The organism is Bifidobacterium sp. UMB1197 (genome assembly GCF_030217745.1).
In the GTDB taxonomy this organism is placed as follows: domain Bacteria; phylum Actinomycetota; class Actinomycetes; order Actinomycetales; family Bifidobacteriaceae; genus Bifidobacterium; species Bifidobacterium vaginale_B.
On the sequence record NZ_JASOOL010000005.1, the window covers coordinates 1 to 57,671 of the forward strand.

The window sequence follows — 57,671 nt, forward strand, 5'->3', positions numbered from 1 at the left end:
CAGTCACTATTCCAGCAGACAAAATCAAAGACAATAGTGAGGTAAAAGCTAAAGACTCTAAGAACGGTACCGAGAGCAAAGAAAACACTGGTACAACAGGAACTAACCCATCAACCACTCCTGAAACTAAGCCAGCTGCTCCAACCGTCACGCCTCAAGACAATGGTTCTGTTGAGGTAACACCAGCAGACGGTACTGATAGTCTGGAAATCACGTATACGCCAGAAGGTGAAAACAACCCGAAGACCATCACTGTCAAGAAAGGCAATGATGGAAACTGGACTGGTGAAGACACTCCAGAAGGCGTAATCGTTGACGAAACTACTGGTAAAGTCACTATTCCAGCAAACAAAATCAAAGACAATAGTGATGTAAAAGCTAAAGACTCTAAGAACGGTACCGAGAGCGACGAAAAAACTGGTCAAACAGGAACTAACCCAACCGCTCCAGCAACTAAGCCAGCTGCTCCAACTGTCACGCCTAAAGACGATGGTTCCGTTGAGGTAACACCAGCAGCTGATACTGATACTCTGGAAATCACGTATACGCCAGAAGGTGAAAACACCACCCCAACCAAATTCACTGTCAAGAAAGAAAACGGTGAGTGGAAGAAGGGTGACGACGCTCCAGAAGGCGTAACCGTTGATAAAACCACTGGTAAAGTCACTATTCCAGCAGACAAAGTCAAAGACAATAGTGATGTAACCGCTAAAAACTCTAAGAACGGTACCGAGAGCGACAACGCCACTGGTCAAGCCGGAAACAACGACGGAAATTCTGGTTCTGGAACAGGCTCTGGAACAGGTTCTGGTTCTGATTCGGGCAACTCCACGTCTAACAATGGCGGTTCAGCTAGCGGATCTACTACTGGCAGCAGCAGCTCTACAGATTCCGGCGCTCAAGATAGCACCAACGAATCTACTAAGTCCGGCAACGAGGCTCCTGCAAAGCATTCGTCCCAATTAGTAAAGACTGGTGCTGAAGTGGAACGAGTAGGATTGATCAGCGCAATGATTGCTGTACTGGGAGCTGCAGCAGCATTCTTCTCTCGCAAGAAGAATCGCGAGTAAAAAGTTCACCTACAAAATTAAACAAAAGTGAACCAATAATTGAAAATAATTAGAAAAAAGGAGCTGAGCCACAAACCCAGCTCCTTTTTCTATATCCCTGCTCACTTACACATACAAACTTTTGTATTGTGATTCAAAACATATCTTATTTAAGAAGAACCATATTTGAATATATTCAAATAAACGATAATAAAATCAATAAAAAACAATTTTTGACAGAACTGCAATATAAAAATTGTTCTTAAACCACACTTCCCCACATAAACAGCTGGGTGCATTTTTGTGTTATACATCCTGTACACTCGACCTTAGAGCGTTGATATCTTCCCTCAAATAGCCAAAATACGTTCAAAAACCGCACCAAGCCAGCCTAAAGCCACCGCACGCTAAACCTTTAATAATAGCCCTCACTAAGCCTTGCTGCACAAAGGCAAAATTGCACCCACCTATTAAGCCTTTGACATCAATACTATAGTCTCCACAATTAAGTGGAAAGATGTCATCCATCTACTGCCCATATTCAATTAAGCGGTATCGTTAGAGATACCTTAAGCCCACTGTGTTCGCTCCTACTTATCGCAACCGTTCCGTTATGAGATCTAATAATCTGCTGAACAATCAGCAAACCCAAACCATGCCGTTGCTCTGCAGTACTTGTATCGCAAATCATATAGTGCGGTGCATGATTAAGCTTTTCGATTTTTTCATCTGAAACACCTATACCGTTATCTTCAACACAAATAATACAATTATTATTATTTGCAGCAACGGATACATAAATCGTACACCCATTTTCATTATGAGATATGCTGTTCTGAATAAGATTAGATATTGCTCGTTTTAATAAATCTTTGTCTACGCTAATATTGCAAACAGTCAATTTAGCATCCGTTTCCCATTTAATCGAAAACTCATCTTGCATACCCATATTCATAAAATCCACAACAACTTGCCTAACAACAGCAACAACATTTTCTTCTTTTTTCATAATTGGTTGCATATTGTATTCAAGTTTTGAAGCCAGATTAAGGTCATTAATCAAATTCTTCATTCTGGCACTTTGCTTAATAATCATCGTCGCTTTTTTACGATCTTCCTGCGAAATATGTAGAGAATTTTCTAACTGTCCCGCATATCCCATAACCATAGATAATGGCGTACGAATATCATGCGAAACCCCAGCTATCCAATTTGCTCTTGCAGTCTCCCTTTTTCTCAATTGTTCTTTTTGTATTTGCAAAATATCGGAAGCAGAATTTATGTTAGATGAAATTTCTGAAAGCGCTCCTGTTTCTGGAATATGCACGCTTTCTCCACTAGATAAACGTCGTATCCCTTTTGTAATCGGATTAATTGATTTTAGTAGTTTTATATTAGCTATTAAATAAATTCCAAGAATCAGCAAAATGTTGATAAATAATACGCTTAAAACAATCTGCGGAAAATTTGAGATTAAACTGTAGCTCCAACTTGGTCGCGTATGTTTCCAAAAGCTGTTGTGCGGAAATCCAACTACTACAACTCCATCCTTATTTTTGCCAGTGTAAGTTGGATAACCATCAATGTAACCAACGCTCAAATTAGCTATATCAGACAAAGTATAGTCGTTTGGAATACTCGCAGGAACATTTTCTGTTTTCCACACGACTTTCAACGTATTATTATCAATCAGAATTGCCCATGCGCCAGAATTTGTCAATTTGGAAGACATATTTTTGGATAATGCATAATCCCCACTTGCGGATAATTGTAATGCTTCTCCCGTCTCTTTTGCTATGCTATAAGGAGATATCTCTTTATCGGGAGCGTAATTTCCTATAAGTACAATAAACGCAATAATATTCATTAATACTATAAGCACAGAGCTTAGTAGAAAAATACTTATAAAGCGTTGTATTAGTTTTGGTATGCTTTTCATTCTGCTTTACTCCACAATCAGCTTATATCCTAAGCCTTTAACTGTTATTAAAGAAACAGGCTGCGATGGATTGAGTTCTATTTTTTCTCTGATACGACGTATATGTGCCATTAAAGAATTTTCATATCCAAAAGGATTAGCTCCCCATGCAGCTTCACATAACGCGTCAATTGTTACAATGCATCCAGCATTTCTATAAAGTGCAGAAAGTAAATCATATTCTTTGGCTGTGAGTGGAATATGTTCGTTATTTTTTATTACTTGGGCAGAAGAAAAATCAATCTGACTATTTTTCAGTTTAACAATGGGATTTTCGCTCTTGTAGCTTCGTCTTAAAATTGCCATAATGCGAAACGTTAGCTCTTTTGGAAGAAACGGCTTTACAATATAATCGTCTGCTCCTAAGTCAAATCCCTTAAACTTATCTTCATCTTCACCGCAAGCAGTAAGGAATAAGATAGGACAATCACTATATTGTTTTATCTGCTTCATTAACTCAAACCCATTACCGTCGGGGAGCATAACATCAAGGATTGCTAATTCTGGACGTAATTTTTGTGTTGCCTCTACTGCATCTTTTATACTTTTTGCAGTCGTTATATTATAAAAACCATATTCGTTTAATATGGATACAACCATATCTAGAAGTTCCTGCTCATCATCAACAAGTAGCAGATGCTTGTTCAATAAATAATCATTCCGATTCATGGAGAACCCCCTAACATATATTATGCCATGTGAATATTCATTTTTTGACCTCGCATAAAAATGTAAGGTAGATGTAAGGTGAAGAGAATGTTGTAGAAAGGTTGACGCAATATCATAAATCCTGAAAGGAGATATTGCCATGAACAATATTGTTACAACAGAACATTTAACAAAAAAATACAAATCATTTATTGCTGTTAATGATGTTTCACTTCATATTCGCAAAGGTAGCATTTACGGCTTTCTTGGGCCAAATGGAGCTGGAAAATCTACAACAATGAAAATGCTCCTAGGGCTTACGGCTCCAACAAAAGGTGTATTTACAATCGACGGAAAGCAGTTTCCTGCCGATCGCATACCTATTTTGAAAGAAATAGGCTCATTTATTGAATCACCATCTTTCTATGCAAATCTAACAGGTAGAGAAAATCTTGACATTATACGTCGCATTTTAGAACTACCTAAGAGTGCAGTTGATGATGCATTAGAATTAGTGGGTCTTTCTGAGTTTGCAGACCGTCTTGCAAAAAAATATTCGCTTGGCATGAAGCAAAGGCTTGGTCTTGCTGGAGCATTGCTTGGTAGACCACCTATTTTGATTTTAGATGAGCCAACAAATGGACTCGATCCATCTGGCATACACGAAATCCGCAATCTGATTAAGTCGCTGCCAGATCTTTACGATTGCACGATTCTTATTTCTTCTCATATGCTATCCGAAATTGAGCTTATTGCAGATGATATTGGAATACTTAATCACGGACACTTGTTATTTGAAGGTAGTTTAGATGAACTACGACAGCATGCATTACAATCTGGTTTTGCTTCCGACAATTTGGAAGATATGTTCCTATCAATGATTGATGAAGACAATAAGATCAGGAAGCAGAGTGCAAGACTATGAAAACGCTTGTAATCGAACTAAAAAAATGCAAGAGAACTGGCTTTATAGCTCTTATGATTGCTATTGGCGTTATGGGAGCAGCGTACGCTTTTGTGAATTTTATTGTACGAAAAAATACATTATTAAACCTGCCTTTAGCTCCTATGGATATTCTTCTTACACAGCTTTACGGCATGATTATGGTGTTAAACATGTTCGGCATAATAGTCGCAGCATGCATTATCTACAACATGGAATTTAAGGGAAATGCAGTAAAAAAGATGCATATGCTGCCTATGAGTGTTCCTGCTATGTACCTATGCAAATTTATACTGCTGACTGTTCTATTACTAATCGCTATTTGCATACAAAATTTAGCACTTGCAAAAATCGGTGTAACAGATTTGCCACAAGGTACGTTTAATGTAAATACTCTTATATCTTTTGCTGCATATTCATTTATTACGTCAATGCCTGTATTGTCCTTTATGATTTTTGTATCATCACGATTTGAAAACATGTGGGTAACGCTTGGAATTGGTGTAGCAGGATTTTTAAGCGGCATGGCATTGGCTTCTTCAGACATTGTGCTTTTTATGGCATCACCTTTTATAGTTATGCTAAAACCAGCAGTTGCCATGAGCGCGCAACCTAATACTACGGTCGTAATCGTATCCATAGTTGAAACACTTCTGTTTTTATGTTCTGGATTGTGGGCGGCTAAGAACCTGCACTATGAATAAAAACACACACTATAAGTAAAAACTTGCACTATATAACTATGAATAAGGAGATTATGAAAATGAGATTTTTTGAACTTCTTAGAATCGAATTTAAGAAAGTAAAGCGTAGTAAAATTATTCCTTTGATTTTTATTGCGCCATTACTTGTGGTTGGATCTGGTGTAGCAAGCCTTCATAGCTACTTCACTCCAGAATATACACACGCATGGGCTGCTATGTTTATTCAAAGCGCATTAGTCTACTCATATTATCTGCTTCCGCTTAGTATGATTGTTGTTTGCGTGATGATTGCAGGACGAGAAACAAGCAATAACGGAATACTAAAAATGCTGGCACTGCCTGTTAGCAGATACGCGATTTCTGCTGCAAAATTTTGCGTACTGCTATTTTATTTGCTTATGGAAATGGTCGTATTTTTTGCTGTATTCGTTATAGCAGGATTGTTTACAACCAGTAGCACAGGAGTTACAGAAACGCTCCCAATTATGTATCTACTAAAATGGTGTTTAGATCTGTTTTTGACTATGATTCCAAGCGTAATAGTCATGTGGGCGATTACTGTGCTTTTTGAAAAGTCAATGTTATCCGTTGGATTAAATATACTTCTTGTAATTCCTGGCGTATTAATAGCAAATACTCCACTTTGGGTAGTTTATCCTTATTGTTACAGCGGATATATGGTTTCCCACTCTCTACATGCAGTTACATCAACAGGATTAGGAAACGGATTTAATCTTATACCATTTTTGCCATGTGCAATTGCAATATCTGTGTTTGTATTCTTGATTGCAATAACACAATTTGGCAAAAAAGAAATGAGATAACAAGGTATATTAAATAACAATGCAACGAAATAACAAATGCAGACGTGAACCTAAAAACCCGTCTAACACAACACTGTTTGTTTGCATGCTTTGTTTAATAAGATAAGCAATCAGTAAAACAAACACACACCCTTGTCTAAATTGATATGCACCCTCTTTACTGAACAAGACCAGTAAGGAGGGCATTTTTGCGATATAGTTTTAAATTCAAATTGGAAAGTGAATATATAGATTACTAAAACAATTGCAGGATCCAGAAGAAAACAAAATGGATGCATCCCGTAAGGTACAGGATGGCAGCCATTTGTTAACCCCGTGTCAAAACATGTGTCCAGTTTTCTGGGTACATATCAACACAAGCAACTAGAGCACACAACTATGGATTCTACTATCTGGCAATCACTATCTGGCAATCTTCAGATACTCTTCGATTTTGGCATCCAACCACTCTGCCCTACTACCAATCAACCCTACTACCAATATGCCCTACTGCTCTTTGCAATTACTCCAGTGCTATATTCATAAGTATAGGTGTTCTGCATATGAGCATCACTCGGCGACCAGCTTCCATCTGAAGATTTTGAAGCCTTAAACAGAATATAAAGACCACATTTTCCATCCTGAGAGTCCCTGTTATACTGCAGATAAGTAATGTCCGAACGGCTTTCACTCAGAACAAAATACATATCTCCCTTGGCGGTATAACTCTCCTTGAACGTAAATCCTTTCGCCGCAAAATACTTATCAAATATCTTAAGCGCTGCATTTCTTTCCTTCTTTGATTCTAAATCACGCTCAGCGGCATCATGCAAATCGGAATTTTTCTCTGGCTCTTCAACCTTTAATCTTGTATCTTTTAATCTTGTATCTTTCCTGTTATTGCGATCTATTCTGCTATACCACTCAGATTCACTTATTTTTGGATCAGTATCACTTGAATCTTTCATTGGTCGAAGATACTTAAGGAAAAATGGGCCTTCAGACTTATAAAGATAATACTCAAAAGGAGCATACATATCATCCACGTGCTCTGTGTATGTACCATTATCATTTTGTTTCACAGAATATCTGCCAACAATAAACAAAACGTCAAAAAATCCAAGACCTAAGATAATCAATACGCAAAGTAGAACAGATAGATAACGAAGTACAATTCTTATACCTATTTTCCGTATACGCGAAATAAGATAGAGATTATAGAAGACACATACAAGAGCAATCGTAATCATCCAAACAACTGGCATTGCCGCGCATATAACATACGCCCAAGTCTGTAAAAGCCACTGATTTGGAAGACGTACTGCAGTTATTTCAAAGAATGCAGTTAGAATACCACTTAACACAAAAAAGCAACAAAGAATCAGCGAGATTCTACCCTTCCACCGTTGCTTGCCATAGCTAAGAAAAGATTTGTTACAATCTACATTTGCACTACGAAAACGACTGTGTAGATTGCGCTGCCAAATAACACAAATAACCCAAATAAGAGACGCTACAACAAGAAGCAGAATTGCAAAACAATAAGTGATCCATCCAAAAAGCTGTAGCTTATTGGACGCCATAAAAACAGTTCCAATAATCATTAAGATGGAAAAGATTTCCGCACTCGGCTGTAAAACCTTATACTTGGGCAATTCCTTATTTGCACTGTTAAGGTTCTCACATATTTGCTCATGTGATTCACAATATAGTGGATTTTTCTCCTCTCTTGGAGTATGTTCCTGCTTTTCCTTCTCTTTCATCGCTGAATCTGACATTTTTCTGTTCCTACATTCTGTTTCCTATATTGCGCTTACGATTTACAATTGTTCTAATTATTCCAGTCGCTTAGTCTGTTCTCTTCTCACGTAAATAACCGCGAGTATTTGGGCTTCTTTTCTACTCTCATCAACACAACGTTTTCTCACAACACGAAACAATATATAACTTACAACAAATATATTTTTTCTTTATCAACACATATTTGCGAAGTACGATTGTAAATTTGAGTTATATTCTCCATTTTTTCCACAAACACTTTTGTTTCCGGATCACGCAAAACAGAAAACTCCTTCACTGCTTTTGCTACCATTGCATTAGCATTTTCATGTAATCCGTTTCCTTTATCTTGTAAAAACTCATCAACAGAACCATCTTTAACTAAAGGAATACCACCAATTAGCTTACCAACAGCCGTACCAGCAGTACCCATAGCTTTCACAACGTTGACTCCCACTTCCGAATTACCAAGTTTTTCTAAATATAAAGAGCTTTTTTCAAATTTCTCACAGTAGTCATCAGATAATTTCTTTATCTCATTTTCTGCATTACTAATGTACTCTTCCGAAAAATTACCACTTAACATTATTTCCATCAAAGATGATAGAGAGAAAATATACAACGACAATCTGTAATACTTAAACTTTTTCCCTAAATCAGACAACGTCGAATTTACGTTACTTTTATACACAATAAACTTCTTTAACAGAAGAATATCAGTAATCTTTTTCTGATAAGCAATAATGTTCTTTCTAGCACGATTCTTAATATCGATAACAAGCTTATGATTATTCGTAACAGAAATTTCATTATCCCAACTGCACTTATAAGTAGAAGCAATCCCCATCAATGACTCAACATCTGCCTCAATCTGTGACTCATTCTCAACTTCCATAAAGGTAAGTATCTTTTCCTGCGTCTCTTTAATCTTTTTCATATCTTTTTCAATAGAATAAATAGCCACAGCCATCATTAAAAGAGCAGGATTAAACGGAAGTGCTGTTTTCATAGAACCTTGCAAAGACTCCATCTTTGAAATCTGCATCATTCTAGAGCCACCATCAGCTTTTCTTAAAGATCCCCATAGATTCCCATTTTTTGCGTATTTTAGAGTATCACCTGCAGCTTTATTAGCAATCTTATAAAGACCATCCGTAGGAATGGTTATTGTTTGAGTAACTGTATTACATGCAGGAATTAATGACGATAAACCAGATCCGAAATTCAATAATTCAGATACGGGAACACTTAATACTTTATTGTTGTTATTAGTAAAATCTTTAACATCAACAAGAAGTTTTTCAGTAAAATCTACTAATTCATTTTCACTGTTACTTACAGAAAGCTCACTACTGTTACTCATAAGAACAATACTATCTGAAATAGTATCTGAAAGAAAATTATACTTCTAGTTTCCTACTCTCTTAAATACTATGAAACTTTACAAACAATATTATCGATATTAAATCCAACGGAAAGCTACCTTGACATTTACTCTCGAAAAGATTATCCTATATGTAAAGCTAACTTTCCATTAGAAAGGAGAATGTAATGTGAAAAATAGACTTGAACAAATTAGAAAAGAAAAAGGCATAACCCAAGAAGAACTTGCTGATGCACTCGAAGTATCAAGACAAACAGTCGGTTCTCTGGAAAATGGAAGATACAACCCGTCAATCATATTGGCATACAAAATTGCTAAGTACTTTAATTTAACAATCGAAGAAATATTTATCTACGAGGAAGATAAAAAATGAAAAACAAAAAAACCCAGAATTTTTGGTACATAGGTTATGTAATAGGTATTTGCGGATTGATTCTTGCACTGGCTCTTAAACTGAACGAATCCGCAGAAATTGCATTGTCGGTTGTTTTTGTTGCGATTATCTCACTTTCACACGTAAAAATCATGCACTATAAGATGATCGAAAAAGACCACAACTACAAAATAAATGTGAACGATGAAAGAAACGAGAAAATCAAAGATAAAGTAAATGCAACAATGGCATTCATACTGATGCACCTAATGGGAATAATTGCCATAATTGCATTTATAACAAAAGCATATTTACCAGCTGCTCTTTTAGCTATTTCAGTCGCCTTTTCTCCATTAATCATGTTTTTTATCAACAAATATTATGAGAAAAAATATTAAAGCCAGACCCACCCACCCATTTACTACTTATTACGAAGCTTACCAACTTTCATAAATTCCTTATCTCCAATACGGAACTTTTTACTATTAAACGCCACTCCCATAATTCTGCTAATAATATACTCATCAGTTATAAGCACGAAATACTGCTTATCTTTTTTATCCACCAAATAATACTGATCAGCCCCAAGAGTGGAAACAGCCTTACTGAAATCATATATGCCAAACAATGGCAATCCTCCAAGGAGAGTAGAAAACCATCCAACAAAATTATCCACCATTTTCTCAGATGAACTGCTATAAGTCTTAACAACAGTTAGCATATTGATTTCTGAGTCAGGATATTCATCTAATACAATCTGCTCTTTAACTTTCGACTTCTTAAAACCGCTCAACCTACCGTCGAAACCATATTTATTGAGATTAATAGGCTTCTTAGTAATAGAAAAATCAACGCTATTGTTCTCATCCAAAAGATAATCAACACTCACGCTTAGAGCAGATGCAATAAATTTCAGATTCTCGATATCCGGCAAACCCCGATTCGTTTCCCATTTTGCTACAGCAGCACGAGATACCATCAATAATTCCGAAAGCTCCTCCTGCGTCAACCCAGCTTCCAGACGAGCCTTTCTAATTTTTTCCCCCAAAGATATAACACTACTCATAACACAACTCCTTTCAAATCACTTATTACACATCATGAAATTACTTGACGGAAACCAAATTAGTATTGAAACATTTGATTTATATACCGCCTAATTACAAACTAACAAATAATTTGCAACGGAAAAAGAAACAAGATGAAACACTATAGTTACCAACTGTAACAGCATAATAAATCAAATAAATGAGTGCACCTTTTAACGATAGAAGCGAGATATCGCAAAAGGTTTAAGATTGGCTTAATAGCTTGATTTTGAATACGAAGATACAACGATGTGAAGTCATAATCTGAATAGTAGTTAAACTTTTGCTTGCATATGCTTGCATATGCTTGCAACTATTTTGTAAAATGAGAGCAGAAAGGACGCAAACACAATGACAAACACAAACGCTGTATATGCAAGAATCGATACAAATCTTAAAGAAAACGCTGAAAGCATATTGAACCAGCTTGGCATAACACCATCTTCAGCAATCCAAATGCTATACAGCCAAATCGTTTTACAAAAAGGCATGCCCTTTGAACTCCGCTTGCCAACTAATACGCCTACTGCTTTAGGCAGCTTAACAAGAGCCGAACTGGATGCAGAATTACAAAAAGGCTTAGACTCTCTAAAATCTGGCAAACAATATAGTGCAGATGAAGTAGACCAATTCTTCGCTAAGGAATACGGCGTATGAGCACAACCTATAGCGTCATTTATTCTCCACAAGCGTTCCTGGATCTCACTGGGCTATACGAATACATTCGCTTTAATTTACAAGTTCCTAAAACGGCTGAAAAACAAGTCAACCGCATTAAGCATGCTATACGTTCTCTTAACACTATGCCTATGCGCTATCCTCTTGTAGCGTGGGAACCGTGGTTATCTATGGAAATACGAAGAGTTCCAGTCGACAACTACACTGTTTTCTACCAAGTAGACAAAAACCAAATGACTGTAACAGTTATTCGCATATTCTACTCAGGCAGAAATATAGAAAACATTGTTAACGACCCAAACAATTAATGCGCGATTTGGGATAGAAAAGTACTGGTAGTATATTTACACTTTTTGAGTGCACACTATGGGATAGTGGGTGCATCTTTTAACGATAGAAAAAGCTATCGTTAAAAAGTTTGAGATTGGCTTAATAGCTTGATTCTTGAGTGCAAAATATTACTATTTCTTCTTATAACCTATAGCAACATTACCTGCTTTATCAATACCTGGTACTTTAAGAACATTAGAGCTTGGCTTGTTTTTTAAATCAAATTTACCAACTAAAAATAGAGCTTTATACCCTGAACTAGGCAAATTAAACTGTGAGTCAACTAATTTGATGGGCTTATCTCCAAGAGTAACTTTAGACAAATCATAGTGAGAATCAAGAATGTCTCACGACACAAAGAGATACAACTCATCCTTATTCATATAGTTTTCTGGTATACGAAACTCTTCTTGAGACACCGCTACTGTTTCCCAATGATACGACGCAAGCGCCGCCTTCTCATCATCGTCGGAACATCCAGCAAGAGAAAAGAGAGAGCCTAGCAGCAAAAGCATAACAAGACAACTTTGAAAAATGGTTTTACCAAAAATAGTTTTACTTCTCATAACACTACTAGCCTCCTTTTCGTTAACACCACTTTGTATCAAATGATCATAAAACAGACTATTAAGCAAACAAGATCTACAATTCACTCTGATTACTGTAATAATCTTAATAAATATCCTATTTTTTTTTATTAATTTGTCTAGACTATCAACACTAATTTCTTCATTTACTAGCAAACTATACTCTTTCATAAACAGCAAGATTCACGAAACAGAAGAACCAGAAGAATTAATATCATCATGCACATTTAATGCTTCCAACAATATTTCCTCATAAACGAAGCAATTACCTGCAAATCTTCACCCTCATAATATTCAACAAGCAACTTCTTAAACTCAGTAACCCTATTTTCCGGAATAACCAACAAGCCCATACCATGAGAAATCAAATAATGTAAGGAACTTTTTTACGATTATTCCACCGATTTGTTCCCCAAAACATAAGCAACTAGAGCACACAACCACTCGACAGCAAAATAGCCTTAATGCTCATTGCAGAATGGAAGTTAATATTGGGAATATTGTAGGAACGTAAACATCCAAGACAATTAGAAACAGAAAGTTGCTAATTTTTTTGTTCAATAATTTTATCGGTAAATGCCTTTAAAAATTCTTTAGAATTGCTCCAGCCTACGCCATTGTTTAATCCCGAGAAATCAAAACCAGATATTTCATCTAAAGCTTTACTGCAAACCCATTCATACATTCCAGCCTGTTTGCTTTTATATATTATTAGGAACAATGGTTTCATTGCTTTTTTACCTAATAATATGACACTAATATATTGTTTAGAATACATTACATCGTTATACCATTGTCCTGTCAGCCAATAGAATTTATCTTTGCGCCCCTTTTCACCAATCTCATCGCATAGATTTTGTAATTGTTTAGCCACATACGTGAGAACCTTTTTATCTATGTTTTTTATAAGCAAAGTTTCATCAACACCACTTTTACTTACCTCTTTCCAGTCAACATCTTCATTATTTTCTGAGTGCCTTTCATTCCTTGCAGACTTTTGATTTTCTGTTTTTTGCTCTCTATTATTATCACTAAAACTATTCTGATTCGTACAACCTGAAATAAGTGACATAAGACAAACTACCATAGTCAAAAAAGCATAATGCTTGATATGCTTCATTTATGCCTCCTCTACAACTTAATCTTTATCTAATTGCAGCTACGATTCTCATGTTCAATCTTTGCTCGATACTTCACTATCACCTGCCCAATATTCATTCATCTCGTAGTACAAATCATCTTTGAGTCTAATAAAACTGACGGGATGTAAATTATGGACAAAGAATGCAGATATACAGCCTACAAAAATAACTATAGCTAAAAATCATCCGATAATCTACTTCTATATCTTCTAATCGTTCCCTTTTAAATTATCTTTCTTTCTCAATTGTTTTCTTTCAGCGCAAGTTCTATAAGCTTATCCGTGTAATCAGCCATAAATAACGGAATATTCAACATATCATCGTCTAGTTTTAGATTATTCAGCGAGAATCGTATACGTAATTTCGTTTGATTAGGGAATAGTTCTTTAAACTTTTTCAAACTTCTACTATTAATATTTGCTTCAGATTTAACCTCAACAGGGAAAATATCATTTTCTCGTTGAATAAGAAAATCCACTTCATACGGCGGATTCGTTTGAGACCAGTATCTAGGCATAACTTCAAATTGAGTAAGTAACGCCTGCAAAACATAATTTTCTGTTAAAGCACCCTTAAACTCAGTAAACAGCCTATTGCCTTCCGCAAATGCAGTAGGAGCAAGTTGTGCTAATCGCCTTAACAAACCAACATCTGCTAAATAAATCTTAAAAGCAGATACATCATCATAAGCAGCAATAGGTAAATTCGGCGCAGTATTTCTATAAATTTTATACACCAATTGTGCCGACACAAGCCATTGCAAAGCGTCTTCATACTCTCTTGCTCGCGCACCATTTTTAACAACTTTATACAAGAATTTTTTGTTTTCGCGCGCAAGTTGAGATGGAATAGAATTCCAAATCATTGATATTTTTGGAAATTCACTAACATTAGGATGCTTTGCAAAATCTCGTTCATAAGCTGTTATAATCTCAAACAATGTATCTTGCATTGCGTTTACATCTCGTGCTTTAGCCCACATTAAAACTGACTCAGGCATACCACCTGTAACATAATACATTTTTAATTTCTCGTATAGCGGATTAAAAAATGCGTCTGGAATCGGCTCTATTTTATCAATTTGTTCAATAAACTTCGCTAGATTTTCATCTCCATTAGCAAGTAAAAACTCTGTGAAATTCATTGGGTTTATTTGCATAAAATTAACTTTTCCAACTGGGAATGAAGATGGTTTGGCAAGCGTTATTCCAAGCAATGATCCAGCACAAGCAACATGATACTGCGGAGCGTTTTCACAAAAATATTTCATCGAGTTTATTACTTCTGGGCAGTCCTGAACCTCGTCAAATATAATAAGCGTGTTTTCTGGTTCAATTTTTTGGCCACTTGCAAGCATTAGGTTTTGTAAAATTCGTTCCACATTTTTAGTGGTTTCAAAGAATTGCTTATATTCTTTGTTTTCGTCGAAGTTAAAATAAGCAATATTTTTGTAGTAGAGCTTACCAAATTCTTTTAGTATCCAAGTTTTACCAACTTGACGCACACCTTTTAATATCAACGGTTTACGATACGGCGAGCTCTTCCATGCTAAAAGTTTGCTCATAATCAGCCTTTTCATGATTACTCACCTTTCACTTGACGTTACGCTATTAAATATTGCAGTCGTATTAGCGCGTTGCTGTTTCTAAGCGTATTGCATTGCTACGTTGTTGTATTGCAACAATTCTGCGATTATTTTGTTATATTTTGCGTTATCTTTTATCGTGTATCACATTATTATATATGTTTTGGTGTATTTAATCACATAATTATACGTATTTTAGTGTTTTTATCACATTATTATACGAATTATGCATTAAGTAGCGCTCAGCATAAAACATGAAAATACACGCAACAAAAGAATTGCTGCACACACTAAATATTTTGCAGCCATTTTCACACTCCTTCAGGTTTACCAATACACCTAATTCCCATCCCACAAAAAATACCTAAACCAACTACGGAAAGTTATAATTGAATAGTGATTAAACTTTGCAAAGGAATCGTTTCCCATGACAAAAATAACAAAAATGACAAAAAAACAAATAGTATATTTTTACACTTATATTGCTTGTATTATCATTATTCCAGTTGTCTTATCACTGATTGCCGATAGCATACCTAAAAACGACAGCCTATCTCCTAGCGGCCATCCGTTTGAGTGCATAGACGATAGAGCGTTTTTTATCTGGTTAGGTTTAGATCTTGGACTATATCTATATCCACTACATCTCATTTTTATTAACAAGACGACATTAAAAATATCTAAATCTTTGTTCCTACCATCTATTATTTTTGCAATACTTTTGCCACCAGCCGTTTTGATTTTATCAGATGCTTCTGCGCGAGAATTCTTCTTTATATTCATGTCTTACGTTGTTATAGCATTCGTTATACCATTTCTGATTATCTACTATATAAAACGCAAAATTTGATACAATTACCGAAATAAAAATAGTTTACAGATTAGTTGTTATGAAAATTATTTTCACGCTACTCATAATTGCATTATCATTATTATTTGCTTTATTTGCTCTTTTAAGCTTAGTTGCTGATTTTAATACTCCGCTGTAGAGCAATTCAAAATAAGAAGGAGTTCACAGCATCAAAATACTATTAGCTCCTTCTTACTATGAAAACTTAGACAACCTTGATAAGAAATGTTGTCAAGCGGTTTAAAAAATGGATTCCGATTATCTGTATAAACCATAGCAATCATCGAAACCCATTCCTCAAGCCTTTTATCTATTGTTTAGTTCTTAATTCTTGACATCAAAACAACACTCTCGACGTGAGATTGAGAGAACTCCTAGTATAGCTACACTTTTTTGAGTGCACACTATGTATATTGGGTGCACTTTTTAACGATAGGAAATATCGCAAAAAGGTTTAAGATTGGCTTGATAGCTTGATTCTTGAGCATAAAAATAGCCTAGAGAGCCCCCCCCCCCTAAGACAAAGTATTAGTATAGTTGATGCAATTTTTTTACCATATATGAACCCATCGAATTGCTGTGTTTATTAACAAAGAATATTTTACGTTAATTAGATAAATAAATACATAAATTACAATTGAACTAGTATAGAAATATTCTATTTTTCATATAACATAGTAAAAGTAGTGAATAAAGTACGAGGAGGTATTTTGTGAAGAAAAGATATATGTTGAGAAATATTTTTAAAACCAAATATAATTTCCATAATATTGTTTTAATCGTTTTCATTGGACTATTAGCAGGTTTCTTATCAGGATTGTTCGGTGTAGGTGGAGGAATGGTGATAGTTCCTGCATTAACTGTTTTTATGAAATTTGATCAGCGTCATGCTACTGCTACTTCTCTTGTTGCCATAATTATAACGTCGCTTTGTGGAAGCATTGTTTACGGTTTAAACGGCAAAGTGTCATTTTTATCAGCATTTTTTCTAATAATAGGTTCAGTTTTCGGATCACAAATTGGGGTATATTTTTCACATATTTTGCCTAAAAAAATATTTCCTTGGTGTTTTACACTTTTTGTATTACTAGTTATATGTTCTAGTCAAGTTTGGATTCCGTTAAGAAATGTAGATTTTAATGTTAGTTTTTTAAAAGCTATATGTCTTATATTTATAGGCGTTGTTTCTGGTATTTTTTCAGGTATTTTAGGCGTTGGTGGCGGAGGAATTATAGTGCCATGCGTGCAACTTTTGCTCGGCATGGGAGACCTTATGGCAAGAGGAACTGCTTTGCTTGTCACGCTTCCTACAGTTATAAGTGGTAGTATTGCTAATGCTCGTTACCATTATACTCATTTTACTGAAGGAATTATTATCGGTATTTTTGCGACATTTACTGTAAACTTAGGCGCAATAATTGCGCGCAGTATTTCACCTTTTATATGCAATATATTGTTTTGTATTTTTCTGTTCAGTGTATGCTTACAAATGATATTAAAAACAGGTATTTTAGCTAAGAATAAGCGTTAAATATGTAAAGTCTTTGACTTTTATTTATTTGAAAAAATAGTTTTGAATATAAAAAGTGGGGCTTAGATTTAAGCCCCACGATATAGGAGAATGTTATAAAGTAACTTTTTACAATTATGCCATTTGAGTAACATCTCTTTTTGCTTGTATAAATTTTATTATCATGTTTTTTGCGTGATAAATAATTATGCAAACTATATAAACAATTGCAGAAAATACAGTTATCATTCCTCCGGAAGATAGACCTAAATAAATACTTGAATAGAGACCTAAAGTTCCAGCTATAATTCCAAGTATTGGAGCAAAAATTACCGTTTCCCATTTACTGATGGCTAAGGTCTTACTTTCTCCTAAATGTTCTTTGAGATATTTCTTAGCACTTTCAAATAAAATGATTTCTGCTGTATGTTCGTTGTAAAAATCTTCCTGTTTACTGTTCTTTAGTTTGGTATGGGCTTTGTAGGTTTTCTTGTACTTCAAATATTTTTCTGATTGGTCGATGAGTTGTGTTTTTTCATCAATCTTCTTTTCTCCCTCATACGGTACAGGAAAGTTTCTAAACTCCTATTTCCTAACTTCTAGCTGGGTGCAAAGTGGGTGCACCTTTTAACGATAGAAAAATATCGCAAAAGGTATACCATTTAGCTTAATAGCTTGATTCTTGAGTGAAAAATATTACTATTTCTTCTTATAACCTATAGCAACATTACCTGTTTTATTAATCCCTGGTACTTTAAGAACATCAGATACTGGCTTGTCTTTTAAATCAAATTTTCCATGCAACGATCTCTTGCCATAATAGCGGGATTCATTAATATCTTTCATCTGAAATTATATGCTCTATTCCACTATGCTCCGATTTAAGATATTCTTTCATAAATGTTGGGTAAGCCTTGAACTTATCAAGCTCATCTATAGGTAACCAATGCATTGTCTCTTTAGCACCTGACTCTGTAGTACTATGGCTCGTAAAACCTCTTTTGCCCATGGGCTTCATCATGTAGTAGAACGTCAGCTCATGGAAGTCTACTCCTTTTAAGCCAGAGCTGCCGATGAATAAGTTCTCGTGTATGACGGCAAGGTGATCTACTTCATAATTAAGACCTGTCTCTTCAAATACTTCTCTCTTAACGGCTTCTTCTGATGTCTCGCCCATGCGAACCGCTCCGCCAACTGAGTAGTAATAGTCGTCCTCATCATTTCTTGCAAATAGCACACAACCTTCTTCGACTATGATGGCTGCTGCTCTATATCTAAATGCTTTTTTATCGTTAATAAATCCGCAATTATGTTCCATAGTTTACTCCTTTAGAAAATCTGGTAAATATTTGTGTATAATCCCTTCTTGCGAAAAATTCATTGTATCCATCGATAAAACATATTTAGGATAATTATCCTTAACCAATCGATAAACACCAAATTCCCTGCTGCAAGTCTCTTCACCAGCCAGCAAATAAGCAACTTGATAACTTGGAGGAATAAGTCTTATCGAGAACAGAAGGAGGTTGGGTGGGCTGTCTAAAAAATGTCCACACCCCGACGGTAAAGCCTATATGTGCGACATTTTTAATCATACTTTCACTCCTGGGGGGGGGTAATATAAGCGCAAGCATACCATATTTCGTCTGGATAACACCTGTTATTCGCCACAAAATCGACGCTGAAAGTCACTTATTTCTTTCCGAGCATCCACGCTTTGAGCACTACTTCTATTACTCCGTAAGTCAATGCGGCCAACGGCCAAACAATCCAACTTTTTCCCCAATCGGACGTGATGAAACTGTAGGCTAAATAAATGCAGACAACTATAAGCCAGTAAGCTTGGAGGAATAACCTAGTCTTTGCAGGATAGACAGTTTTTTTCTTCGGTTGCAGCAAACGGTAATAGGACGAGCGGACGATATTCGCCTGTACGAATAAATAAACAGCTGCTGCCACCAGGGCAATAGCGATAACTACAAAAAAGCCGGATGAAAGTTGATAAAATTCCGGTGCTATATCCGAAATTATAAGAAAAATAAAGGCAACCATACATAAAACAACACCGCTGACCGTCCGCAGCACATACGACGGCATGAAACGTTCCAAGCGTTCTTTGAGCACACTGTCAACGCCGTAAGCTGTTTCAAAGTCCTCTTTTTCCAAATATTGATAACGCTTTCCATGGAAACTCTGAATAATAAAAATAGCTACAGCAACGGTAATAATCGCAACACTGAATGCTAAGCCCATAGTTTTACCGACTTGCGCATTTACTGTGTGAGAAAGCAAAAGATCACTGCCAACCAACGGGATTGCCGCCAGAACACAAAGAAGAACGCCTAGAGCAACATAGGCGGCAAATGATATTCTGTGAGCAATATAAGCGGAGGCTTCTTCCAGCTCAATTACCCGAATGCGAACGCCGGCTTCTTCCTGGCAGGCATTTTCATCTGCGTTGACGTTCTTCCCCATAACATCAATTTCATCTTTTACTAGAAGATCTGTACTAACACCAAACAAACGGCTCAATGCAATTATCCGTTCCATATCTGGGATACTTTGTGCGCCTTCCCATTTGGAAACAGCTTGGCGACTGACGCCCAATTTGTCCGCCAATTCTTCCTGCGACCAACCGTTTTGTTTACGCAGTTCCAATATTTTATCTGCTAAAATCATAAAAACATCTCCATTTCAAACTAGAATTCATCATGATCATGGTGAAATTATAGCTAAAACAGCAGTTGCGTAGTAGCAAGTGCGGTTGGCAATTGCCGTTGAAAGCGCAATTTCTGCCGACAAATGAGCGCAACCGACCGCCAATTCGTTTTCTTTCATTTTTGCACCGCACTTTCCAATCATCTTCACTGATGACGCCAAACATCGGAACAGAATTTCGCCAATCGTCGGAATGAAAGTTCGCCAATCATCGGAAAACAATGAAATATCACGCTTACACTTTCAAATTAAACCTTTTAATAATAGCCATCGCGAAACATAATCTACATAAGAGCAAAATCAAGCAGATTACGCATTCTCTTCCAGTAGAAAATCTGGTAAATATTTGTGTATAATCCCTTCTTGCGAAAAATTCATTGTATCCATCGACAAAACATATTTAGGATAATTATCCTTAACCAATCGATAAACACCAAATTCCCGGCTACGAGTCTCTTCGCTAGCCATCAAATAAGAGACTTGATAATACTCAGTTTCACCTTGTCTAGTAGCAATGAAATCGATTTCTTGATTATTAATACGACCAACTTGAACCTGAAAACCACGAGACAAAAGCTCAATATAGACAATATTTTCTAGAATACGTTCAATTGATACAACATTTGAGAAACCTACTGCTTGCCTAAAACCATGATCTGTTACATAATATTTTTCCTCAACCGTCAGTAACTTTTTCCCAACACTGTCATAGCGTGGAACTTTTTTTAGAAGATACGCCGCTTGGCAAAAATTCAAGTAATTCAAAATGGTATCGACTGAAACTTTACGATTTTCGCTAACAAAATATTTTCGTAAACTGTTAGCTGAAAAACTTTGTCCAATATTATCTAAACAAAAAAGTAAAATGCGATTAAATACGTCAACATCTCGGATCGAATTGTATTCAAGTATATCCTTAACAACAACGGTATTATAAATGTCGTTTAAATATCTAAAACTCGGCTCCTCTTCCCCATTAAAATAATGAAGAGGAGGCATACCACCAATTTTGATATATAGCTGAAATAATTCCTGTATGCTTAAATTCAAACTTTGATACAAATTCACGAATTCGCTAAAAGTAAAAGGAAGCACCTCAAAACTTACGTAACGCCCTGCAAGCAAGGTGGCAAGCTCTCCGGACAATAATTTTGAGTTAGAACCAGTCAAATAAATATCGCAATCATAATCAACTCTAAGCGCATTTATAACACGTTCCCAGTGAGAAACTAATTGAATTTCATCAAAGAAAAAATATATTTTACCTTCTATTTGTTGACTACGTTCTGTAATTAATTTCTGCAGATCAAAATCATTTTTCACAGATAAGTATTGAGCTGATTCTAAATTGATATAAATAATACGACTTTGAGGAACGTCCGTAAGTAATTCAGATTGAATCATTTTTAACAAAGTGGACTTTCCCACTCGTCTCATACCTGTAATCACCTTCACAATAGGCTTGTTAATAAAAGGTTTGATTTTATTAAGATATTTTTTACGTAATATATATGACATATCCTCACACCTTTCAATTACAGCTTTGCTTACAATTTCGATTATAGTCGATAAATTTATTGTTTTTTATAGTTGTTTCTATTATAAACGAAACAAATTAAAAATTCACCTTTGAGATTGAAGCCGCAGTGTTCTAATAATGGGCGTAAATTTCAAGTTCAACTTTAAAATTACGCTCAAATTGGTTAACTTATCTTCTTATGCAGAAAATGCACGCAGCAAACAAAATAGCCAATCAGTGCTCGTTTAATGCTTCCAACAATATTTCCTCATAAACGAAGCAATTACCTGCAAATCTTCACCCTCATAATACCCAACAAGCAACTTCTTAAACTCAGGAACCTTATTTTCTGGAATAACCAACAAGCCATTACCATGAGAAATCAAATAATGATTCGCAAAAATCACAGAAGCCCTCTTATTCCCATCTAAAAATATCTGCGACTTCATACAATAAACGCATAATTCAATCGCAATATCAATAGGCTCTTTCCTTCCAACTTTACCTTCAACATTCTCACTATCTTCCTCACTTTCAACAATATTCCTTATTTTTTCTTTAACATCTATTTCATTAGGAATAGGCGGAATATAAGTAGATCCACCAATCGCAACAGGAACACCCCTTATACGACCGCCGTCTAAGAAAAAGCCCTCATTAACAAGCTTCGCTATATGACTGAGCATGTAATAATCAGACCTGCTTAATACAACATCCTCGTCTAAAATGAACTCCCAAGCATGCTTCAAATTCAAGATTTTTTGAACATCACTCGCAGAAACACCAAACACTTTCCCATTATCTATAATCTCTTCAGTTTGAGGAAAAGTAGTAGCAACACCTTCCAAAACCGCCTGATCGTAAATATTCGCCTTTAAGTTAGCCCTTGCAAAAGCAATATTGTTCACCAAATCAGCAGATAACTCACTATTAGAATATCCAGCATTCGCGAGCTGCCTTACTACAGCGCGAAGTTCCTTACGCAATTGCCTAGATTCACTTGCATTGCGAAGAAGAAGATTATACAAATCGTCCGAATACACACCAACATACGTAGACGTCAACTTTCCCGAGACACGCTTTCTGGTGTATAAATATTTACCATCTCCACGATTTTTGATTTCAGGAGTACCATCATACGCAAGTAAACTCAAGCGAGCATTAATATCAGCCTTTTTTCTAAGCAATTCTTGCACATCATCATATTTTGCAGCCATCTTCACACTCCTTTTTCACATAAATTGGGGAACATTTACTTAAATAAAATACCATTTTGTTCCCCAATAATCAAATAATGTAGGGAACTTTTTTATGATTTTTACACCGATTTGTTCCCCAAAACATAAACAAATAAATTAATAATCACTCGACAGCAAAATAGCCAAAATGCGCTCAAAAACCGCAAGAACACAGCTTAAAGCTGCTTCGCATTAAACCTTTTAACGATAGCCCTCGCTAAGCCCTGCTACACAACACCCACCTAATCAGCCTCCTGCATCAGATAGTACGATCAAGCGCCGTGATGGTGGGAAGCCCCGCTTATCTTCTCGTTTGAGTTTGAACATAAAAATAGCAGATAAAGGGAAGGAAATGAATTTACACCACTTTTAGGACTTGACCTATGAAATAATTAATAGTTCCATTTTCAATCAATATATAGAGACCGAGTCCAATAAACACGACAGGTACAATTACTTTTTCGTACTTTTCCACAGTCTCTCCGATAGCAGAAATTGAGGCGAGATTTTGAGATAATTTGCATAGAATCAAAATCCCTAAGGCAAATATTACTAAACTTATACTAATCTCAATCAAACTCTTTCCTGTAAAATAAGGGATATAAATTCCTAAATTATCTCCACCCATTGCCACTGTTAAACTTGTAAATGCTAAGATTTTTGATCCATTTCCGGTAATTTTCCCCTCGATATCTTCTTCATCAATATCTTCATCCACAAAAATTGCTCTTATACCAAGACCTAGCGGAATTAGACCAAGGAGTCCGATAATCCAATCTTGTGGAATAAAATTTAAAAAGTAAGCGGCAATAAGACTAGCCAGTACAAGCAGTCCTGTACCTAAATACTGCCCTACATAAATTGATTTCAAACCTTTCTTTCCTTGACTAGCGAATAAAATAGTCAAAACAACTAAGTAGTCAATGGATGTAGAAACAAAAACTAATAAAGCGGATACTATTGTTTCCATTATTTCTCCTTTCAAAATGTTAAATTTTTTAGACAGACGCACCCTCTTCTCTCCATTGATACTCAACCCATAACTCTTTTAACAGCAAAAAAGCACGTCAGCGACTTGCTGATATACTTTTATTTTACCTTACACTTTCCCTGTAAGATTAACGCTTTAGTTCTGTCTTGCTCCCATCAAGGAAAGTAAACTCAACCTTTCCATCTTGATGCACAGTTAGATAGTCAACCATGCTAAGCCAGACGTTTTCATCGAACACTGTTAACAAGTCCTGCTTTTTCAAATCCTCGATAAAATATTCAACTTCATCATGCCTCATTTGCTTTTCAACAATGCGAGCTTTTACTCCCTTAAGCCTTTATTCTACAGTATTAAACCTGTTCACTAGACTCGTATATTTTTTCTCATACTCATCCTGGTTCTGCAATTTCCGTGCATTTTCATTGATACAGTTGTTAATCTTTTAACGATTACCCCTAATCACCGGCTAAACAGGACGGACATTGAGCCTGACTTTAAGATTCATAAAAAGAAGTGGCTATTACTGACAGAGATCAGTAATAGCCACCCAACGTGAGATATTCAACTATTGACTTGAACCAAACAAAATTCAATCAGTCTTTCGAAGGACAGTCTTAAGCGAGATCACTGTGACACCAATAGCAAAAGAGGTAAAACCAATTCTAATAGCAAGTGTGCCACCCCATATTAAGGCAACCAGCATCACGATTAAGGCAACCGTCAAGCCGAATGTCGCTACTTCACGGCAAAAACGAACGAGCTTGTCCATTCCTTAAAAACCTCCTCGTGCACATACTAATAATCAAGTTTCATTTTAACTTTTGAGCTATATTTTACCACTTCACAGCCTGGGTGCAAAGTGTGTGCACTTTTTAATGTTAACATCCTGTGCACTCGACCCCAGAGCGTAGACATGTTCCCTCAAACAGCCAAAATACGCTCAAACACCACCCCAAGCCAGCCTAAAGCCGCCGCATATTAAACCTTTTAACGATACCCCTCGCAAACCCCTGCTACACAAAGGCAAAAATGCACCCACCTATTAAGCCCTAGACATCAATACGACAGTCTCGACGTGGATTGAGAGAACGGGTAGTATAGCTACACTTTTTTGAGTGCACACTATGGATATTGTGTGCACTTTTTAACGATAGGAAAAGCTATCGTTAAAAAGTTTAAGATTGGCTTGATAGCGCGTTACATTACAATTCTTCCAGTTGTTTAGTCTGGTCTCTTCTCACGTAGATAACCGCGAGTATTTGAACTTCTTTTCTACTATCATCAACACAAAAATAAACGTAATAATTTTTTACGCGTATTCTTCTAAAACCAAGTTCACACCACGGCTGCTCACTAATTAACTTCACACGATAAGGCATCGTCTGCAAAGACATCATTTCCGACTTCAACAGCTCGAGCATTCTTTTAGCCACTATCGGTGCTTGTAACTCCGTGGCGATATATTCTCGAATAAGTGCAAGATGCTCTTTCGCCTGACGAGTGACTTTTATCTTATACTCATCCATTAAAGACCTCGTTCAAGATCTTCAAAAACATCATCTATCGGATAACTATCACCACGAACCGCCTGATCATAACCTTTAGCCATCAACGCGTTAAACGTTTTCTCATCCATATCATCTTGCGCTGGAAGAGACTTTGGAATAGTAAGCGAAAACGGAATACCCTTATTAAGAATGATTTGACGATAAAACATGTCAATAGCAGTAGCCCTAGGAACTCCAATCGTTTCCAAAATCTGCTCCGCCTGCTGCTTAATATTTTCTTGTATTCTCACATTCACATTCGCTGTCTTAGTAACTGCCATATCAATTAACCTCCATACACACATCATAAAATACTGTATCGCATATTGCAACACAATTTATATGAATAAGATCCCTCAGCTGCCATACATGTTTTTCGTGTTCGTGTTACCTTCGCATTGCCTTTGTATTACCGCTTTTTATAGCACGGTCAAGTACCATGATGCCGGCGATAACTCCATCTATTCTATAGGTTGATTTTTGAACATAAGAATAGACTAAAGAAAATTCAATAGTCTGGATTTTATAATATCTCCACATGAAATTGAGTGGTCTAGTTTCATCACGTGTTGGATACAACGAAAACTTACCCTTAAACTATGAAGCTATTTCTTTGAACTCTGAAAATTTAACCTTGAATTCTGAAACCTTTTTAGACATCAAAAAAGACGGTATTACTACCGTCTTAATTATTTACACATAGCGCTTTTAGATTTAGATTTCTATTTCATAGAAACCTGATCCTTGCTAAGCTCTACAAACTGGGATTTGTTGTAGTTATCTCCCATTTTCTTTAATTCCATATGTAATACACAAGCAAATACTATCTCAATAATACATGCCGCAACAGCAACCGTTGTGCCGTTTAATGCACATCCTAAAATCAAGGAAATCATCGGAATGGAAATTGCAGCAACTGTATATCCCTTTGATTTGTACAGCCATGAATACGGCAGTAAATGTGCGCCAAAGACCATAGCGTATACCATAATCATCTTTCCAGGAACCGCACTAAACACCCACATAACGATTAATAAATAAATCATTTGATTTAAGGTGAAAATGAAGCCTAATTGTCCAAGTGGATTTTGTTTTGAAAAAATATCAACCTTTATAAGTTTACCAATGAACCAAGCCAGCGGTAATAATGGGCATGAACAGCAAAATACCAATAAATTTTTCATATCCATATTGATATCTAAAACTGACACAAGTACTATCAGAAGCCATATAATCACCGATGCCATGATAAATGGCAATCCTTTTTTCTGCTGAATTGCAATTTCTTTTCTTAATTCATCCACCATTTTCTCCTCCAGAAATTCAAATTTGTCTACACTGCCTTAATCTTATAATTTATCAATTCAATAAACGATATCACAGTCACTCCTATCATCGGAAGCTCATAGGGACTAAATAGGAAACCGATAGCCAAGCCAGATATATCTATTCTAACTTCTCCTTGAATACAAGAAGTTAGCGCCCCAAATATGCAGAACATCATAATGATCAACATTGAACACTCTGAAAATAGCGTCTGCCTTATGCTGAGGCAACACGGTCATGATACGGTTATCCGTACCAAAGAGTAAGACTGCCGCAAGTGTGATACCTTCTTTGCCCGTTTCCGGATCCTCAAGTATGAGTCCGCAGCTTCTGAGCATTTCCTCATCCGTCATGTCAACACACAGACGGCACTCAGTATTCACTCTCGCCATTCTCCTTGCTCGATCCATAAGATCATGGCGAAGGCTTGAAACCAGTGATGACAGTGTGGGAGACTTGATCTATCTATACAAGCGGGAGGGTCATTTTGCTTTCGCTTCAGCATATCTATCTTTGCCCCACCAATTTGGCATGAGCTCCTTCAACGTGACAGTCTTCCGCTGTTCAAAGTCCTCCATAATCTCCATTTTTTCATTTTCTTCATTCAATTGATAAAAGAACTCTCTACACGCTCCACAAGGCATACCGCTTCCCGCGCCATAAGGTGCCTTGTCGCGGAATGCGATAAAGCGCTTCACCTTCGTCTGTCCGCTATTCACATACATATTAAGAGCGGCCACGCGTTCTGCGCACAAATTAAGAACCCCACTGCAGCTCTCAATGCAGAAACCCGTGAAAATTTCTCCGTTTTCAGCTTCTATTGCACATACAACATGATGTGCGTAAATGAATGGAGAAACTTCCTCCGGATGAAATTGTGCCTTTACCTTTTCATACATTGTATCCCAAATATCCATATATTCCTTTTCTCCTAAAATACCTGAATTTATCGCATAGGCCTTCCTATTTGAATATACTATAGTTTCATCATGATCTTTCCTGCCGAAAACTATTATCCGAATTAGATATCTATCTCACAGCCACAACTACCCCAACATCTAACTCGGCAACTCAACATAGTGACATCTATTAAGGCAACTCAACTCTCACACTTTTTGACCTGATCTGCCCTTGGATAAGTTACCGAGAAGCGTTCGTCCTGCCTGATGCTGAATTTGCCCGATTGCCTGAAAACCGCAGTATTACTGGACTTTCGCGACTATTTCCCCTCGACCCTTGACATCAATACGACAATCTCACATGTATCAAGACTACCCTTATGATAACCATGCATCAAAAAAGAGCCTTAACGTTCATTGCAGGAGAGAAACTGGCAAGGGGAATGTCGTATGATGATAAAAGTCTAAGGCACTACAAACTGGGATTTGGATTTTACTTAAAATTGTATTATTTTATTAGCTATATCTTCTACAAATCGCTTATCGTGTTCCACAAATATGAGTGTAGGCTTTGCTTCTTTTATAATTTCCTCAATCTGTATTCTTGATATTACATCTATATAATTCAGTGGTTCGTCCCAAACAAATATATGAGCTGGCTTTGAGAAACTTACAGCAATTAAAACTTTCTTTTTTTGTCCATCACTATAATTCTTCATATCCATTTCAAATAATTCTCTTGAAAAATCTAATTTTCTTAGAATTGTTTTACACAATGTTTCATCAACATCTTGCTTGTGAATATATTCATTTAGGCTACCTGTTAAATTAGATGTGTCTTGAGGAATATACGAGATTTTTAAATTACCTGCTAATTTTATCTCACCTGTATACTCGTGATTTATACCTAATAAAATTTTAATCAAGGTTGATTTTCCGCTACCATTACCCCCATATATAGCCACTATGTCGCCTTGCTTTATCTCGAAACTTACATTACTTAGGATCTGTCTTTCTCCATAGTATGCTGATAAATTGCTAACCGATATTAGGGGATTTTTGTGATGATGTAGCGGATGCAGTAATAGGCTTTCCTTTATTTCGATATCTTTTAGTAAACTCTGTTTTTCTTCTATTGCCTTGTTTTGTCTATTCTCCAAATTCTTAGATTTTTTCATCATCTTGGCTGATTGATGACCTATATGTCCTTTGTCTGGTTTTACACCTGATACTTTCACACCATTTTTAGTATTCTCAATTTTATCAGACCAAATTTGACTTTGTCTTGCAGACTCTTTTAATCGTTTAATATCTTTTCTTAATCTCTCATTTTGACTAATTTCAAATTGGTCTTTCATCACTTTGTTTTCATACCATGATGTAAAATTTCCCGATTGGACATCAATAGAATTCCTGTTAATAGAAATAACATGATTGATACAACCATCTAAAAAATCTCTATCATGAGATATAAGCAAAAATCCTTTTTTACTTTTCAGATATTCACTTACAATTTTTCTTCCGTCCATATCTAAATGGTTTGTTGGTTCATCAATAAGTAAAAAGCCATCTTCTCTTGTAAACAAAATAGCTAAAAGGATTTTTGTTTGTTCCCCTTTAGAAAGCGTTTCAAACTCTCTGTAAACAAGGTTCTCATCTACATTTAGCAAACTGAGTTCTCTAAATAACTTCCATTCTTCATCATCTGATATTAGTTCTTTATATAACTCAATTCCTAATTTTGAAGTATCGCTTATATTTGGTGGAAATTTAATAAATTCAACATCCTTGCTTATTTTACCTTGATAAGTTTCTTGATTTAAAAGTAACTTAAATAGAGTTGATTTACCGATTCCATTTCTTCCTATCAATCCCGTTTTCCAGTTTGTATCAAAGGAAAACGATACATTTTTAAATATGGGTTTTACATATCCATAATATGAGAAAGTGAGGTTTTCAATTTTAATTACTGACATAAAACGCCTCCCTAAATTATCATTTACCGCCCGGGTGCAAAGTGTGTGCACCTTTTAACGTTTAGTTTTTCATGTATTACTACGGTTATCACTGCTTTGCTTTTCAGTTATTTCAATTCTCGATTAGGTAATTTTCCAGTTCTCAAAGCGACAGTAACAAACTCAACCTCTTGCAAGCACTTCTCACAAAGTTCATAACCTTCATTAAAGTTCACTCTTGACCTAAATGTGCTAGCAATGAATTCGCATGGTGAGGTAATCCTTTCAACTACACCGCACCGTTCACACTCAGCATACACATTCCCATCCTTAATCGGAATAAACATTCCATGGTCTTTCTCATTTCCCATGACACTAACATCTTCGAAATCATCAAATTTTACATAGAGCATATACGACTCCCTCCTTCATTTTGGTATGTCTATATACGCTCTAATTCCAACTTATATCAAGTTTTATTGCTTCTTTTTTGATCTATATGTCTGCTACTTCGCAATAGCTTTCCCATTAAGACAGTGCACCATGTAATGCGCAAATCCATCGTTTTTACAATTTACCTTCTTCTTATCTGAAACCTCGGTGACACCATTCTCACAATCTACTTCAAGGCTTGCATCCTTGGTGATTGTTCCTTCTAAAATACTCATGCCATTTAACGTATCAAGCGTACAAACATGAGTTACTTCTACGTTTGTTGCTGAAGCCAACCCATTATAACATTTAAGAAAGACATCATCCGCCTTCAAATTAACAACTTCTACCTTGCCATTGTTCACTTCTACATAAAGCTTACCAATCTCAATATCCGTGATGAGCACTTGATTAGAATCAGATTCAACCTCACAAACTTCCACATCATGTGGCAAACTCACAACAATTTCAGGCATACCCTGAGTAAACCACCTCAGCCAATTCGAAGCTGAGACTTTTTTAGTTTGAATAAGCCTTATAACATTTTGCTCTTCCTCAACCCTCAATATATCTTGTTCACAGTTAACAAAGCTCACACCAAAGGTATCAGCACGTTTCACCGTTAAACGAACATCTTTCGTCTCTGCGATAAACTTCTTATTATCCATTCCTTAAGCACCTCCTCGTGCACATACTAATAATCAGGTTTCATTTTACCTTTTGAGCTATATTTTACCACTTCACAGCCTGGGTGCAAAGTGTGTGCACCTTTTAACGTTAACATCCTGTGCACTCAACCCTAGAGCGTCGACATCTTCCCTCAAACAGCCAAACTGCACTCAAAAATCACGAGAACCCAGCTTAAAGCCGCCGCACGCTAAACCTTTTAACGATAGCCCTCGCTAACCCCTGCTACACAAGGGCAAATTTGCACCCACCTATTAAGCCCTTGACATCAATACGACACTCTCGACGTGGATTGAGAAAACGGGTAGTATAGCTACACTTTTTGAGTGCACAGAATGGATATTGGGTGCACTTTTTAACGATAGGAAAAGCTATCGTTAAAAGGTTTAAGATTGGCTTAATAGCTTGATTTTAGCATAAAAACAAAAAAACAGCCTAGAGATGATTCCCCCTAGGCTGACTTTTGTAACATTTCAAACGCTCACATTCTTTTGGCTTTTACGATGCCCTTTCAATATCCACACTAATCTCTGATTTAAAAGTTATACTGAACCTGTCCTCATAAACTTTTATTTTCTTGATGTACTTTCTTACCAGCTTCTCGTCATACTCACTAATATCATGACGCTCACTTTTCAGAAAATCTTCCATTTCTCTGATTCGTCTTTTAGCATCTTCTTGACCTGCTTTTTCTATAAGAAGCTGCTGTTTCTTACCTTTAAGCTCATCAATCTCATCAGCTATTTTCGTGTAGTCTTTTTTAGCTTTAAGCAAGGTTAGCAGTATCGCCTGTTTGTCTGCAATTTTTTTATCAACCGTTTCAATCTCGTTTAAGTTATTGCCCGCGATAATTTCTCTAATACTGTTATTCAACGTATCCAATACTTCATCCGATATACTAAACACCTTGTTTATGGCTTTCACTATGGCAGATTGCAGTTCGTTCTCTTGTACTGTCGGAGCATCGCAAGCACTAGGACCGTTTTCCACTCTGGTGCAACAACGCCAGACAACAGAATGCACCCCTCGGTTGTTCCAAGCAATTCTTCTGTAAACATCCCCGCATTTAGAACAAACACACAGGCTGGATAGAGCGTACTTACTGGAATAAACTCTCCTTTTTTTATTCTCCTCACCGCTAAACATGTTGGCTCGTCTTAACATTTCTTCTTGAACTTTAAAGAAAATATCTCTTGGAATAATAGGCGCGTGGCTATCTTTTACATAATACTGTGGTTCTGTTCCATCATTTTTTATACGAACATGGTTGATAAAATCTGTCGTGATGGTTTTTTGTAAAAGAGCATCACCAATATATTTTTCGTTTTGCAAGATGCCTTTAATATTAGATAAATTCCATTTTAAATGCCCGGCACCGTTTTTAATACCGTCTTTTTCAAGGCCCTCCGCTATGTCTCTAAGGCTTGCTCCTTCTAAATATTCTCTATAAATTCTTCTTACGACTTTTGCTTCCTGTTCAAGAATTACAAGATTCCCTTCATCGTCTTTTGTGTATCCTAAAAACCAGTTATGGTTGATTTGCACTTTGCCTTCCTGGTAGCGAAACTTAAGTCCAAGCTTCACATTCTGAGAAAGCGACGCAGATTCCTGTTGAGCTAAAGAAGCCATGATAGTAAGCAATAGTTCTCCGCTTGCTTCCATGGTGTTGATGTTTTCTTTTTCAAAAATGATCGGAATGTTTTTGTCTTTCAACTGCCTAACAAACTTTAAACAGTCTATAGTGTTTCTCGCAAAACGGCTAATCGACTTAGTGATAACCATGTCTACTTTGCCACTCATGCAATCGTGGATCATGTCATTGAAACCGACACGTTTTTTCGTGCTAGTTCCTGAAATACCGTCATCAGCGTAAATGCCAGCAAACTCCCAGAGAGGATTTCTTGAAATATAATCCGTATAATGCTGAACTTGCGTGTCATAACTTGTTGCCTGTTCTTCACTGTCAGTACTAACACGACAATACGCTACTACTCTTAACCTCGGCTTATCTTCATGCTTATCTACCGTATTCCCCGCTATTTTTCTTGGTGGAATAATTATAACGTTGGCACTCATTTTACACCTCCTTGATTTGACTGTAAGCGTATGCTGCTTGCCGATAAGGATCATCATATTTCTTTTCTACCTTTTCTAACTGGTAGCTTGTAATAAGCCGAATTTCCTTTATTGGCTTAGGCTCTTTATAACGATGATTCCTGATAGCATTCTCATGCCTTATTTGTTGCACTTGTCTAAACATATCCTCATCGATAATCTGAGGATAAAACTCTGTTCCTAAATACAATTTCTTGCTAAGAATTTTGCCCGTGACTGGCCAATCCCTTTTTATACCTGATTTTTTAGCAGCTTGAGAAATATTTTTAAATTCAAGATAGAAACGAAAAAACTCTCTTACTTCTTGAGCTTTTACTTCATCTATAACCGCTTTACCGTCTACTATTCTGTAACCATATGGGATGCGTGCCATGTTTCTTTCACCTCTTCTTCTAATTCCAATCCGCATTTCAAAATAAAAAGAAATCTTGTTCTGCTTTTTACCACTATGCCGTCTACAAAATCCAGAAAATCCTCATCCTTAAACTCGCTAAATACTTCTGTGACGCTTACGAACCGTTGAAGTTTTTGCGCCTCGTTTAAGTGCGTTAAGTTACCGTTTAAACTGTTGGAAAGCTGAAGTTTTTCCTTAAGACAAGTATCTATTTCCGTTTTAAGCTGATTGCTTTCCAGATAGTAGGAATCCATCTCAATGTAGCCACCGGCTAAAAGCTTACTGAGTACTTGCTCTTGTTCTTGCAATTTAGCTATTTTTTCTTCGAGTTCGATAACCTTGTTCAAACCGTCTTTATTATTCACACCTCTCAAACTTTCTACGAGAGGAGTCAACATTTGAACGTATCCTGCTTTTAACTTGTTTAACATTTGCAGGAAGGAAATTTTAAGATAACTTTCCATAACAGACTTTTGTGAACAAGCATGAATATCTTCAAGATGCGTTATACAAACCCATATGCCATACGCCTTATTATGTTGATAAATTATTCGTCTTTTACACTTGCTTCCACACTCACCACAACGAATTTTAGCTGAAAACGCATAAAGCTTATTGTACTTACCACTACCACATACTATGTTATTTTCACTTCTTCTCCACGCGATAATCTCTTTTACAAGATTAAAAGTTTCATGACTGATGATAGCCTCGTGATGGTTTTCAATAACATACTGTTGTTTCTCGCCACAGTTTTTATGACGGTTAAAATTATCGTCTGTAAATGTCTTTTGAAAAATCACATCCCCTGTGTATGTTTTATTGTTCAAAATAGCATTCACGGTACTTGAAGTCCAACTTCCGCCCTTTTTAGTTGGAATCTTTTTATCGGTCAATACTCGTGCTATTGCTTCTCCACCCATGCCGGAAAGAGCCATGTTGAAAATTTCTTTTACTACCCTGGCTTGCTCGGGAACTATAATCATTTTCTTATTCTCGTTTTTATACCCATACGCAGGGCAAGAAATGACGAAGGTTCCGTTTTCGAACCGTTTTTGAATTGCCCACGTGTTGTTTTCCGAGATGGATCTTGACTCGCTTTGCGCAATAGAACTCAGGATAGAAAGCATAAGCTCTGAACTCATATGCTCGGTATCAATGTTTTCTTTCTCAAAATACAAATAAATACCGAGACCGGTAAGTTTTCTAACTATTTCAAGACAGTCAACCGTGTTTCTTGCAAGCCTACTAATAGACTTTGTAATAATCCTGTCTATCTGACCGCTCTGACAGTCTTTAAGCAGTTGTTTAAGACTTTCACGCTTATCGATTTTCGTGCCGCTAATACCCTCGTCAAAGTAAAGCCCCGCATACTCCCAGCAGGGATTAGACTTAATATAGTTTTCGTAATGCTCCTTCTGCACTTCTAAGCTGAGAAGCTGCTCATCACTATCACTAGAAACTCTCGCATACGCTGCAACCCGCGTCTTTTTCTCAAAGCCAGTTTTTCGCATTGTAGAGTCTATTTTTATTATTTCTTTCACTATTTCCCTCACTTTCAGCTAATACTATTCATCACTCTAAAAGCAGTGTTTATCAAGCTTTTAACCCAATAATTCCTTGTAAAACGGGTGAAATTTTTCCCTGTTAAGACGGCTTATTTTTTCTTTTTCTTGCTCGCTGATAAGTCCTTTTTTAAAGAGTGAAACGGTAAGTTTTTCGGCTATTTCAAAACGAAAATCCGCCTGCATACTCTCTTTTGTCCAAGCTCTCGCTTTAACATCCTTTAGCCCGTGAGCATCATTACTTATTTGCATGATGCTCACCTCCAAAACGATGTTCTATATAGCAGGCGTGGCAGCAGTATTTTCTGGTTTTATTACCGTAAGAGATAAAAGAATTTTTGCAGTTAAGACAAGCACACTCATAGTTTGCCTGTCTTTTTACCAACTGTGTATGCTTGTTCCACCACGTGTTTCTACACGCGTCAGAGCAGAAACGTTTAACTTTTCTTCCTGTGTTTTGCTTAATTGGTTTTGAACAAGATTCACATAATTCCGTCTGTGTTTTCATAGACTGGATTACGCCTAGACTATTACGTTTGCAGTAGCTTTTAATCGTATTAACGGAAACATCCATACGGTTTGCAATCTGCGTATAGCTAAGGCCTTCATCTCTTAGTAATTTGACTTGCTGTTTTTCTTTTATATTCATTTGCCTGTGCCTCCTTACATCACAGGCAAAGAAAAAACAGTGTTTTTTAACCTATTGACTTGACAATTTAACCTTAAAAAATAAAAAAAAAGCCCGAGGATTGCTCCAATGTAGGAACAAGCCTCGGGCTTTACATGTTTCAAACTGTTTTACAAGAGTTCGTTTACTCGTTTTTGTACCGTATCATAATCGTATCCGGCAGAAGTTAAACGCTGTTTACGCGTGCTACCGTTACCCCACGCGCCTCGGATTACTTCACGTGCAAGCTCATCAACCGACTTTCTACAGGCTTTAACACCGAGAAGCTCATTAACCTTATTTTGCACGCTCGCATAATCGTATCCGGCAGAAGTTAAACGCTGTTTACGCGTGCTGCCGTTACCCCACGCGCCGTTAATAACTTCTCGCGCCACCTCATCAATACTCGAGGTGCGCGCAGCTTGGTCAGAGCCGCCGTTTTTACACCCGTTTAATCCAGCGTTTTTAATAATGCTCGGATAATCCACGTAAGCATAATCCATGTCAACTCTGCCGGCTACTCCAGGCACACTGCCACTTGACGAGTATTGCCAAAGACCATACGAACCCTGATAATCACAGTGCGTGTTCCACTGTGCTATCCACAAAGCGTAACGGTTTCTAACATGAGATGACACAAGATTATTAGCAGTTGAAAGCGAAGTGTAAAAACCTGCATAATACCCGCAAGCTTCCAGCTTATTACAAAAGCTTGTAATCAGCGAATCGCAGAAAGCTCGCCCACGGTTAAGCTGGCTTTTCTCTTCTAAATCAAAGTAAACAGGATACTCAAAACTCTTACCTGAAAGCATGTTCACACAGCTTTGAGCTTCCTCAGCCGCCTCAAAACCAGAGTTTGCGTACGAATACCAGTAGGCTCCCACGTCAAGACCAGCTGTTTTTGCTTTACGATAGTTCTGTTCAAACCACTTGTCTTTGCATCCGATACCGTATCCTGATCGAATGATCACAAACTCGACGCCGGATGCTTTCACCGCGTTGAAATCAATGTCACCCTGCCATTCTGACACGTCTATTCCTTTTTTACTCATGAGTATTGTCCTTCCTGTTCTTGTCGTGTAATTGTTCTAAAACGTTTTTTAATTTCTCAGGCACGGGAAGCCCCAGGTGAGCCGCGTTTTCGGTTAAAGATAATCCTTCGTTAGATAGGTAGAAGAAAATTACTGCGGTTCTCATCACGTTTCCTTGCTTCAAAACATGAAAATCTATAATGTTTGCTATGCCAACAAGCATAAAAATGAGCACCTTTCTAAAAATGCCCTTAAAACCAATGCTGCTAGACAGTTTCTTATCCGTGACCGCACACATCACGCCTGTAATATAATCCGCAACCACAAATAAAACGAGCGCGAGGATCAGCCCGTCGCATCCGCCTAAAAAGTATCCCAGCCAGCCGCCTACCAGTGTGAAAGCTAGTTGAGCAATATTCCAAAATCCTCTCATAATTCTCCTTACAAGTTTTCCTAACATTTGCCAGTACTCTTATAAAAACAAAAAACAAAAAGTAGAAAGTAATAAAAAAAGGGCAGGCATGGTTTAAACCACACCTGCCCTAGCATTTCAACATTTCAACATTTCAGCATTTCAGCTTTTCAGTATTTCAACTGATATTATTTTTCAACACATGACTACTCCTTACCATCTTTTTCACCTTCCTCAACCATTCCACCTTTTACACTTTTCCCAGCCGCTTCATCTTTTTCAGTTTTTTCGGCTTTTTCGGCTTTTATTTTCAAAATCTCGTCGTTAAGTTCGCGTTCTCTAGAATTAAAATAGTCTTCTAACTGTTTCACATACGCTTCATATTCCATCGAGTTTTCCGCGATCACTGCCGAACGCATATCAGATAGTACGCTTGCAACAATGCCTTCTATCATGTAAGTAGGTATTGGTATTTGCTTATTCAACTCGACTATTTTTTCGTTTAACTCAGCCTTATATTTTTGCACAGCTACCGCGTAGCTAATTGTCGGTTTTACCACTACTCTCCTCCAATCTTTTTAGAATAATATCCAGCTTGTGGCTGATTTCGCATAAAATTTTCGTATTATCAACTACAGGCGTTGTAATACTTTCTGTCACGTCTTTTAAGCGCGTACCCTTATTAGCCACTATTTTGTTTGTGGGAATAATTAGTTTCTCCATAACAAATTCTCCTCCATTTCCATCCGGCTTCCGCTCACGTTCACTTCCACGCTTCACTCGCTTCCATCAACGCTTCCACCACGTTCACTTCCACGCTTCACTTCCGCGTTTTTTAATAGTATTTAACTTTCATGAGTATCCCGTTTTTAAACACCATGTGAGCGTTAGAACCCCATTTTGAAGCTTTCCCATCCTGGTTCATTTCAATAATCTGCACATAGTTAATATCCGCGTCTACTCCTGCACCGTCTTGCCAAACAGGATCTATAATCTTGTTACCGTGCATGTAAAAGTTACATCCAGCGTGAATACCATACTCTTTATAAATGCTTTGCGAACGTGAAAAACACAGCATAGTAGCGTATGTTTCTTCATCAGCTGATTTACGCTGCGCGAAAGCCATATACTTTCCGTCGCTAGTAAGATGAAAAACTAGACCCTTGTGAGAATTATCTTCTTCCCACTCGCCGGTTCCAACATAGCCAATATACACGCCGTTACGATAGAAGTTGTTCCCATTTTTATCAAAAACAGCTCTTTTATGATCCTCATCAACTTCACCATCGTAAAGCTCTATCTGCCCGGGTGTTATTTGCACGTATTTACTCGAATGGTTAAACCCGAGAAGGAAACTGTTATAGTTTTGCTGCATGAAACTACCAAAATCACCTTTTTTAACCATTGAAGATATGGAATCTTCTACTATGGTTAGTTTAGAAATAGCCTTATCAGCCGTGGATTTAGCAGCCTCAATATCTTTATCTTTAACTCTCAGCCAATCGAACGTTCTAAAACTACTTATACTGTCAGCGGAAACGTAATGCCACAGTTTGCTTGTTCCAGCTTTATACGGGTGTTCAGACTCAGGATAATTTTCACCTTCAACCTCAATAATGTTAATATCTTCAGGCAGTTTAGACACGTATCCTGAAATTTCTCCTGAATACTCTTTTTTAATGCTATCAATCTTAAAACCATAATTGTCAAACGGAGACCAGTTAGTTCTAAAATGTAGCCAAAACTCACTTGATGGAACAAACACTGTTGCGCCAGAAATTTTTTCAGCAGTTAAACCCGGTATAGCGTAAATTTTATCCTCATACTTGTAAAAAATGTCTACAAAATCGTCAAAAGCTGATTCCGTGTGCGACTTCTCATTAAATTTTACGGCTAAACTTTCCTGCTTAACAATAAGCCTGTAAGCGTAGCCGGTTGACGTGTCGTAGAAAAAATCACCAACATGCTGCATTTTTTCACTATCATTCAGCCACAAGCTCATAGGAGCGTTAAACTGGCTTGGAGTATACGAGCCGTAATAGTTACCGTTTTTCTGTTTAAGACTATGGTTAACGCTTTCAACACCAGCCTCAATCTTACCGTCTGTAACGTTCAGTTTCGTGTTGATTTCACTTATCGTGTAATAGTTTTCAAGCCGCCTACCAGTGTCTTTTATAGCCTCGTTTTTTGCTTTACTAATCTGCTTTTCTACCTGGGAAGTGTAAGAAACTGAAAGTTTTTCCGCGTCAATCGAATGTCCGATAATCCTGTCACCATACACCATGCCGTCAAGAGTCATCGCAGTACTGTAAGGGCCTGAAAAACCGTTATGGCTTCCAGCAATACCATTCATGTTAACCTGTAAAACTTTTGTAGCAGTGTTCTTATCAGGCGTATCCATGTAAAGGTCACGAACCCACATGCCTTTACTATCGTATTCGCTTATCTTATAGCCGCTTTGAGAATTACCCATTTGCGCTTTAATATTATCGATCGCAGCTTTAACACGCTCGTTGTCTATTTTTCTAGTTTCAACCGCTTCTTCTTTTAACGTTTGAACAGCATGCGACACGTTTTGCACATACCCTTTAGAAATCCTGCTCGCAAGCACGATTCTCATTTCGCCTGGTTTTTGAATCGGTATAGTCTTTTTTACTACAGGAAACACTCGGTCCATGCCAAATTGTGGAGCGAGGCAACGAACCCTATCCCCACACTTAATCGTCGCATAATGTAAACCTAACTCGGATAAGTCAACCGCGCTAAGGCTTATTTCTACATGCTCAAACTGGTTATCCTGTAACCATTTAGTAGCTTTGCGCATAAGATTAGTTGGGACTGTCACATTATTAAAATTAATAACTTTACAAACCCAGCCGAATGTTTTTTGCGCTTCGCGAGATACTATATAGTTTTTTCCATTGTTTATTGAAGTAATATCAACATGCTTTTTAAGAACCTCGTTTTCACTATTCTCGTTTTCCAACTCTTTGCCGAGAGGAATAACCGCTGTAGTAACATCCTCTGCTGAAAGGTTTTCCGCGTATTCAAGCAGGTTTAAACCGAAACTAATATGCTGGCTTGTAGTTTTACCTATTTCTTCTAAACGTAGGTAGTCTAAGTAAAGTTTCCCGTCTTCTTTTCTAAGACGTAAATATCCGCCAAGTTTTTCAACCATTTTTCCCATGATCGCTTCAAGCGTGGTTTCAAAATTAGTAAACCTGTAGAGTGAATCATTCGAGTCAGATACTGTGACGAAACCAATTCTTATTTTCTTATAATCATCTACCTGACTGTTATGAGCTTGTAAAAGTTTTTCTAAAAGCTGGTAGGAACTCTGATCATGGTATTCTTTCTGAGGTTGAATACTATCAGCTAAGTAAGTTAACAACCCTACGCAAGTTACTTTCTTACTACCATGCAAGTCTTTTACTTGTTCTCTAACCTCGCCGAAGAAAATCTCCTCATCGTCACGCCACACGCTTACTATTGATTTCCGGTTTTTAATAAGCTCATAGCAAGGGTTTTGACTAGGGCAAGTAAACGTTAACGTTCCTGCAGTATTAAGCTCCAAATTTAACGTGATATCATCAAGTACCGCTTTATCATCATTCGGATAGTAAATCGTATTACCGTCAAGCATGATCCTGTACACTCACAACCACCCCCTTTTATAGGAAATATTTACCATCCCGTTTCCAACGAATGTTAAGCGCATGTTTATTTTTGAACGAAGCTGTGGGAAACGGTTAACACCTGTTTTAATCTCATAGTTTTTACCATTAGAATCCAGTAGCATACTGTTAGACGACAGGTTGTTAAATTCTGGAATCAGTGTCATGTCAAAATCGTGAACGAGTGTTATTTCACGCTTATCATCTACTTGCACACCCCATATTGTGTGAACCCCATCCGAATCATCTACACTATACTTATATGGTTGCAGCTTATAGTTGAGTGTGAGAGTTGAATAGTTTTTATCCGATTTAAAACCACTAACCCACATTCGACCCTGATAGTAGAACAATGGTTCATCATCAAGAGACAGTTTCACACTCTTGCCGTGGATTAACGTTTTAACCCTATGGCATGTTTCACTCCACTTGTTTTTGTTTGCGACAATGAATTCAAAACAGCCTTCACGCATCTCGTATAACACTTCACCGGCAAGACTTTCACTAATATCAATACTTTCCTGCCTGCCTGGTATTTGCAAATACTCTAATTTAGGTTCTGGAAGTTGAATGCGTGGACGGCTTGTAGCAACCAGCCCTAGATCGTTAAAACTATGCAACCCGTTTATTAGCATCCCATACACTTTTACCACCCCCTTGCTTTTCTTGTTTGAAGCTTAAAAAGCTCACTGTCCATCCTGTGCGCGATACCACCCACTAGTTCGCCAGTGTCGAGCACAATACTCTGGTTGGAAAACTGTGGGAAATACGCGTCCATAATCGCTAGAATCTGGTTCATAACACTAAGCATTTGCGTGTTCGCTCCAGTGGTCATGTTTTCTAAACTATTCAACCCCATAATCACTTCCGGACCTTTTTCACCGCCGCCAAGCATACGCCCGTTTTTCTCACCGAAAATAGTCGCCCCGTTTAACAGCATTGGCTTGTTCATTGCTTTCTTATACCAGTCGATAGCAAGATACGGTACAGACGGTGGCGTAAGAGAGAATTGTCCTTTAATACTAAAATGAGGCAGTTTAATATGAGGAAGACTAAGTTTTATGCCAGAGAAAAACCCTGTTATAGCGTCGATTACTGCTTTAACCTTGTTTTTCGCCGCTTCAATCGGAGTGATGATAGCGTTTTTAATACCATTCCAAATTGACACAACCGTGTTTTTAATACCGTTAAACACAGACTTAACCATGTTTGCTACTGAATTAAACACTGTTGAAATGCTTGTTTTAATACCGTTTACCACGCTCATGATCGCAGTTTTAATACCATTCCAAACACTTGTTGCAGTGTTTTTAATACCGTTTAAAACGTTAGTGAAAAACGATACGATACTATTCCAAACATTCATGAAAAAGTTTTTCACACTCGACCACAGTTTGTTCCAACTAGTGCCAAAGAAAGACAAAAACACGTTAAAAACATTTTTTAACGTGTTAAATACCGTTATGAACGTGTTTTTAACCGCGTTCCAAACAGCAGTAAAAATTTCTTTTACACCATTCCAAAGCTGAGACCAGTTACCGGTAAACAAGCCTATAAAAACGTCTAAAACGCCTGTGATTAAATCAAGAACAGTTTTGAAACTAGTAAAACTTAAATTTAAAGCGCCTTCAAACAGTGGAGCTAGAATAGCACACAAACCATTCCACACTGTTTTAAGCCCTTCAACAATACTCGTAAAATCAATACCAAGTCTTGACAGTTTTTCTTTAACACCATTAACAAAACCGGTGAAAGTTTCCTTGATTTTCTCCCAAACAGCAATAACACTGTTTCTAAACTCTTCGTTAGTGTTCCATAAGGTTACAAAAGCTGCTACCAGAACACCAATAACCGCAACAACCGCGAGTATTGGCGCAGATACTCCACCTAAAACAGCGCCTAACCCTTCAAGAATACTAGAGCCGGAAGTAAAACTTGCGAACATTTTACCTATAAACAAAGCTAGTTTAGAAAACCCTTGTATAGCAACACCTATTTTAGAAATACACGTTCCAAGAACCACTAAAAAAGGGCCGACTGCCGCAGCAATCAGCCCAAGTGTCACTATAAGTTTTTGGCTTTCTGGAGAAAGCTGTTTAAATTTAGAAAGCCATGCTGATATTTTCTGCATTAAAGGTGTTATGACGGGAAGTAAAACATTACCAATAGTCGCAGCAATATTCTGCAACTCTGTTTTTAGAATCTTCATAGAACCCGAAGCGCCCGCAGCTTCACGCCCAGCCTGCCCTTGAGCGTCAGCAGTCTGCTCCATAATAAGAGCCAAAGTAGCAGCCTGTTTCGCTTGCAAGCTCATCGCGCCTCTACCATCATGCAAACCCATGGCAAGAGCTTTAGCTTTAATAGTCGCCTCGTTAACACCCATACCATAATTGTCAAGCATCGCATTATTACCTTTAAGCGCGCCTGTTAAAGCAAGAACAGCAGACTCGGTTGTTCCACCAAACATAGCAGACAAGTCGCCTGCAAGAGCAACCAGCTTCTGACTCATCTCGGCTGCTTCAGCATCACTTTTCCCACCAATATTTTTCAACATCGCGCCCATAGTATTCGCATACTCTAAAGCTTGACCTTGAGCAATACCATAATAGGATTTCAAACTTCCTGACCATTTAAGCATCTTGTTAGCAGACTTACCGTAAATCTGCTCTGTCGCACCCATAGCATCCTGTAAGTCTGCTGCAGCAGTAAAACCAGCAGTACCAATAGCAGCAATCGGCAGCGTAACTTTCGTGCTTAAACTTTGACCAAGAGATGACATACCATCTCCTAGTTTCTTTATCTTTTTGCTCGTACTATCAAACTGGCTACTAAGCTTGGTTAAACTAACACTACCTACCTGTTTTAATTTTTCTTTTAAACTATCAAGATTATTTTCTGTTTCAACAATCTCACGCTGCAACGCATCATACTTGTCTCTGCCAAGCTCCCCGTTTTCCAACTGTACTTTAGCCTGCTTATCCGCCTGTTTCAAAACGTTAAGCTTATTAGACGTTTCTTGGATTTCTTTCTGCAAAAAAGCCTGCTTTTGGCTTAAAAGCTGCGTGCTAGTCGGATCAAGTTTCAAAAGCCTATTAACATCACGAAGCGACTGCTCGGTTGAGCGAATAGTCGAATTCACCTGTTGTAAAGACTTATCTAAGCCTGTAGTATCCCCACCAATTTCAACAGTAATACCTTTAATCCTGTTTGCCATAACTTCACCTCCTTCCTAAAAATAGGCATGAAAAAAGCACCTACTATTTAGTAAGTGCTAGAAATAATCTTCCATGATTAATTTATCAGTAAATCAATCTATTCAAGTTCTTTAGTTCTATTTCATTTATATTTATGTTCGTATAGCCGTCTTTCAATAATTCTACTCGTACAGATCTAAATAAATCCTCACATACATCTGGACGATTTAATGTTTTTAATCGATCATCATAATGTACTGTAGTTGTCAGAAATAACTTATCACAATCTATTCTAGTTGGTCGCGTAAATGGATTCCTAGATATATCTGGCTGCTCATCATGATAATGAACCATTGGGTTTCTAATAAGCATATAAGGTTTTAGTGTTTGACATTTAATATACTCATACACTGTACCCGAATGTTTATTACAAATATACATATGTGAAGCCACAGCCATCCCATCCGATATAGACGGATAAGGCACTTTCATCCTCACAACATCTTTTTCGTTAATCAATCAGAAGCCTCCCTTCTTCGTCAATATCGACGAATACTGGATTATGGAGTTCTTCATTTTCCGCAAGAGTAAGCATCATATCGAAATGTTTCTCCGTAAGTAATTCCGAATCAGATTTTGAAAATACAAAGTATTTTTTATCTAAATTTATAATTTTTGAGTTTTCTACCATATTTGTTGAATACATTGCATCTAATGCATCGATCAGTTTTTTATCATTATAATTGAAGTCCGATTCATCTAAATCTACTTGATACTCACCAGACACAATGCGATTTTCTTTTGATTTCCAAAGATTCATCTGATGTGTAAGATCAGATAATTCCTTTTCCGTCATAGTACCAACTATAAAAGCGCATTTTTCAGCCCTTTTAACATTAATAGCTTCAACATTTTTATCATACGCATTCTGAGCCGCCACATTAAAGCTTGCTCTTTCCTTAGTATAATCTCCCCAAACATTACTAAATACCGGACCTTTTTTATACCCTCTTAAATGACTAAAATCAGGTGTTTCTCCAGATACTTTCGTAAAGGCTTCATAAAACAGCAAAAATTTTTGCAACTTTAAAGGGGTCTCATATGATGTATTGTCATTATTCTTTAGCCAACCACTTAAATATAGTTTTCTTTCATTTGAATAAATCATATTCATACTCCTTTCGTAAATCTTTTCATTTTACATCAATCTGATATTAATGTAAATATATTTTCCCATTTTTTGTGCTTATTACTATATTTATCATTATCATACCAAAAATACTCAAGTCTTTAAATTAGAACTTATCAAATTCTGTTTGGCTTGCGAGCTTATCGTATTTCACATTATCGTTTGCTTTCTCCGTCCACATGTCTAAAATCATGCCGATGGTTAAAAGATCCAGTTCGCAAATACTAATCCCGATTTCGGTGCATCTAAGAAGAAACAACGCGGTTGTCATTTGCCGTGTTGTTGCTTTAAATTTTTTTTAGATTTTACTTCAGTTTCCAAGTTTGCTCCCCAAAGTTCTAGAATTTCAGGAAGAATCTCGTAGATAGAAAACATTTCAAACTCGTCAAGCCACTCATCAATACTTGCTGGAATACTATTATCCGCGTGATAAGCCATGATATAGGCTACGTTTTCAAAAATTTCAAGATCTGCTATTTCAAAAACACCCTCGTTGTTTTTGAAAGACTGCTCTAATTTTGATAGGTCTTTGAAAATATCACGCTTGAATTTAATACGATACAGTCTTGGAATAGTGGCGGAAGAACGAAACTTCACGTCTTTACCATTTACTTTTACTGTTTTTTCTAACACGTTTACCCCCTTTAAAACTTATTTGATTTCCGTGTTAACTTGCGGAACGTACACGCTCTTATACCATTTCTCATAGGTTTCTTTTGAAGTAGTGTCACCGCTACGGGATTTCACTAAACCATCTTCTCTAGGATCAGCCGTGAGCGATAAAGTTTCCGTACCCGGTTCTATAGTGTCTTCCTTAGTTTCTGACTCGATAGACGGTCGTGTTGCTGAACAGTTATATAAAACGTGTCTGATCGCGTTCACGTCACCATCAAACTCAAACAGGAGCGCGAATTTTTCTGTTTCGCTAATCTTCGCGTTTTCAACCAGCACACCGTTTTTATCTAGTTCTTCTCTTAGTATTTCCGTTCTAAACCATTCAGGTATAAGAGCAATTTCCAAGTCGCCACTGTAACCGTTGTTAGCAGTCGACCTGAAGTAAACAATCCCGTCAGCGTAAAACGGTGAGGATTCACCCTCAGCCTCAAGGCTTATACTCACCGCCCCCGGAATAGGCTTAGGCTCATCGTAGGAGAAACCACTCGAATCTTTTTTAAGTTTTGCCGCGTACACGTTTTTAAGATTGTATTTAACCTTGTTTCCCATTTATTGTTACCTCCATTTCAAAAATGTAGAGTGTTTCATAAAGCTGTTCCGACTCTATGAATGTTTCTGTTTTGTTATAAAAAATGCCGTGCCTGTCAAGCACGGCCTCAACTTGTTCTTCCAGTACGGGGTTCTTATAGTCTGCGTATAGTTCAATATGAACTTCGTTTGCTTTAAAATACGTTTTCCCGTCTGCAGAAAAATTACTGCTCGCAGGCGTAAGAAACAGGAGGAAAGGCGGATTAGGGGATTCTCCTTCAGCAAAATGATGGTATGCGAAAGGAAAACCTATCTCCCTCATAATGTTTAAAAGATTACCCATTTTTAACCGCCTCCTCTATTTCTTTTTCAAAACTTCGTACTGCTTTACTTTCAGCCTCAGCAATGTGTGCTCTTGCTTCCACGCGTCCGCCGCCTCGTTTAGCATGACCGTACTCTAACAAGTGTGTAAGCTGATACTTGTTTCTAGAATGCACTACGAGAACTAGCCTGCTGCCTGTTTCGTTTAATGTTTTAACCGCCCAACTTTTCGCATACGCTCCAGTTCGTTTAGGAGCTGTCATGTTAATTTCTTCTTTTGCTGTTTTACCAGCGTTTTTTACTGCTTCTTTTACTTTCCCGGTTGTAACTTTCGCGTAAGTTTTAAGCTCTCTAATAACTTCTTTAGAGAGGCTGCCAATACTTACTTTGCTCACTTTTTACACCTCTTACAGTGAAGTTTCAGGCTTTTCTTCTTATAATTCATGTGGTCAACACCTAAAATCTCATAAACCGTATCACGGAAAATAATCCTGTAACCAATAGATGAGACTACGGCTGTTTCTTTCGAATAGCGGATAGTAAAATCTATTTTTGACTCATCCCACACGTTTCCTGCCGAAGTCTGCTCCATTGGGCTTTCAGCACTTACCGTCGCGTAACACTCGTAATATTTACTCCACTTAATCTTATGGTTGCCGATATTATCAATTTCAACACTGTTTTTAAGCAGCGTAATACGCTCGTTTAATAAACTTATTCTCATTTAAAACCCCGTTTTTCTAACAGTAAAAAGCATCGAACGTAAGGTAAGCATAAGCGCGTGGTGGTCGGCTTCTTCCCTATGCTCATACAAGTAGCCTGTAGCGTATAAGACTGCGAGCCGATACTCGTCAAAGTTTTCACTAATCAAACTAGTATCGTTTTTACGAGCTACTCCCTGGCAGAGTTTTTCAGCAGAACGAATAAGGGTGTTGATAAGCTCATCATCTTCTCGACTATCCACCCTAAGATAGTTTTTTGCTTCCTCGACTGTAACTATCATCAACACCCCTCCTTAACTTTTAGCCGTCTTTTAAGCTGCTACGCTTGTTTTAACAGGCAGAATCTGTACTGCTTCTTTAAGCACGAGTTTGCCGTCTACACGCTCTTTAGCGACGAAACCTATCATGCCGTTTCCAGCGAAAAGCTCGGTAAGCTCTTTAAACGAGCGTGAACCACGGTCGCCAATGTTGTAGTACGAGTAGTCGCCAAAAGCCACCATGTTTTCAGGCGCGTAAGCAGACGTGTATACCGGGTATCCGAGAATCCTGTTCGGCTCATCATCCTGGTATGAAGGCTGCCAAACGTACGCGCCGTTATTGTCTTTAAGTTTTCGTATGCTCGCGACTGTTTTATCGTTCATAATAAAACTCGCGTTTTTACGGTATGGTCGCCTCAAAGCGTGAATAAGATCAATCAGATCATCAGTTTTAATACTGGTAGTTTCTTTAAGGAACGTGCCGCCGTCTTTCTTGTTGAAAATACCAGTCGGTTTTCCAACGCCATCCCCGTTAAGAAAAGCGTCTTCCTCAGCGTTAGCCAACGCCATGCCGAAGGATGTGAGAAGATGATTCTCGAGATTAAACGCATTATCATACAAGAGTTCTTCAGTAACTTTTACCGCAACGTGAAGCTTATGAGCGTCAAGCAGGATTTGAGCAAACTTGGAATCCCCAAAGTTAAGGCTTGCGCCTTCTTCAATCCAAGCCGCTGCAGGATCACTCATCGCAACATTAATCTTATGCTCTCCACTAGTGGTAATCGTGGTAGCAAGAGAGCGAATAATGTTTTCTTCTTTCAACGTTTCAATCAGACGATTATCGTATTCTTCCGGCACAAGATACCCGCCGTCAGCGTCCACGCCTTCCTGCAACACGTTATCGACTCGTTTAAAATTACTTCTAAGAGCTGTAAGCATCGCCTGCTTATACTCGTCACGCGCACGACCTTGCTTTTCAGAGTTCACACCTGTTTTCATAGGTTTTGCAACAATCGCCTCAGATGTTGGTTTTGAAAGCTCCTTATCCATTACTTCCATCTGCTCCAAGCGATCAATTTCCATACTGTAAGCTTTCACTTTCGCTTCCATCTCATCATAGGTTTTCGCGTCTTCTTCTGAAATAAGCCCGTCCTTGTCACGTTTAGACTCAAGGAAAGCTTTTGCACCCTGCCAGGCCTTGTTACGTTTCTCAACCATGTTTGAAATAGTGTTCATCATGTTTACCTCCAATTTTTGATTAAAAAAAGACGATCCATAAGATCGTCTGCACTAATATTGTTTGTTTCCTTACCGCTTATCCGGCAGGCTTTAGATATTTTTTCCAGTAGCGTGTTTTGCACGCTTAATTTTGAATACAATGTTGAAACCTGTGGTATGCCAATATCAGCGGTTTCACCTCTAGTTAAAACACCGTCCGCGAACCCGAGTTCTACCGCCTTGTTAGCATCCATCCATGTTTCCGAATCCATTAAATGCGAGATTTTCACACGGTTAAGGCCTGTTTTAATCTCGTAAGCGTTAATAATGGACTCTTTTACCTCATCAAGCATTGATATTGCTTTTTCCATTTCGTTTCTGTTGCCAAAAGCAACAGTCATAGGATTATGAATCATAAGCATTGACACCGGGCTCATATAAACCTTTGTCCCGGCCATCGCAATAACCGAGGCCGCCGACGCCGCAATACCATCAATCTTTACCGTCACACAACCCTTGTAATCCATGAGCATGTTATAGATTTGTGCCGCAGCCACACAATCCCCGCCAGGCGAGTTAATCCACACGGTAATATTCCCACTACCGGCGTTTAACTCGTCTTTAAAAAGTTGTGGTGTAATATCATCATCAAACCATGATTCTTCAGCAATCGTACCGTTAAGAAACAGTGTCCTCTCAAAAATCTCATTATTCTCATTAGTCTCATTGTTTTCCTTTTGGTTTTTCCACTGCCAAAACTTCCTCATTACCTTTTTCCTCCTCTCTTATATAAAGAAGCGACCAAGATTTTCTTGGTCGCTTCATGTTCGTATAACACTCATATAATACCTAAAGAACTAGCTTTACAGTTAGATAATCCACCTTACTTGTATGCTCTTCCATTTAAGGAAACTAGAGAATCAAATAATTGTGTTTCATCTAGAATACTCTCAGTTGGAGTTCTTTCCGTTATTGCAAGTTCTTTATACTTACTAGTAATTCCCTTAACAGCTTCTAATATCGATGGTTTAGAAACTTTGGAATCACTTTTCCTATACTCTTTAATTAAATCAGAAACTGCAAAAATCCCTAATTCCTTAAATTTCTGAGTTCGGTCATGATCATTCAAAGTTTCATTATTACTGATTCTTTCAACATTAAACCTTGTATTGTTTACTTTTTCGTCATAAGCCATCCTAAACTCTAACGAATTTTTCCAACCATAGTCAGAATTGTAAACAAACTTTTCGCCAGTTATGTCTTCAATAGCCATAGCTAGAATATATTCATAGCATCCAGCATCTCTACTATCATAAATAGCATCGTAAAGAGGTTTAATTGCCTTCAGTCCCAGTTTCAATATTCTTTGATAGTTTTTAGAATTCCTAATAAACTTTCCTGGATGTGCCTGCATAGCCACTTGTGGATTAGTCTTCGTCTCAGTTTCTAATTCCACCATCAACTTATTCATGGATCCCTTTATATCATCTAACGTTTCAGCATAAGCTACGTTTACTGGCATCAATTTATTAGCTATATTCCCACTATTCTTTGATGCTGGATTATTTCCAATAATAAAAATTCCAGTAAATACAAATAGAACCAATAAAAGTAAAGTTCCTAGCGAAATATACATTTTTTTCTTAGACATAGTATTACACCTCCTAGAATTCTAATTCGCAGTGTATTTGTGCTGCAAAGAACCATAAACAGAATTAGGGTAATAAGGATCATGACTACCATGGTTAAACAGCTCCAATTGTCCCCATTTAGCACGGCACCACTTAAGACCAGTAACTTTTGCAAAATGAACAATTTTATCAGGAGAATGACCATACGCTAGAATAAATGGATCATATTTATAAGGTCTATAACCTTTCTTTGCCAGATAATTATCCAATTGCGCTTTAGTAGCAGCATCATCACCAAAGTCACTAGGCCATTCGTACGTCATACTACCAGTTGCAAATCCTAGACAATTATATGCTGGCGTAGCCTTATCGCTATAAAACCATGTCCATGAAATACTATCATAAAACGATTTTGGTTGAGATAAAGTATACGCATAAGCAACAGAATTGGATGTGAAAAACAACATTCCAACAACCATTACATAAGTGGTTATTGCTGATAACATCTTTCTTTTTCTAATCATTTGTAAGCACCTCCTTAAAAACAACATCTTTAACTAAGATTGAGATTAATCAGCTTTTATCTCGAATGATCACTATTCTTGTACATTTTATGATTTTTTTATAATGTCACATAAATTATTCCATCCTTTCTGCTATTATTAATTTGTTGTATACTCTCATAGTGTAGGATATTATCTTAGTTAAGTATCCATAGAGATTAAATTCTATTTTTCGCTTAACGTTAAGATAATTCGTTATGTCTTCGTTGCCTAAATGATTCATCCACTGTATAAACAGTTATACTATAATAATATTAATATAACATGTTATATTAATATTATCAAGACACAAATTCATCTTAATCACCTAACTTATTTCTACCAATTACAGTGAACGCTCCAGCACGGTTAAGCGGGAGCATGTTACCGTTAATCAAATACAAGTCGCCACCCTCACTTGAGGGAATCTTATCCAAGTTTTCTAACTGTCTAATATCGTTCGCGCTCATCCAACCGTTTTGACGAGCGGTAGCATAACCATTCATACGACTCTGATAGTCTCCTCGAAGAAGACCATCCACGTTAAACTTCACATAATAAGTTTCTTTCTCCTTATCAGTAAAAAGCCGCCTCGTAATAGACTGTTCAAAACGCGCCACCCAAGGATCCAGCGTGTATTTAACAAACTCCAACGACTGCTGCTCAATATTAGAAAAACTCGACTTTTCTAAATCACCAACCATGTGTGGTGGGACTCTAAAAATACGAGCAATCTCGTTAATCTGAAACTTACGAGTTTCAAGAAACTGTGCTTCGTTAGGCGAAATAGAAATAGGCGTATACTTCATGCCTTCCTCTAAAATCGCTATCTTATGCGAGTTAGAACCCGAGAACCCCTTATTCCAACTATCCCTCATACCAGACGGATCTTTTACTGTTCCGGGGTATTCCAAGATTCCACTTGGTGTAGCACCGTTAGCGAAAAACGATGCACCATACTCTTCCGTAGCTATCGCCATACCGATAGCGTTTTTTGCCATCGCAATAGGCGAATAGCCAACAAGACCGTCAAAACCAAGACCGGGAATATGAAGCACGTCAAAAGGTTTAAGTTTCACACTCGTTTCTTTACCCGCTAAAACATCACTATCATTTAACGTATACTCGTAAAAAATTTGACCACTCTCATCCCGGTCAACTCTCATACGATCAGGCATTAAAGGGTATAAGCCTAAAACCTCACCTTTACCGTTTCGAATAATCTGCGCGTAAGCATTACCCCATAACAATAGATGCGTCATCAAAGTTTCTCTAAACACAAAGCTTGTCATTTCAAGATTCGGCTCATCATGAAGCACCTTATACAAAGGATGTTTAACCGCTTTAGCCGTACCCGTACTCGTCCGCTCATACACGTGAAGCGGCAGACTAGCCACCGCCTCAGACAGGATACGCACACACGAGTAAACTGCCGTCATCTGCATCGCCGAACGCTCATTCACCCTCTTACCCGACGAGGACGTACCCATTAAGAAACGATAACCACCGCCTAACATCCTGTTTTCAGGCTTATCTCTTGATTTAAATAGTCTGCTAAAAATGTTCATTGTCACCTCCTACATAAACAAAATCCCGCGATTGTCATACACGCTTTGAGTGTTCGCGTTACCGCATCTGATAGCACGGTCAAGCGCCATAATGGTGGCTATAGCACCATCGATTTTCTCGGTTGATTTTTCCTTATCGCATTTAATGTTTCCTGCAGGATCAGTGCGGATGAAAATGTTATCCATGTTCCAGCGAAGCACCGGATGCCCTGCGTGTGCGATTTTCTGCTCGAGCACAAGCTTCATAAGCTCCTTGGTAGGCGGACTCATATCCTTGAACCCTTGTCCGAACGGAACCACGGTAAACCCCATGTTTTCAAGGTTTTGCACCATTTGCACCGCACCCCAACGGTCGAAAGCAATCTCACGAATATTGAAACGTTCACCTAAAGTTTCGATGAATTTTTCAATAAACCCATAGTGAACAACGTTTCCTTCCGTAGTCTTAATAAACCCTTGTTTTTCCCACACGTCATAAGGCACATGATCTCGTTTCACGCGCAAACTCAAGGTTTCTTCAGGCACCCAAAAATATGGTAGGATACGAAACTTATCCGACTCATCTAAAGGCGGAAACACAAGCGAAAAAGCCGTAAGATCAGTGGTGCTTGAAAGGTCAAGACCCCCATAGCAAACCCTGCCCTCGAGTTCTTCCTCATTCACCTGAAAACCGCAAGCATCCCATTTTTCCATCGGCATCCAACGAATAGACTGTTTCACCCACTGGTTAAGACGAAGCTGACGGAAAGCATTCTCTTCACCAGGATTCTGGCGAGCTGACTCGAAAGCAGCCTTAACTTTCTCCATTTGAACCGTCACCCCAAGAGAAGGATTAGCTTTCTTCCACACCTTAGGATCCGTCCAATCATCCGAATCTTTTGCACCATAAATCACGGGATAAAAAGTTGGATCAATTTTCCTACCCTCGAGAATATCCACTGCTTTCTGATGCGTCTCATAGCAGATAGAATGCGTATCCGTACCAGCCGTGGTAATCAGAAAATATAGTGGCTGCATGCGAGCATCCCCGGAGCCTTTAGTCATCACGTCAAAAAGTTTACGGTTAGGCTGCGTGTGAAGCTCATCAAACACAACACCGTGAATGTTAAACCCGTGTTTAGAGTACGCTTCAGCCGACAACACTTGGTAGAAACTGTTAGTTGGTAGGAAAATAATACGTTTTTGCGAAGCTAAAATTTTAACCCTACGATTAAGAGCCGGACACATTCTAACCATGTCCGCCGCCACATCAAACACGATCGTTGCCTGCTGACGGTCCGCCGCACAACCATAAACTTCCGCTCGCTCCTCATTATCCCCACAGCACAAAAGCAGTGCCACTGCAGCGGCAAGCTCACTTTTACCCATTTTCTTAGGTATTTCAATATACGCGGTATTAAACTGACGGTAACCATTCGGTTTCACCACGCCAAACAAGTCCCTAATAATCTGTTCCTGCCAGGCTAGGAGCTTAAAAGGCTTACCCGCCCACGTGCCTTTCGTGTGTGTTAAACATTCGATAAAACTCACGGCATAATCCGCAAGCTCTTTACTATAGGTTGAATCTTCTTTTTTAAACTTAGTAACCTCGTATTTTTCCAACTTAAGCTCCTCCTTTCTTTAGGCATAAAAAAAGACGCTTACTTGCGTCCACATCATTTCTTATCTTTCCTACGAGAAACAGGGCCTAAAAGCCCTGCTACTTTTAACTAAACTTAAAGTTTTTAGTTTCTTGCGTCTAGGATCATTTCTAAAGCCTCGTTTGCAATCTTGCTTGTTGGCATCATGTCCCAGCCTCTATCGTAGTTTGCGATAACCTTGTTATTGTTTTTCAAAGTGAGCTTGGAAATTCTTCCCTGGTTAATCCCGTATCGCTTGGCTCTTCAAAAACCTTCATGCTGTAGTTTACAACCTGATTTTCTACTTTAAGCGTATCTTGTTCCCACATGGTTTTGCTCCTTTTTCTGTGTTTTTTGTTAGTACTATATATCACTCTAAAAGCGCATAATAGCAAGCCGTAAACGAGAAAAAATCGCGGATAATTCCACGATTTTTCTCCAGCCTTCCAACCCTATGGCTGACTATCCCCCCTTTCTTTTATCTTCTTGCTTGTTGAATCGCTTGATAGGCTTTTTGAATATCTTTGTCCAATGTTTCAGCATCCGCAAACAGTTCAAACTCTGTATCGTTTAGTTTTCCTTCGCTTACCTTCCAAAGCTCCTCGTGGGCTTTCATGGCGCAGGTTTTTGCTGTTTGCGCAATGTCGAGCATGCTGATAGCCGAACTAATTTTTCCTTCTTCAGCTTTTTTGATTGCGTTTAGTGTGTAGCGTCTGCATGTTTTAACTTCGTTTGTAAGGTTTTGTAAGATTTCTTTTTTCACAGGTTTTCTCCTTTGCGCACGTGTTTTTGCTGATACTATATATCACTCTAAAAGCGCAGAATAGCAAGCTTTTAAGCCAAGAAACACCGGGTATTTACACGTTTTTTCCCCACCAGTTTTAGCTAATTTTTTTACTCTTAAAAACCGTTAAAATGTTTCTAAAATCATGCGGAAATAATCATCACCCAAAAATCATCTACTACAGTCAAACATGCTTTTATAAAAACCTCGTTCTCTTGCTCTAAATTCGCGAAAATTTCTTCAACCAAAGAGCCTGTAGGACAGTCTTCACTCAACTCGTACGCCTGGTCTTCACTCGCATACAGCATTACGCTCACCCCCGTTTCTAAAAGCGCAGGATCCTTCTAAACGGGAAAGCATAATTTTCCTGTCTTGTTTAAACTCGTCTCCTATAAACCCGAGTCTGAGAAGAAAACATCTGAAAGCATACTTATCGTTAACCGGCTTATGCTTACTATTATTTACGCGTTTAATTTCCACGCTCATTTTACAAAGACTGTTTATAAACTTCGCATAGGATGCCAAGCCTGGTTGGTTAGCCTGCTCAAACCAAGGAAAAATAAGCTTATCATCTTCTTCCTTAATATTAAGACTGTTCACTCCTAACGCTTTTTTAATAAGATCACCCTTATTATCAAGAATTTTCCTAAGCTTTACCACATCAGCCTTATCTTTAGGAAACTCAACACTAAAACATTGCGTACCATCACACGCGCAGACTGGAAGACTTATACCATAGTCAGTGTCTAACATGTTTTTTAAATCATCTAAATTTTCTTCACTACTACACGTGACCGTACCATCTTTACTAATGTTGAAAACACCTATCCTGTAAGACATACTCGGAGTTTTTAAGTAAACAGCCTTTACTCCCGTAGAATCCTCTATAGCTTTAATAAGCGGCTGCCTATCTTTTCCTTTTAACCCGTATTTTAATTCCATTTTTCCTCCTTTAGATTTTTTCGGGTACATATATAAATCACTCTAAAGAAGGTTTTTATCAAGCGGTCGCAAACTATTTTTCATATAAAATACGAGTCTTACTTGTTAGCACATACTTCAGTAAACGAGTATTCTTTACCGCCTCTTAAAACTTTCACACTCTTATCATTTCCAATCTGCTCAATATAACGTTTCACAATCACGTCACAATATTTCTCGTCAAGCTCGATAGCGTAGCAGATTCTACCCGTCTGTTCGCAGGCTATAAGCGTGCTACCACTTCCAGCAAACGGATCTAACACAAGCGAGTTCGTCATACTCGAGTTTTTAATCGGATACGCTAAAAGAGCTATTGGTTTCATGGTTGGATGATCAGCGTTTTTCTTAGGCTTTTCAAACTCCCAAACTGAAGTTTCTTTCCTACCCGCGTACCACTTGTGTTTACCTTTTTTCTTCCACCCATACAAACACGGTTCATGCTGCCATTGGTAAGGGCTTCTACCCAACACCAGAGACGGTTTCTTCCAAATACAACAACCTGAAAGATAAAACCCCGCGTCCTGGAATGCTTTTCTAAAATTCAAACCCTCCGTGTCAGCATGAAACACGTAGATAGACGCATCATCTGCCATCGCCTGCTCCATGTTCACGAACGAGTTGAAAAGAAACTGGTAAAACTTGTCATTCTCCATATTATCGTTTTTAATTTTCCCAGCAGCACCCTCATAGTTCACGTTATAAGGCGGATCAGTAACAACCAGATTCACTTTAGTATTCTCAAGAAGCGTCTTATATGTTTCTAACTTAGTAGCATCACCGCAAATAATACGATGCTTACCAAGCGTCCACATGTCACCTGTTTTAGAAAAACACGGTTCTTCCAGCTCTTTTTCAACATCAAAATCATCATCGCTTACGTCTTTATCAGCATCAAAAATACTGGAAAGTTCCGCCTCGTCAAACCCGAGAAGATCAAGATTAAAATCAGCTCCTTCAAGCTCCGACAATTCAACAGCTAAAAGCTCATTATCCCAGCCTGCGTTAAGTGAAAGCTTATTATCCGCAATAATATAAGCACGCTTTTGTGTTTCAGTTAAATGATTTTCTTTCACACACGGAACTTTTTTAAGACCCAGTTTTAATGCCGCGGCAAGCCTGCCGTGGCCTGCAAGAATCGTATTATCTTCCGCTACTAGAATTGGGGATAGAAAACCAAACTCGCGAATACTTGCCGCTATTTGAGATACTTGTGCCTCAGAGTGCGTGCGAGCGTTTCTCACATACGGGATAAGCTCACTTACGTCAGCCAAATAATACTGCATTTCTTTTTCCATAAGCTTTCCTCCCGTTAGAAAAGACCCCAGCAAGCCAGCTTTTCAAAACCACCCACAGAGTCAATATAATCTTTCGCAATTTTCACAATCTGCGCATACGGTTTACCATCAACCATTTCATCCCCGATAGCACAAGAAAACTCAACCACCCGGCCGGTTTCCTGCGCTTTCAAAAACGCGTAAATATTAACCGACACGTCAGCTTTCGTAAGATCCTTACCATGCAAGCCGCCGCCTGTAACAGCATCAGCCATGTCTGATCCGAGTTTTCGGTTAACCGCTCCCGTATCCACGTTGATACCACCCGTCCAGTCGCCTAAAGGATTAACAAACGCACTCGGATAGTCTTTCAATAAGTCTTCTCGTTTAGCGTGAGACTGGCAGATGATAAGCTTTTCACCATCAAGAACATACTTGCCGTCATACGGATACTTTTCATAAACCTTTCGAGCAATAGCAGAAAGCTTCTTCTGCTCGCCTGTTAGTGGTACGCCTTTAAAAATCCCGTTATCACCACAGCGAACCATGCCGTTTTGGTTTCGGCTT

At 37.8% G+C, this 57,671-nt stretch carries 66 protein-coding genes and 3 pseudogenes (1 of these 69 running past the window's edge); 9 read left to right on the plus strand and 60 right to left on the minus strand.

Annotated features, from left to right (window positions below; translation table 11 throughout):
• Positions 1-1,070: pseudogene (locus QP420_RS03855) on the plus strand (Rib/alpha-like domain-containing protein); the annotation flags it as partial.
• Positions 1,071-1,590: 520 nt separating this feature from the next.
• Here QP420_RS03855 and QP420_RS03860 read toward each other — a convergent pair.
• Together QP420_RS03860 and QP420_RS03865 are read right to left on the minus strand one after the other, a co-directional pair.
• Entirely contained in the window at positions 1,591-2,988 is a 1,398-nt protein-coding gene (locus QP420_RS03860; protein ID WP_481616599.1) for a sensor histidine kinase, read from the minus strand.
• 6 nt (positions 2,989-2,994) lie between these two features.
• Positions 2,995-3,696 carry a response regulator transcription factor gene (locus QP420_RS03865; RefSeq protein ID WP_020973693.1) on the minus strand — a complete coding sequence of 234 codons (702 nt, stop codon included), beginning with the start codon at positions 3,694-3,696 and terminating at the stop codon, positions 2,995-2,997.
• 139 nt (positions 3,697-3,835) lie between these two features.
• Between QP420_RS03865 and QP420_RS03870 the strand changes: the two genes are divergently transcribed.
• From QP420_RS03870 to QP420_RS03880, 3 genes are read left to right on the plus strand one after another with little or no spacing between them, the layout of a single operon-like run.
• On the plus strand, positions 3,836-4,600 hold the full coding sequence (locus QP420_RS03870; RefSeq protein WP_004129738.1) for an ABC transporter ATP-binding protein: 765 nt from the start codon (positions 3,836-3,838) through the stop codon (positions 4,598-4,600).
• Entirely contained in the window at positions 4,597-5,322 is a 726-nt protein-coding gene (locus QP420_RS03875; RefSeq protein ID WP_016784736.1) for an ABC transporter permease, read from the plus strand. Before QP420_RS03870 ends, QP420_RS03875 begins: the two co-directional genes overlap by 4 nt.
• Positions 5,323-5,381: 59 nt before the next feature.
• Positions 5,382-6,146, plus strand: a complete 765-nt coding sequence (locus QP420_RS03880; protein ID WP_415688703.1) for an ABC transporter permease — start codon at positions 5,382-5,384, stop codon at positions 6,144-6,146.
• A gap of 473 nt (positions 6,147-6,619) precedes the next feature.
• On the opposite strand, the gene QP420_RS03885 is transcribed toward QP420_RS03880, so the two are convergent.
• Together QP420_RS03885 and QP420_RS03890 are read right to left on the minus strand one after the other, a co-directional pair.
• Positions 6,620-7,903, minus strand: a complete 1,284-nt coding sequence (locus tag QP420_RS03885) for an MATE family efflux transporter (RefSeq protein WP_415688702.1) — start codon at positions 7,901-7,903, stop codon at positions 6,620-6,622.
• 170 nt (positions 7,904-8,073) lie between these two features.
• Positions 8,074-9,267: a hypothetical protein gene (locus QP420_RS03890; protein ID WP_481616600.1), complete on the minus strand. Its 1,194-nt coding sequence runs from the start codon at positions 9,265-9,267 to the stop codon at positions 8,074-8,076.
• Positions 9,268-9,457: 190 nt separating this feature from the next.
• On the opposite strand from QP420_RS03890, the gene QP420_RS03895 reads away from it, so the two are divergent.
• Positions 9,458-9,661 (plus strand): helix-turn-helix transcriptional regulator, encoded by a 204-nt coding sequence (locus QP420_RS03895; RefSeq protein ID WP_004113289.1) that lies wholly within the window; start codon positions 9,458-9,460, stop codon positions 9,659-9,661.
• Positions 9,658-10,059, plus strand: coding sequence for a DUF2178 domain-containing protein (locus QP420_RS03900; RefSeq protein ID WP_060786513.1), 402 nt, complete (start codon positions 9,658-9,660; stop codon positions 10,057-10,059). Before QP420_RS03895 ends, QP420_RS03900 begins: the two co-directional genes overlap by 4 nt.
• Positions 10,060-10,082: 23 nt before the next feature.
• Here QP420_RS03900 and QP420_RS03905 read toward each other — a convergent pair whose 3' ends face one another.
• Positions 10,083-10,727: a helix-turn-helix domain-containing protein gene (locus QP420_RS03905; protein ID WP_481616601.1), complete on the minus strand. Its 645-nt coding sequence runs from the start codon at positions 10,725-10,727 to the stop codon at positions 10,083-10,085.
• A 373-nt stretch (positions 10,728-11,100) separates the two neighbouring features.
• Here QP420_RS03905 and QP420_RS03910 point away from each other — a divergent pair, with 373 nt between their 5' ends.
• Both QP420_RS03910 and QP420_RS03915 read left to right on the plus strand, forming a co-directional pair.
• Complete coding sequence (locus QP420_RS03910; protein WP_415688699.1) at positions 11,101-11,406, plus strand: type II toxin-antitoxin system RelB/DinJ family antitoxin; 306 nt, start codon at positions 11,101-11,103, stop codon at positions 11,404-11,406.
• Positions 11,403-11,735 (plus strand): type II toxin-antitoxin system RelE/ParE family toxin, encoded by a 333-nt coding sequence (locus tag QP420_RS03915; protein WP_415688698.1) that lies wholly within the window; start codon positions 11,403-11,405, stop codon positions 11,733-11,735. Before QP420_RS03910 ends, QP420_RS03915 begins: the two co-directional genes overlap by 4 nt.
• Before the next feature lie 153 nt (positions 11,736-11,888).
• Here QP420_RS03915 and QP420_RS03920 read toward each other — a convergent pair.
• The 4 genes and pseudogenes from QP420_RS03920 to QP420_RS03935 form a co-directional block, all read right to left on the minus strand.
• Positions 11,889-12,323, minus strand: a pseudogene (locus QP420_RS03920) (hypothetical protein).
• A gap of 565 nt (positions 12,324-12,888) precedes the next feature.
• The gene (locus tag QP420_RS03925) at positions 12,889-13,464 is read right to left on the minus strand and encodes a hypothetical protein (RefSeq protein WP_481616602.1); all 576 of its coding nucleotides are present in this window, start codon (positions 13,462-13,464) and stop codon (positions 12,889-12,891) included.
• Positions 13,465-13,727: 263 nt separating this feature from the next.
• Positions 13,728-15,065 (minus strand): ATP-binding protein, encoded by a 1,338-nt coding sequence (locus QP420_RS03930; RefSeq protein WP_415688694.1) that lies wholly within the window; start codon positions 15,063-15,065, stop codon positions 13,728-13,730.
• 483 nt (positions 15,066-15,548) lie between these two features.
• Positions 15,549-15,854, minus strand: coding sequence for a hypothetical protein (locus QP420_RS03935; protein WP_075523752.1), 306 nt, complete (start codon positions 15,852-15,854; stop codon positions 15,549-15,551).
• A gap of 794 nt (positions 15,855-16,648) precedes the next feature.
• Here QP420_RS03935 and QP420_RS03940 point away from each other — a divergent pair.
• The gene (locus QP420_RS03940; RefSeq protein WP_102704478.1) at positions 16,649-17,452 is read left to right on the plus strand and encodes a sulfite exporter TauE/SafE family protein; all 804 of its coding nucleotides are present in this window, start codon (positions 16,649-16,651) and stop codon (positions 17,450-17,452) included.
• 114 nt (positions 17,453-17,566) lie between these two features.
• Here the strand turns inward: QP420_RS03940 and QP420_RS03945 are convergent, their stop codons facing one another.
• The 51 genes and pseudogenes from QP420_RS03945 to QP420_RS04195 all read right to left on the minus strand — a co-directional run.
• The gene (locus QP420_RS03945) at positions 17,567-17,932 is read right to left on the minus strand and encodes a metal ABC transporter permease (protein ID WP_060786520.1); all 366 of its coding nucleotides are present in this window, start codon (positions 17,930-17,932) and stop codon (positions 17,567-17,569) included.
• Between the two features lie 198 nt (positions 17,933-18,130).
• Positions 18,131-18,277, minus strand: a complete 147-nt coding sequence (locus tag QP420_RS03950) for a hypothetical protein (RefSeq protein WP_481616668.1) — start codon at positions 18,275-18,277, stop codon at positions 18,131-18,133.
• Positions 18,264-18,749, minus strand: coding sequence for an NUDIX hydrolase (locus QP420_RS03955; RefSeq protein WP_415689821.1), 486 nt, complete (start codon positions 18,747-18,749; stop codon positions 18,264-18,266). Before QP420_RS03955 ends, QP420_RS03950 begins: the two co-directional genes overlap by 14 nt.
• Before the next feature lie 374 nt (positions 18,750-19,123).
• Positions 19,124-20,110 (minus strand): helix-turn-helix domain-containing protein, encoded by a 987-nt coding sequence (locus QP420_RS03960; protein WP_464406125.1) that lies wholly within the window; start codon positions 20,108-20,110, stop codon positions 19,124-19,126.
• A gap of 36 nt (positions 20,111-20,146) precedes the next feature.
• Positions 20,147-20,299 carry a hypothetical protein gene (locus QP420_RS03965; protein WP_481616669.1) on the minus strand — a complete coding sequence of 51 codons (153 nt, stop codon included), beginning with the start codon at positions 20,297-20,299 and terminating at the stop codon, positions 20,147-20,149.
• 159 nt (positions 20,300-20,458) lie between these two features.
• The gene (locus tag QP420_RS03970; protein ID WP_415689819.1) at positions 20,459-21,667 is read right to left on the minus strand and encodes an ATP-binding protein; all 1,209 of its coding nucleotides are present in this window, start codon (positions 21,665-21,667) and stop codon (positions 20,459-20,461) included.
• A gap of 246 nt (positions 21,668-21,913) precedes the next feature.
• The gene (locus QP420_RS03975; RefSeq protein WP_481616603.1) at positions 21,914-22,885 is read right to left on the minus strand and encodes a DUF6788 family protein; all 972 of its coding nucleotides are present in this window, start codon (positions 22,883-22,885) and stop codon (positions 21,914-21,916) included.
• Between the two features lie 379 nt (positions 22,886-23,264).
• Positions 23,265-23,876 (minus strand): CadD family cadmium resistance transporter, encoded by a 612-nt coding sequence (locus QP420_RS03980; RefSeq protein WP_016788774.1) that lies wholly within the window; start codon positions 23,874-23,876, stop codon positions 23,265-23,267.
• Positions 23,877-24,024: 148 nt separating this feature from the next.
• Positions 24,025-24,303: pseudogene (locus tag QP420_RS03985) on the minus strand (hypothetical protein).
• Between the two features lie 183 nt (positions 24,304-24,486).
• Complete coding sequence (locus QP420_RS03990; RefSeq protein ID WP_481616604.1) at positions 24,487-24,666, minus strand: hypothetical protein; 180 nt, start codon at positions 24,664-24,666, stop codon at positions 24,487-24,489.
• A gap of 433 nt (positions 24,667-25,099) precedes the next feature.
• On the minus strand, positions 25,100-25,423 hold the full coding sequence (locus tag QP420_RS03995; protein WP_004133090.1) for a type II toxin-antitoxin system RelE/ParE family toxin: 324 nt from the start codon (positions 25,421-25,423) through the stop codon (positions 25,100-25,102).
• Positions 25,423-25,725, minus strand: coding sequence for a type II toxin-antitoxin system RelB/DinJ family antitoxin (locus tag QP420_RS04000; RefSeq protein ID WP_004133089.1), 303 nt, complete (start codon positions 25,723-25,725; stop codon positions 25,423-25,425). Before QP420_RS04000 ends, QP420_RS03995 begins: the two co-directional genes overlap by 1 nt.
• A gap of 441 nt (positions 25,726-26,166) precedes the next feature.
• On the minus strand, positions 26,167-26,751 hold the full coding sequence (locus QP420_RS04005) for a DUF7010 family protein (protein ID WP_415706659.1): 585 nt from the start codon (positions 26,749-26,751) through the stop codon (positions 26,167-26,169).
• 26 nt (positions 26,752-26,777) lie between these two features.
• Entirely contained in the window at positions 26,778-26,960 is a 183-nt protein-coding gene (locus QP420_RS04010) for a CD1845 family protein (RefSeq protein WP_080551032.1), read from the minus strand.
• Positions 26,896-27,162, minus strand: a complete 267-nt coding sequence (locus QP420_RS04015) for a hypothetical protein (RefSeq protein ID WP_481616670.1) — start codon at positions 27,160-27,162, stop codon at positions 26,896-26,898. Before QP420_RS04015 ends, QP420_RS04010 begins: the two co-directional genes overlap by 65 nt.
• A gap of 90 nt (positions 27,163-27,252) precedes the next feature.
• Positions 27,253-27,687 (minus strand): cytidine deaminase family protein, encoded by a 435-nt coding sequence (locus tag QP420_RS04020; RefSeq protein WP_481616605.1) that lies wholly within the window; start codon positions 27,685-27,687, stop codon positions 27,253-27,255.
• Between the two features lie 479 nt (positions 27,688-28,166).
• On the minus strand, positions 28,167-29,645 hold the full coding sequence (locus QP420_RS04025) for an Lsa family ABC-F type ribosomal protection protein (protein ID WP_481616606.1): 1,479 nt from the start codon (positions 29,643-29,645) through the stop codon (positions 28,167-28,169).
• A 107-nt stretch (positions 29,646-29,752) separates the two neighbouring features.
• The gene (locus tag QP420_RS04030; RefSeq protein WP_004114737.1) at positions 29,753-30,037 is read right to left on the minus strand and encodes a hypothetical protein; all 285 of its coding nucleotides are present in this window, start codon (positions 30,035-30,037) and stop codon (positions 29,753-29,755) included.
• Positions 30,038-30,130: 93 nt separating this feature from the next.
• A complete protein-coding gene (locus QP420_RS04035) occupies positions 30,131-30,724 on the minus strand; it encodes a DUF4097 family beta strand repeat-containing protein (RefSeq protein ID WP_481616607.1) in 594 nt (197 codons plus the stop codon).
• A 517-nt stretch (positions 30,725-31,241) separates the two neighbouring features.
• A complete protein-coding gene (locus QP420_RS04040) occupies positions 31,242-32,819 on the minus strand; it encodes a recombinase family protein (RefSeq protein WP_481616608.1) in 1,578 nt (525 codons plus the stop codon).
• A gap of 1 nt (position 32,820) precedes the next feature.
• Positions 32,821-33,231, minus strand: coding sequence for a serine integrase family protein (locus tag QP420_RS04045; RefSeq protein ID WP_004111243.1), 411 nt, complete (start codon positions 33,229-33,231; stop codon positions 32,821-32,823).
• Positions 33,201-34,796, minus strand: a complete 1,596-nt coding sequence (locus tag QP420_RS04050; RefSeq protein ID WP_004117907.1) for a recombinase family protein — start codon at positions 34,794-34,796, stop codon at positions 33,201-33,203. Before QP420_RS04050 ends, QP420_RS04045 begins: the two co-directional genes overlap by 31 nt.
• Positions 34,797-34,856: 60 nt before the next feature.
• Positions 34,857-35,069, minus strand: a complete 213-nt coding sequence (locus QP420_RS04055) for an SHOCT domain-containing protein (protein ID WP_004117908.1) — start codon at positions 35,067-35,069, stop codon at positions 34,857-34,859.
• Positions 35,056-35,466, minus strand: a complete 411-nt coding sequence (locus QP420_RS04060) for a helix-turn-helix domain-containing protein (protein ID WP_004117910.1) — start codon at positions 35,464-35,466, stop codon at positions 35,056-35,058. The genes QP420_RS04055 and QP420_RS04060 overlap by 14 nt, the downstream gene beginning before the upstream one ends.
• 149 nt (positions 35,467-35,615) lie before the next feature.
• Positions 35,616-36,536, minus strand: coding sequence for a GH25 family lysozyme (locus QP420_RS04065; protein ID WP_481616609.1), 921 nt, complete (start codon positions 36,534-36,536; stop codon positions 35,616-35,618).
• Complete coding sequence (locus QP420_RS04070; RefSeq protein ID WP_481616610.1) at positions 36,529-36,948, minus strand: phage holin family protein; 420 nt, start codon at positions 36,946-36,948, stop codon at positions 36,529-36,531. The genes QP420_RS04065 and QP420_RS04070 overlap by 8 nt, the downstream gene beginning before the upstream one ends.
• A 185-nt stretch (positions 36,949-37,133) precedes the next feature.
• Entirely contained in the window at positions 37,134-37,487 is a 354-nt protein-coding gene (locus QP420_RS04075; protein WP_481616611.1) for a toxin, read from the minus strand.
• Positions 37,468-37,707, minus strand: coding sequence for a hypothetical protein (locus tag QP420_RS04080; RefSeq protein ID WP_481616612.1), 240 nt, complete (start codon positions 37,705-37,707; stop codon positions 37,468-37,470). The genes QP420_RS04075 and QP420_RS04080 overlap by 20 nt, the downstream gene beginning before the upstream one ends.
• Before the next feature lie 55 nt (positions 37,708-37,762).
• Entirely contained in the window at positions 37,763-40,570 is a 2,808-nt protein-coding gene (locus QP420_RS04085) for a phage tail spike protein (protein WP_481616613.1), read from the minus strand.
• A gap of 12 nt (positions 40,571-40,582) precedes the next feature.
• Positions 40,583-41,245 carry a hypothetical protein gene (locus tag QP420_RS04090; protein WP_481616664.1) on the minus strand — a complete coding sequence of 221 codons (663 nt, stop codon included), beginning with the start codon at positions 41,243-41,245 and terminating at the stop codon, positions 40,583-40,585.
• 2 nt (positions 41,246-41,247) lie between these two features.
• A complete protein-coding gene (locus QP420_RS04095; protein WP_481616614.1) occupies positions 41,248-43,815 on the minus strand; it encodes a hypothetical protein in 2,568 nt (855 codons plus the stop codon).
• Between the two features lie 85 nt (positions 43,816-43,900).
• Positions 43,901-44,314 (minus strand): hypothetical protein, encoded by a 414-nt coding sequence (locus QP420_RS04100; RefSeq protein ID WP_016815980.1) that lies wholly within the window; start codon positions 44,312-44,314, stop codon positions 43,901-43,903.
• Complete coding sequence (locus QP420_RS04105) at positions 44,307-44,969, minus strand: hypothetical protein (protein WP_016815978.1); 663 nt, start codon at positions 44,967-44,969, stop codon at positions 44,307-44,309. The genes QP420_RS04100 and QP420_RS04105 overlap by 8 nt, the downstream gene beginning before the upstream one ends.
• Positions 44,970-45,251: 282 nt before the next feature.
• Positions 45,252-45,617, minus strand: coding sequence for a hypothetical protein (locus tag QP420_RS04110; protein WP_004117064.1), 366 nt, complete (start codon positions 45,615-45,617; stop codon positions 45,252-45,254).
• Between the two features lie 18 nt (positions 45,618-45,635).
• Positions 45,636-46,208, minus strand: a complete 573-nt coding sequence (locus tag QP420_RS04115) for a major tail protein (protein ID WP_014554473.1) — start codon at positions 46,206-46,208, stop codon at positions 45,636-45,638.
• Positions 46,192-46,530 carry a hypothetical protein gene (locus tag QP420_RS04120; RefSeq protein ID WP_481616615.1) on the minus strand — a complete coding sequence of 113 codons (339 nt, stop codon included), beginning with the start codon at positions 46,528-46,530 and terminating at the stop codon, positions 46,192-46,194. The genes QP420_RS04115 and QP420_RS04120 overlap by 17 nt, the downstream gene beginning before the upstream one ends.
• Positions 46,523-46,903, minus strand: a complete 381-nt coding sequence (locus tag QP420_RS04125; RefSeq protein ID WP_004104983.1) for an HK97 gp10 family phage protein — start codon at positions 46,901-46,903, stop codon at positions 46,523-46,525. The genes QP420_RS04120 and QP420_RS04125 overlap by 8 nt, the downstream gene beginning before the upstream one ends.
• Positions 46,900-47,232, minus strand: coding sequence for a phage head closure protein (locus tag QP420_RS04130; RefSeq protein WP_119522971.1), 333 nt, complete (start codon positions 47,230-47,232; stop codon positions 46,900-46,902). The genes QP420_RS04125 and QP420_RS04130 overlap by 4 nt, the downstream gene beginning before the upstream one ends.
• Positions 47,233-47,511: a head-tail connector protein gene (locus QP420_RS04135; RefSeq protein ID WP_004125785.1), complete on the minus strand. Its 279-nt coding sequence runs from the start codon at positions 47,509-47,511 to the stop codon at positions 47,233-47,235. It abuts the gene before it with no gap.
• A 30-nt stretch (positions 47,512-47,541) separates the two neighbouring features.
• On the minus strand, positions 47,542-48,726 hold the full coding sequence (locus QP420_RS04140; protein ID WP_481616616.1) for a phage major capsid protein: 1,185 nt from the start codon (positions 48,724-48,726) through the stop codon (positions 47,542-47,544).
• A 2-nt stretch (positions 48,727-48,728) separates the two neighbouring features.
• Positions 48,729-49,472, minus strand: coding sequence for a head maturation protease, ClpP-related (locus QP420_RS04145; protein ID WP_481616617.1), 744 nt, complete (start codon positions 49,470-49,472; stop codon positions 48,729-48,731).
• A 116-nt stretch (positions 49,473-49,588) separates the two neighbouring features.
• Positions 49,589-50,356, minus strand: a complete 768-nt coding sequence (locus QP420_RS04150) for a hypothetical protein (protein WP_103084278.1) — start codon at positions 50,354-50,356, stop codon at positions 49,589-49,591.
• A gap of 21 nt (positions 50,357-50,377) precedes the next feature.
• The gene (locus tag QP420_RS04155) at positions 50,378-50,860 is read right to left on the minus strand and encodes a DUF7689 domain-containing protein (protein WP_112928567.1); all 483 of its coding nucleotides are present in this window, start codon (positions 50,858-50,860) and stop codon (positions 50,378-50,380) included.
• Between the two features lie 338 nt (positions 50,861-51,198).
• Positions 51,199-52,446, minus strand: a complete 1,248-nt coding sequence (locus tag QP420_RS04160; protein WP_481616618.1) for a phage portal protein — start codon at positions 52,444-52,446, stop codon at positions 51,199-51,201.
• A 9-nt stretch (positions 52,447-52,455) separates the two neighbouring features.
• Positions 52,456-54,048 carry a terminase large subunit gene (locus QP420_RS04165; protein ID WP_481616619.1) on the minus strand — a complete coding sequence of 531 codons (1,593 nt, stop codon included), beginning with the start codon at positions 54,046-54,048 and terminating at the stop codon, positions 52,456-52,458.
• Between the two features lie 122 nt (positions 54,049-54,170).
• Positions 54,171-54,281 (minus strand): DUF7678 domain-containing protein, encoded by a 111-nt coding sequence (locus QP420_RS04170; protein WP_481616620.1) that lies wholly within the window; start codon positions 54,279-54,281, stop codon positions 54,171-54,173.
• 262 nt (positions 54,282-54,543) lie between these two features.
• Positions 54,544-54,828, minus strand: coding sequence for a transcriptional regulator (locus QP420_RS04175; protein ID WP_481616621.1), 285 nt, complete (start codon positions 54,826-54,828; stop codon positions 54,544-54,546).
• A gap of 164 nt (positions 54,829-54,992) precedes the next feature.
• A complete protein-coding gene (locus QP420_RS04180; RefSeq protein ID WP_481616622.1) occupies positions 54,993-55,157 on the minus strand; it encodes a hypothetical protein in 165 nt (54 codons plus the stop codon).
• Positions 55,141-55,791, minus strand: coding sequence for a virulence protein (locus tag QP420_RS04185; protein WP_481616623.1), 651 nt, complete (start codon positions 55,789-55,791; stop codon positions 55,141-55,143). The genes QP420_RS04180 and QP420_RS04185 overlap by 17 nt, the downstream gene beginning before the upstream one ends.
• A 98-nt stretch (positions 55,792-55,889) precedes the next feature.
• Complete coding sequence (locus QP420_RS04190) at positions 55,890-57,125, minus strand: site-specific DNA-methyltransferase (protein WP_481616624.1); 1,236 nt, start codon at positions 57,123-57,125, stop codon at positions 55,890-55,892.
• A 14-nt stretch (positions 57,126-57,139) separates the two neighbouring features.
• Positions 57,140-57,671, minus strand: partial view of an S-adenosylmethionine synthetase N-terminal domain-containing protein gene (locus tag QP420_RS04195; RefSeq protein ID WP_481616625.1) — the 3' portion only. The gene runs 254 nt beyond the window's last position; only the last 532 of its 786 coding nucleotides appear in the window; the start codon falls outside the window, past its right edge; the stop codon is at positions 57,140-57,142.

What these genes read in the sequence shown, in the direction of transcription:
- QP420_RS03860 (WP_481616599.1), bottom strand. Translation starts at nt 2,988, where the DNA reads ATGAAAAGCATACCAAAACTAATACAACGCTTTATAAGTATTTTTCTA.
- QP420_RS03865 (WP_020973693.1), bottom strand. Translation starts at nt 3,696, where the DNA reads ATGAATCGGAATGATTATTTATTGAACAAGCATCTGCTACTTGTTGAT.
- QP420_RS03870 (WP_004129738.1), top strand. Translation starts at nt 3,836, where the DNA reads ATGAACAATATTGTTACAACAGAACATTTAACAAAAAAATACAAATCA.
- QP420_RS03875 (WP_016784736.1), top strand. Translation starts at nt 4,597, where the DNA reads ATGAAAACGCTTGTAATCGAACTAAAAAAATGCAAGAGAACTGGCTTT.
- QP420_RS03880 (WP_415688703.1), top strand. Translation starts at nt 5,382, where the DNA reads ATGAGATTTTTTGAACTTCTTAGAATCGAATTTAAGAAAGTAAAGCGT.
- QP420_RS03885 (WP_415688702.1), bottom strand. Translation starts at nt 7,903, where the DNA reads ATGTCAGATTCAGCGATGAAAGAGAAGGAAAAGCAGGAACATACTCCA.
- QP420_RS03890 (WP_481616600.1), bottom strand. Translation starts at nt 9,267, where the DNA reads ATGAGTAACAGTAGTGAGCTTTCTGTAAGTAACAGTGAAAATGAATTA.
- QP420_RS03900 (WP_060786513.1), top strand. Translation starts at nt 9,658, where the DNA reads ATGAAAAACAAAAAAACCCAGAATTTTTGGTACATAGGTTATGTAATA.
- QP420_RS03905 (WP_481616601.1), bottom strand. Translation starts at nt 10,727, where the DNA reads ATGAGTAGTGTTATATCTTTGGGGGAAAAAATTAGAAAGGCTCGTCTG.
- QP420_RS03910 (WP_415688699.1), top strand. Translation starts at nt 11,101, where the DNA reads ATGACAAACACAAACGCTGTATATGCAAGAATCGATACAAATCTTAAA.
- QP420_RS03915 (WP_415688698.1), top strand. Translation starts at nt 11,403, where the DNA reads ATGAGCACAACCTATAGCGTCATTTATTCTCCACAAGCGTTCCTGGAT.
- QP420_RS03925 (WP_481616602.1), bottom strand. Translation starts at nt 13,464, where the DNA reads ATGAAGCATATCAAGCATTATGCTTTTTTGACTATGGTAGTTTGTCTT.
- QP420_RS03930 (WP_415688694.1), bottom strand. Translation starts at nt 15,065, where the DNA reads ATGAAAAGGCTGATTATGAGCAAACTTTTAGCATGGAAGAGCTCGCCG.
- QP420_RS03935 (WP_075523752.1), bottom strand. Translation starts at nt 15,854, where the DNA reads ATGAATATAAAGAAGAATTCTCGCGCAGAAGCATCTGATAAAATCAAA.
- QP420_RS03940 (WP_102704478.1), top strand. Translation starts at nt 16,649, where the DNA reads ATGTTGAGAAATATTTTTAAAACCAAATATAATTTCCATAATATTGTT.
- QP420_RS03950 (WP_481616668.1), bottom strand. Translation starts at nt 18,277, where the DNA reads ATGAAAGATATTAATGAATCCCGCTATTATGGCAAGAGATCGTTGCAT.
- QP420_RS03955 (WP_415689821.1), bottom strand. Translation starts at nt 18,749, where the DNA reads ATGGAACATAATTGCGGATTTATTAACGATAAAAAAGCATTTAGATAT.
- QP420_RS03960 (WP_464406125.1), bottom strand. Translation starts at nt 20,110, where the DNA reads ATGATTTTAGCAGATAAAATATTGGAACTGCGTAAACAAAACGGTTGG.
- QP420_RS03970 (WP_415689819.1), bottom strand. Translation starts at nt 21,667, where the DNA reads ATGTCATATATATTACGTAAAAAATATCTTAATAAAATCAAACCTTTT.
- QP420_RS03975 (WP_481616603.1), bottom strand. Translation starts at nt 22,885, where the DNA reads ATGGCTGCAAAATATGATGATGTGCAAGAATTGCTTAGAAAAAAGGCT.
- QP420_RS03980 (WP_016788774.1), bottom strand. Translation starts at nt 23,876, where the DNA reads ATGGAAACAATAGTATCCGCTTTATTAGTTTTTGTTTCTACATCCATT.
- QP420_RS03990 (WP_481616604.1), bottom strand. Translation starts at nt 24,666, where the DNA reads ATGGACAAGCTCGTTCGTTTTTGCCGTGAAGTAGCGACATTCGGCTTG.
- QP420_RS03995 (WP_004133090.1), bottom strand. Translation starts at nt 25,423, where the DNA reads ATGGATGAGTATAAGATAAAAGTCACTCGTCAGGCGAAAGAGCATCTT.
- QP420_RS04000 (WP_004133089.1), bottom strand. Translation starts at nt 25,725, where the DNA reads ATGGCAGTTACTAAGACAGCGAATGTGAATGTGAGAATACAAGAAAAT.
- QP420_RS04005 (WP_415706659.1), bottom strand. Translation starts at nt 26,751, where the DNA reads ATGGTGGATGAATTAAGAAAAGAAATTGCAATTCAGCAGAAAAAAGGA.
- QP420_RS04010 (WP_080551032.1), bottom strand. Translation starts at nt 26,960, where the DNA reads ATGTTGATCATTATGATGTTCTGCATATTTGGGGCGCTAACTTCTTGT.
- QP420_RS04015 (WP_481616670.1), bottom strand. Translation starts at nt 27,162, where the DNA reads ATGGCGAGAGTGAATACTGAGTGCCGTCTGTGTGTTGACATGACGGAT.
- QP420_RS04020 (WP_481616605.1), bottom strand. Translation starts at nt 27,687, where the DNA reads ATGGATATTTGGGATACAATGTATGAAAAGGTAAAGGCACAATTTCAT.
- QP420_RS04025 (WP_481616606.1), bottom strand. Translation starts at nt 29,645, where the DNA reads ATGTCAGTAATTAAAATTGAAAACCTCACTTTCTCATATTATGGATAT.
- QP420_RS04030 (WP_004114737.1), bottom strand. Translation starts at nt 30,037, where the DNA reads ATGCTCTATGTAAAATTTGATGATTTCGAAGATGTTAGTGTCATGGGA.
- QP420_RS04035 (WP_481616607.1), bottom strand. Translation starts at nt 30,724, where the DNA reads ATGGATAATAAGAAGTTTATCGCAGAGACGAAAGATGTTCGTTTAACG.
- QP420_RS04040 (WP_481616608.1), bottom strand. Translation starts at nt 32,819, where the DNA reads ATGAGTGCCAACGTTATAATTATTCCACCAAGAAAAATAGCGGGGAAT.
- QP420_RS04045 (WP_004111243.1), bottom strand. Translation starts at nt 33,231, where the DNA reads ATGGCACGCATCCCATATGGTTACAGAATAGTAGACGGTAAAGCGGTT.
- QP420_RS04055 (WP_004117908.1), bottom strand. Translation starts at nt 35,069, where the DNA reads ATGCAAATAAGTAATGATGCTCACGGGCTAAAGGATGTTAAAGCGAGA.
- QP420_RS04060 (WP_004117910.1), bottom strand. Translation starts at nt 35,466, where the DNA reads ATGAATATAAAAGAAAAACAGCAAGTCAAATTACTAAGAGATGAAGGC.
- QP420_RS04065 (WP_481616609.1), bottom strand. Translation starts at nt 36,536, where the DNA reads ATGAGTAAAAAAGGAATAGACGTGTCAGAATGGCAGGGTGACATTGAT.
- QP420_RS04070 (WP_481616610.1), bottom strand. Translation starts at nt 36,948, where the DNA reads ATGAGAGGATTTTGGAATATTGCTCAACTAGCTTTCACACTGGTAGGC.
- QP420_RS04085 (WP_481616613.1), bottom strand. Translation starts at nt 40,570, where the DNA reads ATGCTTGACGGTAATACGATTTACTATCCGAATGATGATAAAGCGGTA.
- QP420_RS04095 (WP_481616614.1), bottom strand. Translation starts at nt 43,815, where the DNA reads ATGGCAAACAGGATTAAAGGTATTACTGTTGAAATTGGTGGGGATACT.
- QP420_RS04105 (WP_016815978.1), bottom strand. Translation starts at nt 44,969, where the DNA reads ATGAATATGATTTATTCAAATGAAAGAAAACTATATTTAAGTGGTTGG.
- QP420_RS04115 (WP_014554473.1), bottom strand. Translation starts at nt 46,208, where the DNA reads ATGGGAAACAAGGTTAAATACAATCTTAAAAACGTGTACGCGGCAAAA.
- QP420_RS04120 (WP_481616615.1), bottom strand. Translation starts at nt 46,530, where the DNA reads ATGGGTAATCTTTTAAACATTATGAGGGAGATAGGTTTTCCTTTCGCA.
- QP420_RS04130 (WP_119522971.1), bottom strand. Translation starts at nt 47,232, where the DNA reads ATGAGAATAAGTTTATTAAACGAGCGTATTACGCTGCTTAAAAACAGT.
- QP420_RS04135 (WP_004125785.1), bottom strand. Translation starts at nt 47,511, where the DNA reads ATGATAGTTACAGTCGAGGAAGCAAAAAACTATCTTAGGGTGGATAGT.
- QP420_RS04140 (WP_481616616.1), bottom strand. Translation starts at nt 48,726, where the DNA reads ATGATGAACACTATTTCAAACATGGTTGAGAAACGTAACAAGGCCTGG.
- QP420_RS04145 (WP_481616617.1), bottom strand. Translation starts at nt 49,472, where the DNA reads ATGAGGAAGTTTTGGCAGTGGAAAAACCAAAAGGAAAACAATGAGACT.
- QP420_RS04150 (WP_103084278.1), bottom strand. Translation starts at nt 50,356, where the DNA reads ATGTCTAAGAAAAAAATGTATATTTCGCTAGGAACTTTACTTTTATTG.
- QP420_RS04155 (WP_112928567.1), bottom strand. Translation starts at nt 50,860, where the DNA reads ATGATTAGAAAAAGAAAGATGTTATCAGCAATAACCACTTATGTAATG.
- QP420_RS04160 (WP_481616618.1), bottom strand. Translation starts at nt 52,446, where the DNA reads ATGAACATTTTTAGCAGACTATTTAAATCAAGAGATAAGCCTGAAAAC.
- QP420_RS04180 (WP_481616622.1), bottom strand. Translation starts at nt 55,157, where the DNA reads ATGCTGTATGCGAGTGAAGACCAGGCGTACGAGTTGAGTGAAGACTGT.
- QP420_RS04185 (WP_481616623.1), bottom strand. Translation starts at nt 55,791, where the DNA reads ATGGAATTAAAATACGGGTTAAAAGGAAAAGATAGGCAGCCGCTTATT.
- QP420_RS04190 (WP_481616624.1), bottom strand. Translation starts at nt 57,125, where the DNA reads ATGGAAAAAGAAATGCAGTATTATTTGGCTGACGTAAGTGAGCTTATC.